Origin of the sequence: Enterobacter hormaechei subsp. hoffmannii (assembly GCF_001729745.1) — a bacterium.
Lineage (GTDB): Bacteria > Pseudomonadota > Gammaproteobacteria > Enterobacterales > Enterobacteriaceae > Enterobacter > Enterobacter intestinihominis.
Window position 1 is genome coordinate 228,303 of sequence record NZ_CP017186.1, and the last position, 57,671, is coordinate 285,973.

General features: G+C 55.2%; 45 protein-coding genes, 4 tRNA genes, 3 rRNA genes and 1 riboswitch (1 of these 53 only partly in view). Of the genes, 35 read left to right on the forward strand and 17 right to left on the reverse strand.

The window, feature by feature from the left end; genetic code table 11:
* The first annotated feature begins 2 nt into the window (after window positions 1–2).
* The 3 genes from dppC to dppF are packed head-to-tail and all read left to right on the forward strand — an operon-like array spanning window position 3 to window position 2,894.
* Window positions 3–905, forward strand: a complete 903-nt coding sequence (gene dppC / locus BFV65_RS01115) for a dipeptide ABC transporter permease DppC (RefSeq protein WP_022646697.1) — start codon at window positions 3–5, stop codon at window positions 903–905.
* 10 nt (window positions 906–915) lie between these two features.
* Window positions 916–1,899: a dipeptide ABC transporter ATP-binding protein gene (gene dppD / locus BFV65_RS01120; protein ID WP_010426220.1), complete on the forward strand. Its 984-nt coding sequence runs from the start codon at window positions 916–918 to the stop codon at window positions 1,897–1,899.
* Complete coding sequence (dppF, locus tag BFV65_RS01125) at window positions 1,896–2,894, forward strand: dipeptide ABC transporter ATP-binding subunit DppF (protein ID WP_022646698.1); 999 nt, start codon at window positions 1,896–1,898, stop codon at window positions 2,892–2,894. The genes dppD and dppF overlap by 4 nt, the downstream gene beginning before the upstream one ends.
* Window positions 2,895–2,937: 43 nt before the next feature.
* On the opposite strand, the gene coaA is transcribed toward dppF, so the two are convergent.
* On the reverse strand, window positions 2,938–3,888 hold the full coding sequence (coaA, locus tag BFV65_RS01130) for a type I pantothenate kinase (protein WP_032622068.1): 951 nt from the start codon (window positions 3,886–3,888) through the stop codon (window positions 2,938–2,940).
* A gap of 317 nt (window positions 3,889–4,205) precedes the next feature.
* Between coaA and BFV65_RS01135 the strand changes: the two genes are divergently transcribed.
* The 13 genes from BFV65_RS01135 to rpoC all read left to right on the forward strand — a co-directional run bounded on the left by BFV65_RS01135 (window position 4,206) and on the right by rpoC (window position 18,268).
* Window positions 4,206–4,281: transfer RNA gene (locus BFV65_RS01135), tRNA-Thr, on the forward strand.
* 8 nt (window positions 4,282–4,289) lie between these two features.
* Window positions 4,290–4,374: transfer RNA gene (locus BFV65_RS01140), tRNA-Tyr, on the forward strand.
* Between the two features lie 116 nt (window positions 4,375–4,490).
* Window positions 4,491–4,565: transfer RNA gene (locus BFV65_RS01145), tRNA-Gly, on the forward strand.
* Between the two features lie 6 nt (window positions 4,566–4,571).
* Window positions 4,572–4,647: transfer RNA gene (locus BFV65_RS01150), tRNA-Thr, on the forward strand.
* A gap of 118 nt (window positions 4,648–4,765) precedes the next feature.
* Entirely contained in the window at window positions 4,766–5,950 is a 1,185-nt protein-coding gene (tuf, locus tag BFV65_RS01155; protein WP_022646700.1) for an elongation factor Tu, read from the forward strand.
* Between the two features lie 227 nt (window positions 5,951–6,177).
* Window positions 6,178–6,561, forward strand: a complete 384-nt coding sequence (gene secE, locus BFV65_RS01160; RefSeq protein ID WP_003862342.1) for a preprotein translocase subunit SecE — start codon at window positions 6,178–6,180, stop codon at window positions 6,559–6,561.
* 1 nt (window position 6,562) lies between these two features.
* Window positions 6,563–7,108: a transcription termination/antitermination protein NusG gene (gene nusG, locus BFV65_RS01165; protein WP_003862341.1), complete on the forward strand. Its 546-nt coding sequence runs from the start codon at window positions 6,563–6,565 to the stop codon at window positions 7,106–7,108.
* A 156-nt stretch (window positions 7,109–7,264) separates the two neighbouring features.
* Window positions 7,265–7,693 carry a 50S ribosomal protein L11 gene (gene rplK, locus BFV65_RS01170; protein WP_003862340.1) on the forward strand — a complete coding sequence of 143 codons (429 nt, stop codon included), beginning with the start codon at window positions 7,265–7,267 and terminating at the stop codon, window positions 7,691–7,693.
* 3 nt (window positions 7,694–7,696) lie between these two features.
* Window positions 7,697–8,401: a 50S ribosomal protein L1 gene (rplA, locus tag BFV65_RS01175; protein WP_006810530.1), complete on the forward strand. Its 705-nt coding sequence runs from the start codon at window positions 7,697–7,699 to the stop codon at window positions 8,399–8,401.
* Between the two features lie 289 nt (window positions 8,402–8,690).
* Window positions 8,691–9,188 carry a 50S ribosomal protein L10 gene (gene rplJ / locus BFV65_RS01180; RefSeq protein WP_003862338.1) on the forward strand — a complete coding sequence of 166 codons (498 nt, stop codon included), beginning with the start codon at window positions 8,691–8,693 and terminating at the stop codon, window positions 9,186–9,188.
* 66 nt (window positions 9,189–9,254) lie between these two features.
* Window positions 9,255–9,620, forward strand: a complete 366-nt coding sequence (gene rplL / locus BFV65_RS01185) for a 50S ribosomal protein L7/L12 (protein WP_002445276.1) — start codon at window positions 9,255–9,257, stop codon at window positions 9,618–9,620.
* A gap of 319 nt (window positions 9,621–9,939) precedes the next feature.
* The gene (rpoB, locus tag BFV65_RS01190; protein WP_023299068.1) at window positions 9,940–13,968 is read left to right on the forward strand and encodes a DNA-directed RNA polymerase subunit beta; all 4,029 of its coding nucleotides are present in this window, start codon (window positions 9,940–9,942) and stop codon (window positions 13,966–13,968) included.
* Window positions 13,969–14,044: 76 nt separating this feature from the next.
* Complete coding sequence (gene rpoC / locus BFV65_RS01195) at window positions 14,045–18,268, forward strand: DNA-directed RNA polymerase subunit beta' (protein WP_023299069.1); 4,224 nt, start codon at window positions 14,045–14,047, stop codon at window positions 18,266–18,268.
* 56 nt (window positions 18,269–18,324) lie between these two features.
* Here the strand turns inward: rpoC and BFV65_RS01200 are convergent, their stop codons facing one another.
* The 10 genes from BFV65_RS01200 to BFV65_RS01245 form a co-directional block, all read right to left on the reverse strand.
* Window positions 18,325–18,642 (reverse strand): PTS lactose/cellobiose transporter subunit IIA, encoded by a 318-nt coding sequence (locus BFV65_RS01200; protein ID WP_003862327.1) that lies wholly within the window; start codon window positions 18,640–18,642, stop codon window positions 18,325–18,327.
* Window positions 18,642–18,950, reverse strand: coding sequence for a PTS sugar transporter subunit IIB (locus BFV65_RS01205; RefSeq protein ID WP_010425948.1), 309 nt, complete (start codon window positions 18,948–18,950; stop codon window positions 18,642–18,644). Before BFV65_RS01205 ends, BFV65_RS01200 begins: the two co-directional genes overlap by 1 nt.
* A gap of 180 nt (window positions 18,951–19,130) precedes the next feature.
* Window positions 19,131–20,672 (reverse strand): sensor domain-containing diguanylate cyclase, encoded by a 1,542-nt coding sequence (locus BFV65_RS01210; RefSeq protein ID WP_038415056.1) that lies wholly within the window; start codon window positions 20,670–20,672, stop codon window positions 19,131–19,133.
* A 333-nt stretch (window positions 20,673–21,005) separates the two neighbouring features.
* The gene (thiH, locus tag BFV65_RS01215) at window positions 21,006–22,139 is read right to left on the reverse strand and encodes a 2-iminoacetate synthase ThiH (RefSeq protein WP_063842067.1); all 1,134 of its coding nucleotides are present in this window, start codon (window positions 22,137–22,139) and stop codon (window positions 21,006–21,008) included.
* On the reverse strand, window positions 22,139–22,906 hold the full coding sequence (gene thiG, locus BFV65_RS01220; RefSeq protein WP_069596139.1) for a thiazole synthase: 768 nt from the start codon (window positions 22,904–22,906) through the stop codon (window positions 22,139–22,141). The genes thiH and thiG overlap by 1 nt, the downstream gene beginning before the upstream one ends.
* A gap of 1 nt (window position 22,907) precedes the next feature.
* On the reverse strand, window positions 22,908–23,108 hold the full coding sequence (gene thiS, locus BFV65_RS01225) for a sulfur carrier protein ThiS (RefSeq protein ID WP_003862324.1): 201 nt from the start codon (window positions 23,106–23,108) through the stop codon (window positions 22,908–22,910).
* Complete coding sequence (thiF, locus tag BFV65_RS01230; protein WP_023305245.1) at window positions 23,092–23,847, reverse strand: thiazole biosynthesis adenylyltransferase ThiF; 756 nt, start codon at window positions 23,845–23,847, stop codon at window positions 23,092–23,094. Before thiF ends, thiS begins: the two co-directional genes overlap by 17 nt.
* Complete coding sequence (thiE, locus tag BFV65_RS01235; RefSeq protein ID WP_058677636.1) at window positions 23,834–24,475, reverse strand: thiamine phosphate synthase; 642 nt, start codon at window positions 24,473–24,475, stop codon at window positions 23,834–23,836. Before thiE ends, thiF begins: the two co-directional genes overlap by 14 nt.
* Window positions 24,475–26,370 carry a phosphomethylpyrimidine synthase ThiC gene (thiC, locus tag BFV65_RS01240; RefSeq protein WP_023299074.1) on the reverse strand — a complete coding sequence of 632 codons (1,896 nt, stop codon included), beginning with the start codon at window positions 26,368–26,370 and terminating at the stop codon, window positions 24,475–24,477. Before thiC ends, thiE begins: the two co-directional genes overlap by 1 nt.
* 78 nt (window positions 26,371–26,448) lie before the next feature.
* A riboswitch (TPP riboswitch) is annotated at window positions 26,449–26,558 on the reverse strand.
* Window positions 26,559–26,612: 54 nt separating this feature from the next.
* A complete protein-coding gene (locus BFV65_RS01245; protein WP_023299075.1) occupies window positions 26,613–27,110 on the reverse strand; it encodes an Rsd/AlgQ family anti-sigma factor in 498 nt (165 codons plus the stop codon).
* A 95-nt stretch (window positions 27,111–27,205) separates the two neighbouring features.
* On the opposite strand from BFV65_RS01245, the gene nudC reads away from it, so the two are divergent.
* The 6 genes from nudC (at window position 27,206) to BFV65_RS01275 (ending at window position 31,558) form a co-directional block, all read left to right on the forward strand.
* Window positions 27,206–27,979 carry an NAD(+) diphosphatase gene (gene nudC / locus BFV65_RS01250; RefSeq protein ID WP_022646710.1) on the forward strand — a complete coding sequence of 258 codons (774 nt, stop codon included), beginning with the start codon at window positions 27,206–27,208 and terminating at the stop codon, window positions 27,977–27,979.
* A 38-nt stretch (window positions 27,980–28,017) separates the two neighbouring features.
* Complete coding sequence (gene hemE, locus BFV65_RS01255; protein ID WP_023299076.1) at window positions 28,018–29,082, forward strand: uroporphyrinogen decarboxylase; 1,065 nt, start codon at window positions 28,018–28,020, stop codon at window positions 29,080–29,082.
* 9 nt (window positions 29,083–29,091) lie between these two features.
* On the forward strand, window positions 29,092–29,763 hold the full coding sequence (gene nfi / locus BFV65_RS01260; RefSeq protein ID WP_003862312.1) for a deoxyribonuclease V: 672 nt from the start codon (window positions 29,092–29,094) through the stop codon (window positions 29,761–29,763).
* Window positions 29,764–29,804: 41 nt separating this feature from the next.
* Entirely contained in the window at window positions 29,805–30,395 is a 591-nt protein-coding gene (locus BFV65_RS01265; protein ID WP_022646712.1) for a YjaG family protein, read from the forward strand.
* 186 nt (window positions 30,396–30,581) lie between these two features.
* Window positions 30,582–30,854 carry a nucleoid-associated protein HU-alpha gene (gene hupA, locus BFV65_RS01270; protein WP_002445246.1) on the forward strand — a complete coding sequence of 91 codons (273 nt, stop codon included), beginning with the start codon at window positions 30,582–30,584 and terminating at the stop codon, window positions 30,852–30,854.
* A gap of 11 nt (window positions 30,855–30,865) precedes the next feature.
* On the forward strand, window positions 30,866–31,558 hold the full coding sequence (locus BFV65_RS01275) for a DUF1481 domain-containing protein (protein ID WP_069596140.1): 693 nt from the start codon (window positions 30,866–30,868) through the stop codon (window positions 31,556–31,558).
* 48 nt (window positions 31,559–31,606) lie between these two features.
* Here the strand turns inward: BFV65_RS01275 and purD are convergent, their stop codons facing one another.
* Both purD and purH read right to left on the reverse strand, forming a co-directional pair.
* Window positions 31,607–32,899, reverse strand: coding sequence for a phosphoribosylamine--glycine ligase (gene purD, locus BFV65_RS01280; protein WP_022646714.1), 1,293 nt, complete (start codon window positions 32,897–32,899; stop codon window positions 31,607–31,609).
* A gap of 15 nt (window positions 32,900–32,914) precedes the next feature.
* Window positions 32,915–34,504: a bifunctional phosphoribosylaminoimidazolecarboxamide formyltransferase/IMP cyclohydrolase gene (gene purH, locus BFV65_RS01285; RefSeq protein WP_022646715.1), complete on the reverse strand. Its 1,590-nt coding sequence runs from the start codon at window positions 34,502–34,504 to the stop codon at window positions 32,915–32,917.
* 563 nt (window positions 34,505–35,067) lie between these two features.
* On the opposite strand from purH, the gene BFV65_RS01290 reads away from it, so the two are divergent.
* The 7 genes from BFV65_RS01290 to aceK all read left to right on the forward strand — a co-directional run bounded on the left by BFV65_RS01290 (window position 35,068) and on the right by aceK (window position 46,044).
* A 16S ribosomal RNA gene (locus BFV65_RS01290) occupies window positions 35,068–36,609 on the forward strand.
* 198 nt (window positions 36,610–36,807) lie between these two features.
* Window positions 36,808–39,712: ribosomal RNA gene (locus BFV65_RS01295) — 23S ribosomal RNA — on the forward strand.
* Window positions 39,713–39,783: 71 nt separating this feature from the next.
* A 5S ribosomal RNA gene (gene rrf, locus BFV65_RS01300) occupies window positions 39,784–39,899 on the forward strand.
* Together the 16S, 23S and 5S rRNA genes form the textbook arrangement of a ribosomal RNA operon.
* 218 nt (window positions 39,900–40,117) lie before the next feature.
* Window positions 40,118–41,047, forward strand: a complete 930-nt coding sequence (gene metA, locus BFV65_RS01305; RefSeq protein ID WP_022646716.1) for a homoserine O-acetyltransferase MetA — start codon at window positions 40,118–40,120, stop codon at window positions 41,045–41,047.
* Window positions 41,048–41,317: 270 nt separating this feature from the next.
* A complete protein-coding gene (gene aceB / locus BFV65_RS01310) occupies window positions 41,318–42,919 on the forward strand; it encodes a malate synthase A (RefSeq protein ID WP_023299079.1) in 1,602 nt (533 codons plus the stop codon).
* A gap of 31 nt (window positions 42,920–42,950) precedes the next feature.
* Entirely contained in the window at window positions 42,951–44,255 is a 1,305-nt protein-coding gene (gene aceA / locus BFV65_RS01315; protein WP_023299080.1) for an isocitrate lyase, read from the forward strand.
* Window positions 44,256–44,304: 49 nt separating this feature from the next.
* Window positions 44,305–46,044, forward strand: a complete 1,740-nt coding sequence (gene aceK / locus BFV65_RS01320) for a bifunctional isocitrate dehydrogenase kinase/phosphatase (protein ID WP_069596141.1) — start codon at window positions 44,305–44,307, stop codon at window positions 46,042–46,044.
* Window positions 46,045–46,549: 505 nt separating this feature from the next.
* Here aceK and iclR read toward each other — a convergent pair.
* On the reverse strand, window positions 46,550–47,377 hold the full coding sequence (iclR, locus tag BFV65_RS01325) for a glyoxylate bypass operon transcriptional repressor IclR (RefSeq protein WP_022646720.1): 828 nt from the start codon (window positions 47,375–47,377) through the stop codon (window positions 46,550–46,552).
* A gap of 193 nt (window positions 47,378–47,570) precedes the next feature.
* On the opposite strand from iclR, the gene metH reads away from it, so the two are divergent.
* From metH to rluF, 5 genes are all read left to right on the forward strand, one after another.
* Window positions 47,571–51,254, forward strand: a complete 3,684-nt coding sequence (gene metH / locus BFV65_RS01330) for a methionine synthase (RefSeq protein ID WP_069596142.1) — start codon at window positions 47,571–47,573, stop codon at window positions 51,252–51,254.
* A gap of 116 nt (window positions 51,255–51,370) precedes the next feature.
* Complete coding sequence (locus tag BFV65_RS01335) at window positions 51,371–53,002, forward strand: Na/Pi cotransporter family protein (protein ID WP_022646722.1); 1,632 nt, start codon at window positions 51,371–51,373, stop codon at window positions 53,000–53,002.
* Window positions 53,003–53,097: 95 nt separating this feature from the next.
* On the forward strand, window positions 53,098–53,391 hold the full coding sequence (locus BFV65_RS01340) for a type II toxin-antitoxin system CcdA family antitoxin (protein WP_045309060.1): 294 nt from the start codon (window positions 53,098–53,100) through the stop codon (window positions 53,389–53,391).
* Window positions 53,391–53,564, forward strand: a complete 174-nt coding sequence (locus BFV65_RS01345) for a CcdB family protein (protein ID WP_022646724.1) — start codon at window positions 53,391–53,393, stop codon at window positions 53,562–53,564. The genes BFV65_RS01340 and BFV65_RS01345 overlap by 1 nt, the downstream gene beginning before the upstream one ends.
* Before the next feature lie 54 nt (window positions 53,565–53,618).
* Window positions 53,619–54,491, forward strand: coding sequence for a 23S rRNA pseudouridine(2604) synthase RluF (gene rluF / locus BFV65_RS01350; protein ID WP_022646725.1), 873 nt, complete (start codon window positions 53,619–53,621; stop codon window positions 54,489–54,491).
* Here the strand turns inward: rluF and BFV65_RS01355 are convergent, their stop codons facing one another.
* The 3 genes from BFV65_RS01355 to lysC all read right to left on the reverse strand — a co-directional run bounded on the left by BFV65_RS01355 (window position 54,492) and on the right by lysC (window position 57,202).
* Window positions 54,492–54,764: a YjbD family protein gene (locus BFV65_RS01355; protein WP_017382612.1), complete on the reverse strand. Its 273-nt coding sequence runs from the start codon at window positions 54,762–54,764 to the stop codon at window positions 54,492–54,494. It lies immediately after the preceding gene.
* 50 nt (window positions 54,765–54,814) lie between these two features.
* Window positions 54,815–55,759 (reverse strand): ketopantoate/pantoate/pantothenate transporter PanS, encoded by a 945-nt coding sequence (gene panS / locus BFV65_RS01360; protein ID WP_069596143.1) that lies wholly within the window; start codon window positions 55,757–55,759, stop codon window positions 54,815–54,817.
* 93 nt (window positions 55,760–55,852) lie between these two features.
* Window positions 55,853–57,202, reverse strand: a complete 1,350-nt coding sequence (gene lysC, locus BFV65_RS01365) for a lysine-sensitive aspartokinase 3 (protein ID WP_022646727.1) — start codon at window positions 57,200–57,202, stop codon at window positions 55,853–55,855.
* A 374-nt stretch (window positions 57,203–57,576) separates the two neighbouring features.
* Here lysC and pgi point away from each other — a divergent pair, with 374 nt between their 5' ends.
* A protein-coding gene (gene pgi / locus BFV65_RS01370) for a glucose-6-phosphate isomerase (RefSeq protein WP_022646728.1) crosses the window boundary here: on the forward strand, window positions 57,577–57,671 show its 5' end (the start). The gene runs 1,555 nt beyond the window's last position; 95 of the gene's 1,650 nt are visible here — the first part of the coding sequence; it begins with the start codon at window positions 57,577–57,579; its stop codon lies off the right edge, out of view.

Consider the following 57,671-nt stretch of genomic DNA (forward strand, 5'->3'; position numbering starts at 1 on the left):
TCATGTCACAAGTTACTCAAAATAAAGCGGTTACCGCACCGGTGCCAATGACGCCGATGCAGGAATTCTGGCACTACTTCAAGCGCAACAAAGGCGCGGTCGTCGGGCTGGTGTATGTTTCCATCATGATCCTGATTGCGGTGTTTGCGAACTTCCTTGCGCCGTATAACCCCGCGGACCAGTTCCGTGATGCGCTGCTCGCGCCACCGGCCTGGCAGGAAGGTGGTAGCCTGACGCACCTGCTCGGTACTGATGACGTTGGCCGCGATGTGCTGTCTCGTCTGATGTACGGCGCGCGCCTCTCTCTGCTGGTTGGCTGTCTCGTGGTGGTGTTGTCGCTGATCATGGGCGTTGTGCTTGGTCTGGTGGCGGGCTACTTCGGCGGCATCGTTGATAACGTTATCATGCGTATCGTCGATATCATGCTGGCATTGCCAAGCCTTCTGCTGGCCCTGGTGCTGGTCGCGGTCTTTGGTCCTTCGATAGGCAACGCCGCGCTCGCGCTAACGTTCGTTGCGCTTCCTCACTATGTCCGATTAACCCGTGCGGCCGTGCTGGTCGAGGTGAACCGCGATTATGTAACGGCATCTCGAGTGGCGGGTGCGGGGGCGATGCGCCAGATGTTCGTCAATATTCTTCCTAACTGCCTTGCACCGCTGATTGTTCAGGCGTCGCTCGGTTTTTCTAACGCCATTCTCGATATGGCCGCTCTTGGCTTCCTTGGCATGGGTGCGCAGCCGCCAACACCGGAATGGGGCACCATGCTCTCCGACGTGTTGCAGTTCGCGCAAAGCGCCTGGTGGGTCGTCACCTTCCCGGGTCTGGCGATTCTGCTGACGGTGCTGGCATTTAACCTGATGGGTGATGGTCTGCGTGATGCACTTGATCCCAAACTGAAGCAGTAAGAGGCACGAGATGGCGTTATTAAATGTAGATAAATTATCGGTGCACTTCGGCGATGAAGGCACACCGTTTCGTGCTGTGGACCGCATCAGCTATAGCGTAAATCAGGGCGAAGTGGTTGGTATCGTTGGGGAGTCCGGTTCCGGTAAGTCAGTGAGTTCACTGGCAATCATGGGGCTGATTGATTATCCCGGCCGCGTAATGGCGGAAAGCCTGGAGTTCAATGGTCAGGATCTGCAGCGCATTTCCGAAAAACAGCGCCGCCAACTGGTGGGAGCGGAAGTGGCGATGATCTTCCAGGACCCGATGACCAGTCTGAACCCGTGTTACACCGTGGGTTTCCAGATTATGGAAGCCATTAAGGTGCACCAGGGCGGTAACAAGCAAACCCGTCGCCAGCGCGCTATTGACCTGCTAACGCAGGTGGGTATACCCGATCCGGCATCGCGTCTGGACGTTTATCCGCACCAGTTGTCCGGTGGGATGAGTCAGCGTGTAATGATCGCGATGGCCATTGCCTGTCGTCCAAAACTGCTGATTGCCGATGAACCGACAACCGCGCTGGACGTGACCATTCAGGCGCAAATTATTGAGCTACTGCTGGAGTTGCAGCAGAAAGAGAATATGGCGCTGGTGCTGATTACGCACGATCTGGCGCTGGTGGCTGAAGCGGCACACAAAATCATTGTGATGTATGCAGGCCAGGTGGTGGAGACCGGGAGTTCACACGATATCTTCCGGGCCCCGCGTCATCCCTATACGCAGGCGCTGCTGCGCGCGCTGCCGGAGTTCGCGCAGGATAAAGCGCGTCTGGCCTCGCTGCCGGGGGTGGTACCGGGTAAATATGACCGTCCTCAGGGCTGTCTGCTTAACCCGCGCTGCCCGTATGCGACGGATAAATGCCGCGTCGACGAGCCGGAGCTGAACCTGTTAGCTGACGGACGTCAGTCGAAATGCCACTACCCACTCGATGATGCCGGGAGGCCAACACTATGAGTACGCAACAAATGCTGTTGCAGGCCATCGACCTGAAAAAACATTACCCGGTGAAGAAGGGCCTCTTTGCTCCTGAGCGCCTGGTAAAAGCGCTGGATGGTGTCTCCTTTACTCTCGAACGCGGAAAAACGCTGGCGGTGGTAGGGGAATCTGGCTGTGGGAAGTCCACGCTGGGCCGTCTGTTAACGATGATTGAAGTTCCGACTGGCGGCGAGCTTTACTATCAGGGCCAGGATCTGCTCAAGCACGATCCGCAGGCGCAGAAACTGCGCCGTCAGAAAATCCAGATTGTGTTCCAGAATCCGTATGGTTCGCTGAACCCGCGAAAAAAAGTGGGGCAGATTCTGGAAGAGCCGCTGCTGATCAACAGCAACCTGAGCAAAGAGCAGCGTCGTGAAAAAGCGCTGGCGATGATGGCGAAGGTGGGCCTGAAAACCGAGCATTACGATCGCTATCCGCATATGTTCTCTGGCGGTCAACGTCAGCGTATCGCCATCGCCCGTGGTCTGATGCTCGACCCGGACGTGGTGATTGCCGATGAACCGGTTTCGGCGCTCGACGTATCCGTGCGTGCGCAGGTGCTGAACCTGATGATGGATTTACAGCAGGATCTTGGGCTGTCGTACGTTTTCATCTCCCATGACCTGTCTGTGGTTGAGCACATTGCCGATGAGGTGATGGTGATGTATCTGGGACGCTGCGTAGAGAAGGGGACGAAAGATCAGATCTTTAATAACCCGCGTCATCCATATACTCAGGCACTACTGTCTGCGACGCCGCGACTGAACCCGGATGACCGTCGTGAGCGCATTAAGTTGACCGGCGAGTTACCAAGCCCGCTTAACCCGCCGCCGGGATGTGCGTTCAACGCCCGCTGCCGTCGCCGCTTCGGTCCGTGTACGCAGTTGCAGCCACAACTGAAAGATTATGGCGGACAGCTGGTGGCCTGCTTCGCGGTCGATCAGGATGAAAACGGCGAAAAGCCGCATGCATAAAGGAAAAAACCGGCGATAAGCCGGTTTTTTTTACGTCTGAGATCTACTTCCGTAAACGAATCTGGTCAACGGCGTGTTTCTCACTCTTGGTGAGGATCAGGCTTGCACGTTCGCGCGTCGGCAGGATGTTCTCTTTGAGGTTGACGTAGTTGATCTCATTCCACAGCCCGGTCGCCACGTTGATAGCCTCTTCTTCAGAGAGCTGAGCGTAGTTGTGGAAGTAAGAATCCGGGTCGGTGAACGCCCCTTCACGGAACTTCAGGAAGCGGTTGATATACCAGCGTTGCAACAGATCTTCAGGCGCATCCACATAAATTGAGAAATCGACGAAGTCAGAGACAAACACGTGATGCGGATCGTGAGGGTAATCCATCCCGCTTTGCAGTACGTTTAAGCCCTCCAGAATCAGGATGTCGGGCTGCACCACCGTTTTGTCACCATCCGGGATGCGGTCGTAGATCAGATGCGAGTAGACCGGTGCGGTAACGTTCGGCACGCCCGATTTTAAATCAGAGACAAACTTTACCAGGCGGTGCATATCATAAGAGAGCGGGAAGCCCTTCTTCTTCATCAGGCCGCGTTCTTTCAACACCTCATTGGGATGCAGGAAGCCGTCGGTGGTGATCAGCTCCACGCTGCGGTGTTCCGGCCAGCGGCTCAGCAGCGCCTGTAGCACGCGCGCGGTGGTACTTTTACCCACTGCCACGCTGCCCGCAATACTGATGATATAAGGAATACGTTGACCGTTCGTGCCGAGGAACTGTTCCAGTACGGCCTGACGACGCAAGTTGGAGCTGATGTAAAAGTTAAGCAAGCGAGAGAGGGGGAGATAGATTTCTGCCACCTCTTCCAGGGAGAGATCTTCGTTTATCCCTTTTAGCCGTGCGATTTCACCTTCCGTCAGTGTCATAGGGACGGAGTCACGCAGGGCTGCCCACTGGCTACGGTTAAACTGAAGATAGGGCGTCATTAACGTTTGCTCTTTTTTGCTCATAAGCATGCTTCTGTGAACCATCACGAAACGGCGGGTGCGGGCTCATCACATAGTTAATTTTGGACAATGGGCAGGAGGTTAACACCAGATGAGAGGAATAATAAGAAAAAATATGGGAAAGCGATGCTTAACCGGGCAGGCATCACCCGGGGCTATAGCGTGCCGAAATCAGGCGTTCATGTTGGATTTTTAATCACGAGCGGATGAATTTACAGCGGTTAGCCCTGGTTTCGAATAAAATGTGAGCGAAAGAACGTTTTATGCAATTTTTTAGTTGCATGACTGCGCAGGTCTCCATAGAATGCGCGCTACTTGATGCCGACTTAGCTCAGTAGGTAGAGCAACTGACTTGTAATCAGTAGGTCACCAGTTCGATTCCGGTAGTCGGCACCATCAAGTCCGGTGGGGTTCCCGAGCGGCCAAAGGGAGCAGACTGTAAATCTGCCGTCACAGACTTCGAAGGTTCGAATCCTTCCCCCACCACCACTTTCTGGCAGCGTCAACGCCGCCGGAGCTGGTTGGAAAAATTGACCAGCTCGAACAGAAAAGAGAGAAATCTCTTTTTTTGTTACAGAAAGAACTGGGTAGCCGAGTTTCAGGATGCGGGCATCGTATAATGGCTATTACCTCAGCCTTCCAAGCTGATGATGCGGGTTCGATTCCCGCTGCCCGCTCCAATACGTGCTGATATGGCTCAGTTGGTAGAGCGCACCCTTGGTAAGGGTGAGGTCCCCAGTTCGACTCTGGGTATCAGCACCACTTCACTTCTCCCTCCCTTTCTCTCTGTTTCAATGTAAATGTATTCAACAGTTCAGGCATTTTCGCCTGGTTGATGTGGTGATATCACCGATTTATCCGTGTCTTAGAGGGACAATCGATGTCTAAAGAAAAGTTTGAACGTACAAAACCGCACGTTAACGTCGGTACTATCGGCCACGTTGACCATGGTAAAACAACGCTGACCGCTGCAATCACTACCGTACTGGCTAAAACCTACGGCGGTGCTGCTCGTGCTTTCGACCAGATCGATAACGCACCAGAAGAAAAAGCTCGTGGTATCACCATCAACACCTCTCACGTTGAGTATGACACCCCGACTCGCCACTACGCACACGTAGACTGCCCAGGCCACGCCGACTATGTTAAAAACATGATCACCGGTGCTGCGCAGATGGACGGCGCGATCCTGGTTGTTGCTGCGACTGACGGCCCTATGCCTCAGACTCGTGAGCACATCCTGCTGGGTCGTCAGGTAGGCGTTCCTTTCATCATCGTGTTCCTGAACAAATGCGACATGGTTGATGACGAAGAGCTGCTGGAACTGGTAGAGATGGAAGTTCGTGAACTGCTGTCTCAGTACGATTTCCCAGGCGACGACACTCCAATCGTTCGTGGTTCCGCGCTGAAAGCGCTGGAAGGCGACGCAGAGTGGGAAGCGAAAATCATCGAACTGGCTGGCTTCCTGGATTCTTACATCCCAGAACCAGAGCGTGCGATTGACAAGCCATTCCTGCTGCCAATCGAAGACGTATTCTCCATCTCCGGTCGTGGTACCGTTGTTACCGGTCGTGTAGAGCGCGGTATCATCAAAGTTGGTGAAGAAGTTGAAATCGTTGGTATCAAAGAGACTGCGAAGTCTACCTGTACTGGCGTTGAAATGTTCCGCAAACTGCTGGACGAAGGCCGTGCTGGTGAGAACGTTGGTGTTCTGCTGCGTGGTATCAAACGTGAAGAAATCGAACGTGGTCAGGTTCTGGCGAAGCCAGGCTCAATCAAGCCACACACCAAGTTCGAATCTGAAGTGTACATTCTGTCCAAAGACGAAGGCGGCCGTCATACTCCGTTCTTCAAAGGCTACCGTCCACAGTTCTACTTCCGTACAACTGACGTGACCGGTACCATCGAACTGCCAGAAGGCGTAGAGATGGTAATGCCAGGCGACAACATCAAGATGGTTGTGACTCTGATCCACCCAATCGCGATGGACGACGGTCTGCGTTTCGCAATCCGTGAAGGCGGCCGTACCGTTGGCGCGGGCGTTGTTGCTAAAGTTCTCGGCTAATCGCTGATAACATTTGACGCAATGCGCAATAAAAGGGCATCATTTGATGCCCTTTTTGCACGCTTTCACATCAGAACCTGGCTCATCAGTGATTAATTTTGTCATAATCATTGCTGAGACAGGCTCTGCGGAGAGCGTATAATACGAAAAGCGAATAGCATTTCGATTGGTTTGCCTCGCACTCGCGGGGTGAAAATGTTTGTAGAATACTTCTGACAGGTTGGTTTATGAGTGCGAATACCGAAGCTCAAGGGAGCGGGCGCGGCCTGGAAGCGATGAAATGGGTAGTTGTAGCCGTGCTGCTGATTGTGGCGATTGTCGGCAACTATCTTTATCGTGACATGATGCTGCCGCTACGCGCGCTTGCAGTGGTAATTCTGATTGCTGCGGCGGGTGGTGTCGCGCTGTTGACGACGAAAGGCAAAGCGACCGTTGCGTTTGCCCGCGAAGCGCGTACCGAAGTCCGCAAGGTCATTTGGCCGACTCGCCAGGAAACATTGCACACCACGCTGATTGTAGCGGCGGTAACCGCTGTAATGTCACTGATCCTGTGGGGACTGGATGGTATTCTGGTTCGCCTGGTATCCTTTATCACTGGCCTGAGGTTCTGAGATGTCTGAAGCCCCTAAAAAGCGCTGGTACGTCGTTCAGGCGTTTTCCGGTTTTGAAGGCCGCGTAGCTACGTCGCTGCGTGAGCATATCAAATTACACAATATGGAAGAGTTATTTGGCGAAGTTATGGTTCCGACCGAAGAAGTGGTTGAGATCCGTGGCGGCCAACGTCGCAAAAGCGAGCGTAAATTCTTCCCGGGTTACGTGCTGGTTCAGATGGTGATGAACGACGCGAGCTGGCACCTGGTGCGCAGCGTACCACGCGTGATGGGCTTTATCGGCGGCACATCTGACCGTCCGGCGCCAATCAGCGACAAAGAAGTTGATGCGATTATGAACCGCCTCCAGCAGGTGGGTGATAAACCGCGTCCGAAAACGCTGTTTGAACCGGGTGAGATGGTTCGTGTTAACGACGGTCCGTTTGCTGACTTTAATGGCGTCGTCGAAGAAGTGGACTACGAGAAGTCCCGCCTGAAAGTTTCCGTTTCTATCTTTGGTCGTGCGACCCCGGTAGAGCTGGACTTTGCTCAGGTAGAAAAAGCCTAAGCAGCGATCAAAAAAGCGACGATTTAATCGTTGCACAGGGCGCGAGATTGGAATACAATTTCGCGCCTTTTGTTTTTATGGGTTCCGACCCGTAAAACGAATTTTATTCACGGGGAGCCTCTCCGAGGCGTTATTACCCAATCAGAGGATTTTAGAATGGCTAAGAAAGTACAAGCCTACGTCAAGCTGCAGGTTGCAGCAGGTATGGCGAACCCAAGTCCACCAGTTGGTCCAGCTCTGGGTCAGCAGGGTGTGAACATCATGGAATTCTGTAAAGCGTTCAACGCCAAAACTGAATCCATGGAAAAAGGTCTGCCAATCCCAGTTGTAATCACTGTTTACGCTGACCGTTCTTTCACTTTCGTTACCAAAACCCCTCCAGCAGCAGTTCTGCTGAAGAAAGCAGCGGGCATCAAGTCTGGTTCCGGTAAGCCGAACAAAGACAAAGTGGGTAAAATTTCCCGCGCTCAGCTGCAGGAAATCGCGCAGACCAAAGCTGCCGACATGACTGGTTCCGACATTGAAGCGATGACTCGCTCCATTGAAGGTACTGCACGTTCCATGGGCCTGGTAGTGGAGGACTAAGAAATGGCTAAACTGACCAAGCGCATGTCCGTGATCCGTGACAAAGTTGATGCGACCAAACAGTACGACATCAACGAAGCTATCGCTCTGCTGAAAGAACTGGCAACTGCTAAGTTCGTTGAAAGCGTTGACGTTGCCGTTAACCTGGGCATCGACGCTCGTAAATCCGATCAGAACGTTCGTGGCGCAACTGTACTGCCACACGGTACTGGCCGTTCCGTACGCGTAGCTGTATTTGCTCAGGGTGCAAACGCTGAAGCGGCTAAAGCTGCCGGCGCTGAACTGGTAGGTATGGAAGATCTGGCTGATCAGATCAAGAAAGGCGAAATGAACTTTGACGTTGTTATTGCTTCTCCAGATGCAATGCGCGTTGTTGGCCAGCTGGGCCAGGTTCTGGGTCCACGCGGCCTGATGCCAAACCCGAAAGTGGGTACTGTAACTCCTAACGTTGCTGAAGCGGTTAAGAACGCTAAAGCAGGTCAGGTTCGTTACCGTAACGACAAAAACGGCATCATCCACACCACCATCGGTAAAGTGGACTTTGACGCTGACAAACTGAAAGAAAACCTGGAAGCTCTGCTGGTTGCGCTGAAAAAAGCTAAACCAACTCAGGCGAAAGGCGTGTACATCAAGAAAGTTAGCATCTCCACCACCATGGGTGCAGGTGTTGCAGTTGACCAGGCTGGCCTGAGCGCTGCTGCAAACTAATGCCTTTACGTGGGCGGTGATTTTGTCTACAATCTTACCCCCACGTTTGCTAACAAAAGTTAGCGGCTAAAAGAATTGTTCGTTGGAGCCTGGCCTATCCAGGCCTCCGTCGAAGACCGCAGGTGTTTCGCAAGAAACTTAATCCCCTGCGTAGACGGTGACAGAACGCTAAGATTATTTTAAATACTCTGGCTTGTTTCTGCTCACCGTATTAAGACGCTCTTCCCGTTGGGTCGAGTGAAGTGAGTTCCGGAACATGAGTTCCGGCAAACATCCAGGAGCAAAGCTAATGGCTTTAAATCTTCAAGACAAACAAGCGATTGTTGCTGAAGTCAGCGAAGTAGCCAAAGGCGCGCTGTCTGCAGTAGTTGCGGATTCCCGTGGCGTTACTGTAGACAAAATGACTGAACTGCGTAAAGCAGGTCGTGAAGCTGGCGTATACATGCGTGTTGTTCGTAACACCCTGCTGCGTCGCGTAGTTGAAGGTACTCAGTTCGAGTGCCTGAAAGACACGTTTGTTGGTCCGACCCTGATTGCATACTCTATGGAACACCCGGGCGCTGCTGCTCGTCTGTTCAAAGAGTTCGCGAAAGCGAATGCAAAATTTGAGGTCAAAGCTGCAGCCTTTGAAGGTGAGTTGATCCCGGCATCGCAAATTGATCGCCTGGCCACCCTGCCGACCTACGAAGAAGCAATTGCACGCCTGATGGCAACCATGAAAGAAGCTGCGGCTGGCAAACTGGTTCGCACTCTGGCTGCTGTACGCGATGCGAAAGAAGCTGCTTAATCGCAGTTATCTTTATAAAGCATTTGCTTACGTATAAACTTATTCTGATTTTCAGGAACAATTTAAATGTCTATCACTAAAGATCAAATCATTGAAGCAGTAGCAGCTATGTCCGTAATGGACGTTGTAGAGCTGGTTTCTGCAATGGAAGAAAAATTCGGTGTTTCTGCTGCTGCTGCTGTAGCTGTAGCTGCGGGCCCGGCTGAAGCTGCTGAAGAAAAAACTGAATTCGACGTAATTCTGAAAGCTGCTGGCGCGAACAAAGTTGCTGTAATCAAAGCAGTACGTGGCGCAACTGGCCTGGGTCTGAAAGAAGCTAAAGACCTGGTAGAATCTGCTCCAGCTGCGCTGAAAGAAGGCGTGAGCAAAGACGACGCAGAAGCACTGAAAAAATCTCTGGAAGAAGCTGGCGCTGAAGTTGAAGTTAAATAAGCCAACTTTTCTGGTTGCAGCCTAAGTAATTAGGCTGATGGCTGGTGACTTTTTAGTCACCAGCCTTTTTGCGCTGTAAGGCATCAGCAGCATTTCACACTGTTTGACTGCTGGTTGTCCTGACAATGCTTGTTTCTATCGACGACTTAATATACTGCGACAGGGTGCTCGCTCTGTGTAAATCGCAATGAAATGGTTTAAGCGTGATAGCAACAGGTATTGCGGAAAGTATTCAATTTTCCGGTCCACAAAATGGTGTTGCACAAACTGTCCCTTCGTCGGACAGATGGGTCGACTTGTCAGCGAGCTGAGGAACCCTATGGTTTACTCCTATACCGAGAAAAAACGTATTCGTAAGGATTTTGGTAAACGTCCACAAGTTCTGGACATTCCATATCTCCTTTCTATCCAGCTTGACTCGTTCCAGAAGTTTATCGAGCAAGATCCTGAAGGGCAGTACGGCCTGGAAGCAGCCTTCCGTTCCGTGTTCCCGATTCAGAGCTACAGCGGTAATTCCGAGCTGCAGTACGTCAGCTACCGCCTTGGCGAACCGGTGTTTGACGTTCAGGAATGTCAGATCCGTGGCGTGACCTATTCCGCACCGCTGCGCGTAAAACTGCGTCTGGTGATCTACGAGCGCGAAGCGCCGGAAGGCACCGTAAAAGACATTAAAGAACAAGAAGTCTACATGGGTGAAATTCCACTCATGACGGACAACGGTACTTTCGTTATCAACGGTACTGAGCGTGTTATCGTTTCCCAGCTGCACCGTAGCCCGGGCGTCTTCTTCGACAGCGATAAAGGTAAAACGCACTCTTCCGGTAAAGTACTGTATAACGCACGCATCATTCCTTACCGTGGTTCATGGCTGGACTTCGAATTCGATCCAAAAGACAACCTGTTTGTCCGTATCGACCGTCGTCGTAAGCTGCCTGCAACCATCATTCTGCGTGCACTGAACTATACCACTGAGCAGATCCTGGACCTGTTCTTTGAGAAAGTGATCTTTGAAATCCGCGACAACAAGTTGCAGATGGAGTTGGTGCCGGAACGTCTGCGTGGTGAGACCGCGTCGTTCGACATCGAAGCCGACGGCAAAGTGTATGTGGAAAAAGGTCGCCGTATCACCGCGCGCCACATCCGCCAGCTGGAAAAAGATGATATCAAACACATCGAAGTTCCGGTTGAATACATTGCAGGAAAAGTAGCCGCGAAAGATTACGTTGATGAATCAACTGGCGAGCTGATCTGCCCGGCGAACATGGAGCTGAGCCTGGATCTGCTGGCTAAGCTGAGCCAGTCTGGCCACAAACGTATCGAAACGCTGTTCACCAACGATCTGGACCACGGTCCGTACATCTCTGAGACTGTACGCGTCGACCCAACCAACGATCGTCTGAGCGCGCTGGTTGAAATCTACCGCATGATGCGTCCTGGTGAGCCACCAACTCGCGAAGCGGCTGAAAGCCTGTTCGAGAACCTGTTCTTCTCCGAAGACCGCTACGATCTGTCCGCGGTAGGTCGTATGAAGTTCAACCGTTCTCTGCTGCGCGACGAAATCGAAGGTTCCGGTATCCTGAGCAAAGACGACATCATTGAAGTGATGAAGAAGCTCATCGATATCCGTAACGGTAAAGGCGAAGTGGACGATATCGACCACCTCGGCAACCGTCGTATCCGTTCCGTAGGCGAAATGGCGGAAAACCAGTTCCGCGTTGGCCTGGTTCGTGTAGAGCGTGCGGTGAAAGAGCGTCTGTCTCTGGGCGATCTGGATACCCTGATGCCTCAGGATATGATCAACGCCAAGCCGATTTCTGCGGCAGTGAAAGAGTTCTTCGGTTCCAGCCAGCTGTCTCAGTTCATGGACCAGAACAACCCGCTGTCTGAGATCACGCACAAACGTCGTATCTCTGCACTCGGCCCAGGCGGTCTGACCCGTGAACGTGCAGGCTTTGAAGTTCGAGACGTACACCCGACTCACTACGGTCGCGTATGTCCAATCGAAACGCCTGAAGGTCCAAACATCGGTCTGATCAACTCCCTGTCCGTGTACGCACAGACAAACGAATACGGTTTCCTTGAGACCCCGTATCGTAAAGTGACCGACGGTGTGGTTACCGACGAAATTCATTACCTGTCTGCTATCGAAGAAGGCAACTACGTTATCGCTCAGGCGAACTCCAACCTGGATGACGAAGGCCACTTTGTAGAAGATCTGGTTACCTGCCGTAGCAAAGGCGAATCCAGCCTGTTCAGCCGCGACCAGGTTGACTACATGGACGTATCCACCCAACAGGTGGTATCCGTCGGTGCGTCCCTGATCCCGTTCCTGGAACACGATGACGCCAACCGTGCATTGATGGGTGCGAACATGCAACGTCAGGCCGTTCCAACTCTGCGTGCTGATAAGCCGCTGGTTGGTACCGGTATGGAACGTGCTGTTGCCGTTGATTCCGGTGTTACAGCAGTTGCTAAGCGTGGCGGTACCGTTCAGTACGTTGACGCATCCCGTATCGTTATCAAAGTTAACGAAGACGAGATGTATCCGGGCGAAGCGGGTATCGACATCTACAACCTGACCAAATACACCCGTTCTAACCAGAACACCTGTATCAACCAGATGCCTTGCGTATCTCTGGGTGAGCCAGTTGAGCGCGGCGACGTGCTGGCAGACGGTCCGTCCACCGACCTCGGTGAACTGGCGCTCGGTCAGAACATGCGCGTAGCGTTCATGCCGTGGAACGGTTACAACTTCGAAGACTCCATCCTCGTCTCCGAGCGTGTGGTTCAGGAAGATCGTTTCACCACCATCCACATTCAGGAACTGGCATGTGTGTCCCGTGACACCAAGCTGGGGCCAGAAGAGATCACTGCCGACATCCCTAACGTGGGTGAAGCTGCGCTCTCTAAACTGGATGAATCCGGTATTGTTTACATCGGTGCGGAAGTGACCGGCGGCGACATTCTGGTTGGTAAGGTTACACCGAAAGGCGAAACCCAGCTGACGCCAGAAGAGAAACTGCTGCGTGCTATCTTCGGTGAGAAAGCGTCTGACGTTAAAGACTCTTCTCTGCGCGTACCAAACGGTGTTTCCGGTACGGTTATCGACGTTCAGGTCTTCACTCGTGACGGCGTTGAGAAAGATAAGCGTGCGCTGGAAATCGAAGAGATGCAGCTCAAGCAGGCTAAGAAAGACCTGTCTGAAGAACTGCAAATCCTCGAAGCGGGTCTGTTCAGCCGTATCTATGCGGTGCTGGTTGCCGGTGGCGTTGAAGCTGAGAAGCTCGACAAACTGCCACGCGATCGCTGGCTGGAGCTGGGCCTGACCGACGAAGAGAAACAGAATCAGCTGGAACAGCTGGCTGAGCAGTATGACGAACTGAAACACGAGTTCGAGAAAAAACTCGAAGCGAAACGCCGCAAAATCACTCAGGGCGACGATCTGGCACCAGGCGTGCTGAAGATTGTTAAGGTGTATCTGGCTGTTAAACGTCAGATCCAGCCTGGTGACAAGATGGCAGGTCGTCACGGTAACAAGGGTGTTATCTCTAAGATCAACCCGATCGAAGATATGCCGCACGATGCTAACGGTACGCCGGTAGATATCGTACTGAACCCACTGGGTGTACCGTCTCGTATGAACATCGGTCAGATCCTGGAAACCCACCTGGGTATGGCTGCGAAAGGTATCGGCGACAAGATTAACGCCATGCTGAAGCAGCAGGAAGAAGTCGCGAAACTGCGCGAGTTCATCCAGCGTGCCTACGATCTGGGTACCGACGTGCGTCAGAAAGTCGACCTGAACACCTTCAGCGATGATGAAGTTCTGCGTCTGGCGGAAAACCTGCGTAAGGGTATGCCAATTGCAACGCCGGTATTCGACGGTGCAAAAGAAGCTGAAATTAAAGAGCTGCTGCAACTGGGTGGTCTGCCAACGTCTGGTCAGATTACGCTGTTTGACGGCCGTACCGGTGAACAGTTCGAGCGTCCGGTAACCGTAGGTTACATGTACATGCTGAAACTGAACCACCTGGTCGACGACAAGATGCACGCTCGTTCTACCGGTTCTTACAGCCTGGTTACTCAGCAGCCGCTGGGTGGTAAGGCTCAGTTCGGTGGTCAGCGCTTCGGGGAGATGGAAGTGTGGGCGCTGGAAGCATACGGCGCAGCATACACCCTGCAGGAAATGCTCACCGTTAAGTCTGATGACGTGAACGGTCGTACTAAGATGTATAAGAACATCGTAGACGGCAACCATCAGATGGAACCGGGCATGCCAGAATCCTTCAACGTACTGTTGAAAGAGATTCGTTCGCTGGGTATCAACATCGAACTGGAAGACGAGTAATTCTCGCTCAAACAGGTCACTGGTGTCGGGTTAACCCCCGACACCAGATTGTGCTAACTCCGACGGGAGCAAATCCGTGAAAGATTTATTAAAGTTTCTGAAAGCGCAGACTAAAACCGAAGAGTTTGATGCGATCAAAATTGCTCTGGCTTCGCCAGACATGATCCGTTCATGGTCTTTTGGTGAAGTTAAAAAGCCGGAAACCATCAACTACCGTACGTTCAAACCTGAGCGTGACGGCCTTTTCTGTGCGCGTATTTTCGGGCCAGTAAAAGACTACGAGTGCCTGTGCGGTAAGTACAAGCGCCTGAAACACCGTGGTGTGATCTGTGAGAAGTGCGGCGTTGAAGTGACCCAGACCAAAGTACGCCGTGAGCGTATGGGCCACATTGAGCTGGCGTCTCCAACTGCTCACATCTGGTTCCTGAAATCTCTGCCGTCCCGTATCGGCCTGCTGCTGGATATGCCACTGCGCGATATCGAACGTGTTCTGTACTTCGAATCTTATGTTGTGATCGAAGGCGGGATGACGAATCTGGAACGTAACCAGATCCTGACCGAAGAACAGTATCTGGACGCGCTGGAAGAGTTCGGTGACGAATTCGACGCGAAGATGGGTGCGGAAGCTATCCAGGCCCTGCTGAAGAGCATGGATCTGGAGCAAGAGTGTGAAACTCTGCGCGAAGAGCTGAACGAAACCAACTCCGAAACCAAGCGTAAAAAGCTGACCAAGCGTATCAAACTGCTGGAAGCGTTCGTACAGTCTGGTAACAAACCAGAGTGGATGATCCTGACCGTTCTGCCGGTTCTGCCGCCAGATCTGCGTCCGCTGGTTCCGCTGGATGGTGGTCGTTTCGCAACGTCGGATCTGAACGATCTGTACCGTCGCGTGATCAACCGTAACAACCGTCTGAAACGTCTGCTGGATCTGGCTGCGCCGGACATCATCGTACGCAACGAAAAACGTATGCTGCAGGAAGCGGTAGATGCCCTGCTGGATAACGGTCGTCGCGGTCGTGCGATCACCGGTTCTAACAAACGTCCTCTGAAATCTTTGGCCGACATGATCAAAGGTAAGCAGGGTCGTTTCCGTCAGAACCTGCTCGGTAAGCGTGTTGACTACTCCGGTCGTTCTGTAATCACCGTAGGTCCATACCTGCGTCTGCATCAGTGCGGTCTGCCGAAGAAAATGGCTCTGGAGCTGTTCAAACCGTTCATCTACGGCAAGCTGGAACTGCGTGGCCTGGCCACCACCATCAAAGCCGCTAAGAAAATGGTTGAGCGTGAAGAAGCTGTCGTTTGGGATATCCTGGACGAAGTGATCCGCGAACACCCGGTACTGCTGAACCGTGCACCAACTCTGCACCGTTTGGGTATCCAGGCATTTGAGCCAGTCCTGATCGAAGGTAAAGCGATCCAGCTGCACCCGCTGGTTTGTGCGGCCTATAACGCCGACTTCGATGGTGACCAGATGGCTGTTCACGTACCGCTGACGCTGGAAGCCCAGCTCGAAGCGCGTGCGCTGATGATGTCTACCAACAACATCCTGTCTCCAGCGAACGGTGAACCTATCATCGTTCCTTCTCAGGACGTTGTATTGGGTCTGTACTATATGACCCGTGACTGTGTTAACGCCAAAGGCGAAGGCATGGTGCTGACTGGCCCGAAAGAAGCTGAGCGTATTTATCGCGCTGGCCTGGCCTCTCTGCATGCGCGCGTTAAAGTGCGTATCACCGAATACGAAAAAGATGAAAACGGCGAATTCGTGGCGATTACCAGCCTGAAAGACACGACCGTTGGCCGTGCGATTCTGTGGATGATCGTACCGAAAGGTCTGCCTTTCTCCATCGTCAACCAGGCGCTGGGCAAGAAAGCGATCTCCAAAATGCTGAACACCTGTTACCGCATTCTGGGCCTGAAGCCGACCGTTATCTTCGCTGACCAGACAATGTACACCGGCTTTGCTTATGCAGCGCGTTCAGGTGCATCTGTTGGTATCGATGACATGGTCATCCCAGAGAAGAAACACGAGATCATCTCTGAAGCGGAAGCTGAAGTTGCTGAGATCCAGGAGCAGTTCCAGTCTGGTCTGGTAACCGCAGGCGAACGTTACAACAAAGTTATCGATATCTGGGCTGCGGCGAACGATCGTGTATCCAAAGCGATGATGGATAACCTGCAAACCGAAACCGTGATTAACCGTGACGGCGTAGAAGAGCAGCAGGTCTCCTTCAACAGCATCTACATGATGGCCGACTCCGGTGCGCGTGGTTCTGCGGCACAGATTCGTCAGCTGGCAGGTATGCGTGGTCTGATGGCGAAGCCAGATGGCTCCATCATCGAAACGCCAATCACCGCGAACTTCCGTGAAGGTCTGAACGTACTCCAGTACTTCATCTCCACGCACGGTGCGCGTAAAGGTCTGGCGGATACCGCACTGAAAACGGCGAACTCCGGTTATCTGACGCGTCGTCTGGTTGACGTTGCGCAGGATCTGGTCGTCACCGAAGACGATTGTGGCACCCTCGAAGGTATCACCATGACCCCGGTTATCGAGGGTGGTGATGTTAAAGAGCCGCTGCGCGATCGCGTACTGGGTCGTGTGACCGCGGAAGACATCCTGAAGCCGGGCACCGCAGACATTCTGGTTCCACGCAACACTCTGCTGCACGAACAGTGGTGTGACCTGCTGGAAGCGAACTCTGTTGACTCTGTGAAAGTGCGTTCCGTTGTATCCTGTGACACCGACTTTGGTGTGTGTGCGCACTGCTACGGTCGTGACCTGGCGCGTGGCCACATCATCAACAAAGGTGAGGCTATCGGCGTTATCGCAGCACAGTCCATCGGTGAGCCGGGTACACAGCTGACGATGCGTACGTTCCACATCGGTGGTGCGGCATCTCGTGCGGCTGCTGAATCCAGCATCCAGGTGAAAAACAAAGGTAGCATCAAGCTCAGCAACGCGAAGTCTGTTGTTAACTCCGCAGGCAAGCTGGTTGTGACTTCTCGTAACACCGAGCTGAAGCTGATCGACGAATTCGGTCGTACCAAAGAGAGCTATAAAGTGCCTTACGGTGCGGTTATGGCGAAAGGTGATGGCGAGCAGGTTGCCGGCGGCGAAACCGTAGCAAACTGGGATCCACACACCATGCCGGTTATCACCGAAGTAAGTGGTTTCATCCGCTTCACTGACATGATCGACGGCCAGACCATTACTCGTCAGACCGACGAGCTGACCGGACTGTCTTCTCTGGTGGTTCTGGATTCTGCTGAACGTACTACCGGTGGTAAAGATCTGCGTCCTGCACTGAAAATCGTTGATGCTCAGGGTAACGACGTTCTGATCCCTGGCACCGATATGCCTGCGCAGTACTTCCTGCCGGGTAAAGCGATTGTACAGCTGGAAGATGGCGTACAGATCAGCTCTGGTGACACCCTGGCGCGTATTCCTCAGGAATCCGGCGGTACCAAGGACATCACCGGTGGTCTGCCACGCGTTGCGGACCTGTTCGAAGCACGTCGTCCGAAAGAGCCTGCTATTCTGGCTGAAATCAGCGGTATCATCTCCTTCGGTAAAGAGACCAAAGGTAAGCGCCGTCTGGTTATCACGCCAGTAGATGGCAGCGAGCCGTACGAAGAGATGATTCCTAAGTGGCGTCAGCTCAACGTGTTCGAAGGTGAACGCGTGGAACGTGGTGACGTGGTCTCCGATGGTCCAGAAGCGCCGCACGACATCCTGCGTCTGCGTGGTGTGCATGCTGTTACTCGTTACATTGTTAACGAAGTACAGGACGTATACCGTCTGCAGGGCGTTAAGATTAACGATAAGCACATCGAAGTTATCGTTCGTCAGATGCTGCGTAAAGCAACCATCGAAAACGCGGGCAGCTCCGACTTCCTGGAAGGCGAGCAGGTTGAATACTCACGCGTTAAGATCGCTAACCGCGATCTGGAAGCGAACGGCAAAATCGGTGCGACCTTTGCACGCGATCTGCTGGGTATCACCAAAGCGTCTCTGGCAACCGAGTCCTTCATCTCTGCTGCATCGTTCCAGGAAACCACTCGTGTCCTGACCGAAGCGGCTGTTGCAGGTAAACGTGATGAACTGCGCGGTCTGAAAGAGAACGTTATCGTGGGTCGTCTGATCCCGGCCGGTACCGGTTATGCGTACCACCAGGATCGTATGCGTCGTCGCGCAGCGGGCGAACTGCCAGCTGCACCGCAGGTGACTGCCGAAGATGCATCCGCGAGCCTTGCAGAACTGCTGAACGCAGGTCTGGGCGGTTCCGACAACGAGTAATCGTTGATGCCGTAAATAAAAAACCCGCCTCGGCGGGTTTTTTTATATCTGCATTTTCAGTTTACCAGCGGGATGCGTCGATAAAGCTCAATCATGTCGCCCGCCAGATCCTGAATAACCATCGCGTTCATCAGATGGTCCTGAGAGTGAACGGTGATCAGGTTAACCGGAAGTTTACCTGTCCCTTCATCAAGACCGATGAGCTGCGTCTGGATCGTATGCGCATGTTTCACATATTCACGCGACTCTTCCATCGCTTTCTCGGCTTCGTCAAAGTCACCTTTTCGCGCCATCTGCAACGCTGTCAGGGCCGCACTGCGCGCCGCACCTGCATTGACCAGTAGCTCCATGATTGTGGTTTCTAAGTCTTCCATTATGACTCCAGCAGCTTGAGCGCTTTTTCCAGTACGGCATCACCTTTCATCATGCCGTAATCCATCATGTCGATGACCGCAACCTTTTTTCCGAGCGGATCGGCCTGCGCCTGGAGTTTTGCCTGTTCGTATTTAACCTGTGGCCCCAGTAATACGATATCAGCCGTCGCGATGTTATCTTTAAACTCCGCGACCGGAACGGCTTTAATGGTTACTTCGACTCCTTTTTTCTGCGCGGCATCTTTCATACGTTGAACCAGCATGCTGGTTGACATTCCCGCTGCACAGCATAAAACGATGTTCTTCATAGTCAGCCTCGATCTACATGTGTTTATTGATAATTATCCCGCGCAGACCGCTTCAACAACCGCTTTACCGCGATTGTGTGTCAGGCATCACAAAGAAATCGGCATTTTTCTGAAACCGGTTACAATTTTATACATGAAAGCATTCTGCCCGTCTTAACGGGCGGAATTTCAGGAAGGGTATTATCGGCTAGCCGTGCTTACGATGCGGTTTTTACCCTGTTGTTTAGCGGTATACAGCGCTTCATCTACGCTGCCGATAAATTGTTCCAGCGGTTCGAAGTGCCACTCTCCCACCCCCGCGCTGAAGGTTACTCGCAGGTTCTCTTCCCGCCAGGTCCGTTTTTCCACGGCGGTGCGCCAGGCTTCCAGTAGCGCGTGCGCGGAGTTCATCAGCTCGGCCGGGAAGATCACCCCGAACTCTTCCCCACCGTAGCGGTAAACGGAAACGTGGTGCGGCTGCATGATCTGAATACCTTCGCGCGCCACGCTGCGCAGAACAATATCCCCGCTCAGGTGGCCCCAGGTGTCGTTAATAGATTTGAAGTTATCGATATCGACCAGCGCCAGAACGAAGGGTTGATGAGCGGTCAGCAGCTCATCCACATCGTTGTCGAAAGCACGGCGGTTCTTGCAGCCTGTCAGCGCATCATGGGTGGCCTGACGGACATAGGCCATCTCACGTTCCTTATTGGTTCGAATGGTATGGCTGAGCATCGCCTCAAGACGTGGCGCCTGATTGACGTCTCCGGTTTTGATGGCGTTGATAATGTTCATCAGCACAGAACGCGAGGCATGGCGCAGGTAGAGCCCGAACAGAATGATGATGATTGCCGCCAGCGCAAATCCCCAGCCGACGACGGTGGTTTCATGCCGGGTGATGACGGAAAGCGTGGCATCGGAGACCCGATAAATCACAAACCAGTCCGGATTGGTGAAAGAGTAGTAGTAATACCAGGTTTTACTTTTGGGGTCGAAAAGATGCCCTTCGCCGCTGGTCATTTTGTCCATCAGCGCTTCGCTTACGTACTGCTTAAAGAGCGCCCCCGTGTCCGGATGCAGCACAACGGCGCCGTCACGTTCCACGACAAAAAACTCACCCTGAACCGGTGCCACCATCTGACGCAAGGTATACCCCATGGAGGTTAAATCAAGATGGAAAGCGAGCGTGCCCTTCAGACGGCCTTCCGGTGAAATGACCGGTTTATAGAGGGTGACCGTAGGATGTTGGGTGAAATAGTCCAGATAGGGGCGGGTGTAGTGAGGAAAGTTGCTGGCTTCCGCTTGCCCGATAAACCATGGGCGTGTTCGTGCGTCGAACGACCTACTATTCTCCGTTGGCAGTACTTCCGGCGCGCGCAGATGGTGCCCTTCGGTGTCCGCAAGAGAGATAGACGACACCGTCGGCATCAGATTCTGCAAATGCATTAACATCTGCAAACCCTGTGTCGGATCGATATTTATCGTCTGATTCACTCTGTCTTCACGGGCGTAGTACATCGCAGCGCGACCAAGAATATAGTCATTTTCTCGCAGGATGGATTCGGTATAGTTCACCGCCAGATTATGGGTGAAGTTACCATTAATTTTATGATAATCCTCAATAAAATCCTTCCGTTGTGAAAGGATGACCAGAATCGCGATTATCGCGAAACTGAACAGAATCCCCGCGAAGCTGACCATAATTGGTCGGGTGAAAGAGAGCTTTTTACTGTGGAGTGCCATGAGTTGTGCATCAATCCAGATGGTAGACGCGTTGCGTCTGTCGATATCCTCAGCATAGTCGCTGTCAGATTGCTGGTAGTAAATTATACAGAAAGCGATTTCCGACGGGTTGATTTATCTTAAGAGTAGATAAGAAACGACTTATTTATTTTATCAATTGAAATTTTGTTTAAGAGGCGGAGGGCAGGGCGAAACGAGGAAGAAGCATTTTCACCCTGGTCAGCGTCCGTTGCTGACGTGGTTTATCCTAATAAAACCGGGCAGATCTCCTCAATCGCCCGGCGTTGATCTTACGAGCCGTCTCGTAACCTTTCCGCATTGTTGCAGGCGGTTTCAGCGCAAATGCGAAGCTCTTCCCAGCCAGCTGTCCCAGTCTTTCCACACGGGCTGTAGCCCCTGTGCAGTCAGGGCTTCCGCCACCGCGTCGGGCCGTCGTCCGTCGTGCGGTGCAAACTGTTCCAGTTCCGGGCGATCGTCTGCGTAACCGCCCGGCTGCGTTTTGGAAAAGGCGCTGACGTTGTTGATCGCCAGAGGGATCGCGCGGTCGCGAAACGCGGGGGATTCACGCGTGGAGAGCGACAATTCCACTTCCGGCGCGAACAGGCGAAATGCGCACAGGGTTTGCACCAGCTGGCGCTCATCCATCAGCGAGGCGGGTTCAATGCCTCCCGTACACGGACGCAGCCGTGGGAAGGAGATGGAATAGCGGCTTTTCCAGAAGTACTGCTGTAGCCACAGCAGATGCTCCGCCACCATATAGCAGTCAACCCGCCAGCTGTCGGACAGACCGATAAGCGCGCCCAGCCCAATTTTATCGATACCGGCGCGCCCCAGCCTGTCCGGCGTTTCCAGCCGGAAGATGAAATCCTGCTTCTTCCCTTTCAGGTGATGTCGGGCATAGGTCGCCTCATGGTAGGTTTCCTGATAAACCATTACGCCGTCCAGCCCGAGGGTTTTCAGTTCCGCATATTCCTCTTGCGACAGAGGCTGCACTTCCATTTGCAATGAGGCAAATTCGCGGCGGATGGCCGGAAGATGCTGGCGAAAATAGTCCATCCCCACTTTGCCCTGATGTTCACCCGTCACCAGTAAGAGATGTTCAAAACCCATCTCACGAATAGCCGCACACTCGCGGGCGATCTCATGCTCATCCAGCGTTTTACGCTTAATGCGGTTGCTCATTGAGAAGCCACAGTAGGTGCAGTCGTTGGCGCACAGATTAGAGAGATAAAGCGGCACGTAAAAGCTCACCGTGTTGCCAAAGCGCTGGCGGGTAAGGCGTTGCGCGCGCTGCGCCATCGGTTCAAGGTATGCGCTGGCTGCCGGAGAAAGCAGGGCCATCAAATCCTCGCGGGTCACATGCCGGGCTGTTAATGCCCGCTCTACGTCCGCAGAGGTTTTACTGTTGATGCGTAAGGCAATATCGTCCCAGTTAAGCTGACGCCAGCGATCGGTAAAGGTAGCCATCAGAGTGCCTCCAGAAAACCGGTCAGCGGGCTGGTGGCCTGCGCCTGAAAGCTGCGCGAGCCGGGGCCGGACTGTCGTGCCAGCAGACCGGACTTCACGGCAAGGCGGAACGCACGCGCCATCATCACCGGGTCGTCGGCCACCGCAATCGCGGTATTGACCAGCACCGCATCGGCCCCCATCTCCAGCGCCTGCGCGGCATGACTGGGTACGCCGATGCCCGCATCCACCACCACGGGCACGGTCGCCTGCTCGATGATGATCTCCAGCATCGCGCGGGTCTCCAGTCCCTGGTTGGAGCCAATGGGCGCCCCTAACGGCATCACGGCCGCGCAGCCGGCCTCTTCCAGACGCTTACACAGCACGGGATCGGCACCACAGTAGGGCAGAACGGTGAATCCCTGCTGCACCAGCGTCTCTGCCGCTTTCAGGGTTTCGATCGGATCGGGCAACAGCCAGCGGGCGTCCGGATGAATTTCCAGCTTCAGCCAGCAGGTGCCGAGCGCTTCCCGGGCCAGATGCGCAGCGAAAATTGCTTCCTCGGCCGTTTTCGCACCGGAGGTATTGGGTAAGAGCGTCACGCCTGCCTCCAGTAACGGCGCAAGTATGGCATCGTTGTGCTGACGCAGATCCACGCGCTTCATCGCCAGCGTCACCAGCTGGCTGCCGCTTTCACGAATAGCATCCACCATTAGCTGCGGGGAGGCGAATTTTCCGGTTCCGGTAAACAGATGTGAATCAAAGACTTTGTCGGCAATACGTAACATCTCAGCCCCCAGCGATAACCTGAAACAGCAGGATCTGGTCGCCTTCATTGACCTGCTGATGTTCCCACCGCTCGCGCGGCAGGATCTGTTGATTGAGCGCCAGCGCCGTTCCCGGCTTCAGCTGGCGCAGCGTGTCGAGCAGGGCGGCAACGGTGAGATCGTCGTCGCACGTCATCGGCTCATCGTTAAACAGAATGCGCATCGCGGCCTCCGCATACCGGGCAGCGGTTGGCGCGGTTTAACGCCAGATGGCGCCAGCCGCTGGAACGGGCGTCGAACAGCCGGAGCGTGTTGCGCTCTGTTTCCATGCCGCTGAGCAACTTGATGGCTTCCAGCGCCTGAAGGGTACCCATCACGCCCACTACCGGCCCAAGAATGCCAGCCGTGCGGCAGTTACGCTCCGGTTCAGCCTCGTCCGGCCACAGGCAGCGGTAGCAGCCCTGCGCCCACGGCGGCGTAAGCACCATTATCTGCCCGCCGAAACCGACCGCGCTGGCGGTGATCAGCGGCGTGTTCTGTGCAACACAGGCCGCATTAATGGCCTGACGCGTCGCCATATTGTCCGTGCAGTCCAGCACCACGTCGGCAAGGGCAACTTCGCGTTGCAGATCTTCTCCGCTCAGCCGCGTCTGGAGCGCCACCAGTTCAATATCGGGGTTAAGCTGGTTCAGCCGCTTGCGCGTAACCTGTGCTTTAGGCTGGTTAACATCTTCTGTCGTGAAGAGGATTTGCCGTTGCAGGTTGCTGAGGTGTACCTCATCGTCATCGGCCAGTACCAGCGTTCCCGCGCCCGCCCCGGCCAGATACAGCGCGGCGGGCGCGCCCAAGCCACCCAAACCGACAATCAGTACCCGGCTGGCGAGCAGCTTTTGCTGCCCGTCAATGGCGATATCCTCCAGCAGGATCTGGCGGCTGTAGCGCATAAAATCACGATCTTTCATCGCCTGCTCCTGCCAGTTGTAAAAGCCGTGCGGTGGCGGCCTGCCAGTCTACTGCCTGGGTGATAGCGCTGACGACGGCGATACTGCCGACGCCGGTTTCCAGCACGGCGGGCGCACGTTCAAGGCTGATTCCGCCGATGGCGACGGTGGGGTAATCGGCAAGGCGCTTAACGTGGGCTGCCAGCTGAGCCAAACCCTGTGGGGCAGACGGCATCTGTTTGGTTTGCGTCGGGAAAACGTGGCCGAGGGCGATGTAGGAGGGGCGGGCCGCCAGCGCCACGTCGATCTCCATATCATCGTGGGTGGAAACGCCCAGCCGCAGACCGGCGTCACGGATTGCGTTGAGATCGGTCGTTTCCAGATCTTCCTGTCCCAGATGCACGCCGTACGCCTGGTGTTTAACCGCCAGCCGCCAGTAGTCGTTGATAAACAGGCGGGCGTGGTAGCGACGTCCCAGCGCGATAGCGGCGGCCACGTCGGCCTCCACCTCTTCGTCGCGTTTATCCTTGATGCGCAGCTGGAGGGTGCGAACGCCTGCCTCCAGCAAGCGCTCTATCCACGCCACGCTGTCCACCACCGGGTAAAGCCCTAAGCGGAAGGGGACAGGTGGGAAATCGGGCTGGTACATTACGCCTCCTCCTTTTTGAGGTAGATTTCGCCGCCTTTGGCGCGGAAGGTTTCGGACATGTCTGCCATGCCGACTTCAATGGTCTGCGCGGCGGCGTAGTCGCGCACCTCCTGGCTGATTTTCATCGAGCAGAACTTCGGCCCACACATGGAGCAGAAGTGCGCGACTTTGCCCGATTCCTGCGGCAGGGTTTCGTCGTGGTAGGCGCGGGCGGTGAACGGATCCAGCGCCAGGTTGAACTGGTCTTCCCAGCGGAATTCAAAGCGCGCTTTGGACATGGCGTTGTCGCGAATTTGCGCGCCCGGATGGCCTTTCGCCAGATCCGCCGCGTGGGCGGCAATTTTGTAGGTGATCAGCCCCTGCTTCACGTCCTCTTTGTTTGGCAGCCCGAGGTGCTCTTTCGGCGTCACGTAGCAGAGCATGGCGCAGCCGAACCAGCCGATCATCGCCGCGCCGATCCCGGAAGTGAAGTGGTCATAGCCCGGCGCAATATCGGTGGTCAACGGCCCCAGGGTGTAGAACGGTGCTTCGTGGCAGTGCTCCAGCTCCTCGGTCATGTTGCGGCGGATCATCTGCATCGGTACATGGCCCGGGCCTTCAATCATCACCTGCACATCGTACTCCCAGGCGATTTTGGTCAGCTCGCCCAGCGTGTGCAGCTCGGCAAACTGCGCCTCGTCGTTCGCGTCACGGATGGAGCCAGGACGCAGGCCGTCGCCCAGCGACAGAGAAACGTCATAAGCGGCGCAGATCTCGCAGATTTCGCGGAAGTGCTCGTAGAGGAAGTTTTCCTGATGATGGGAAAGGCACCATTTCGCCATAATCGAACCGCCGCGTGAGACGATACCGGTCAGACGTTTCGCCGTCATCGGCACGTAGCGCAGCAGCACGCCCGCGTGAATGGTGAAGTAGTCCACGCCCTGTTCCGCCTGCTCCAGCAGCGTGTCGCGGAACGCTTCCCAGGTGAGGTTTTCGGCGATACCGTTTACCTTCTCCAGCGCCTGATAAATCGGGACGGTGCCAATCGGAACCGGGCTGTTACGCAGGATCCATTCGCGGGTTTCGTGAATGTAACGGCCGGTGGAGAGGTCCATCACCGTGTCCGCGCCCCAGCGCGTCGACCAGACCAGCTTTTCCACCTCTTCTTCGATGGAAGAGGTGACGGCAGAGTTGCCGATGTTGGCGTTGACCTTCACCAGAAAGTTGCGGCCGATAATCATCGGCTCGGATTCCGGGTGGTTGATGTTGGCGGGAATAATCGCGCGCCCGGCGGCTACTTCATCACGCACGAATTCCGGCGTGATGTTCTCCGGCAGGCGAGCGCCAAACCCTTCACCCGGATGCTGGTGGCGCAGCACTTCGCTGCGAATGCGCTCGCGGCCCATGTTTTCGCGGATGGCGATGAACTCCATCTCCGGCGTGACGATACCCTGGCGCGCGTAGTGCAGCTGGGTTACGCATTTGCCCGCTTTAGCGCGTTTCGGCGTCAGCAGGCCAGTAAAGCGCAGCTCATCCAGACCGTCGTCGGCCAGGCGCGCGTTGGTGTACGCCGAGCTGCGCACGCTCAGTTCTTCGCAGTCGTTACGGGCGTCAATCCACGGCTGGCGAAGCTTTGCCAGACCCTGCTGCACGTTGATAGCAACATCAGGATCGCCGTACGGGCCGGAGGTGTCATACACCGGCACGGCTTCGTTGTCTTCAAATTGCGGGTGCTCTTTGCTGCCGCCGATAAGCGTCGGGCTGAGCTGGATTTCGCGCATCGGCACGCGGATATCGGCCTGTGAACCGGTGATGTAGATGCGCGTTGAGTTCGGGAAAGCGGTGCCTTCCAGGGTGTCGATGAAGCGTTGTGCGTGTTCGCGCTGTTCGCGGCGGGTCAGTTTTGTTGTAGACATAGCTCATTCCAGATGTGAAGGACATGGCTTGTCAGACGACGGATGAAGCAAGAGAAGATCGCCCGAAGGCGATACAACAGCAATGTGACTCTTGTTCCCTTCGCAGGTATTAACCTGATCAGGTTCCGCGGATCCCGAATTAACGGTCTCAGCCCGTGCTTTCACACTGGGCACTCCGACAAGAAAAATCCCCCTCCGCAGAGGGGCGAATGGTTGTAAATTACTCGTTAACGATTAAGAACTCAAGCAGGGCGCGCAACGTTATCGCTGGTGCTGATAGTCAGGTTGTTGTCCAGCACGAGGGCGATGAGCTTGTCTTCCAGCGTGAATCGCTCTTCCAGTGCTTCGCCAAGGTCGGAAAGCGCCTGCTGAAACTCAAGATAGTTATCGTGATCGATAGCGTTCTCCAGCGTGGAATCGTAGTAGTCCATGATCTGCTGGGTGTTGGCTTCAAGCAACGGACAGAGTTTACTGGCCGCTAAATACGGCGTTGTCCCTTCCATTTCGCGGATAATGCGTTCATAAAGGTTGAAATGGCCGTCGGAGAGGTAGTCGACCAGGCTCTGACAAAAGTCGTCCAGCGCTTTTTCATTGAGTCGCATAAAGGATTCTTTGCCAGGCTTAAGACCAACCAGATTGTAATACGCCACAAGGAGATGCTTGCGCACATGTAGCCAGCGATCCACCAGGGTGTTACTTCCTCCAACGCGCTCAGTCAGGCTTTCCAGCTGGTTTAACATGGTCGACTCCATAAGGTTTAAAATGGGATCTGCTTATCCAAAATGTAACCACAATGCTAACAACATGTCAGTGAAGCGAAGGTAGTGCAATAGATATGGATCGTATTATTGAAAAATCAGATCTGGGTTGGTGGATCGTCAGCCACGAACAAAAATTATGGCTGCCCTCAGGAGAGTTGCCCTACGGTGCCGCGGAAACGTTCGATCTGGTGGGCCAGTCCGCGCTGAAGATCGGCGAGTGGCAGGGCGATCCCGTGTGGTTGATCCAACAGGCGCGCCGTCAGGATATGGGATCCGTACGTCAGGTGCTGGATCTGGACGTCGGCCTGTTCCAGCTGGCGGGGCGCGGCGTACAGCTGGCGGAGTTTTACCGCTCGCACAAATACTGCGGTTACTGCGGCCACACCATGCACCCGAGCAAAACCGAATGGGCGCTGCTCTGCGGCCACTGCCGTGAACGTTACTACCCGCAAATCGCACCGTGCATCATTGTCGCCATCCGCCGTGATGATTCCATCCTGCTGGCGCAGCATACCCGCCATCGCAACGGCATTCACACCGTCCTCGCCGGGTTCGTGGAAGTCGGCGAAACGCTGGAACAGGCGGTGGCGCGCGAGGTGATGGAGGAGAGCGGCATTAAGGTGAAAAACCTGCGCTATGTGACGTCGCAGCCGTGGCCGTTCCCGATGTCCCTGATGACCGCGTTTATGGCGGAATACGACAGCGGCGAGATTGTTATCGATCAGAAAGAGCTGCTGGAGGCGAACTGGTATCGCTACGACGATTTACCGCTGCTGCCCCCGCCGGGAACGGTGGCGCGTCGCCTGATAGAAGATACCGTGGCAATGTGTCGGGCCGAGTATGAGTAGTGTTACACTGACGGACTGACGCAATAAGGAACTGCAAAATGACCGAACTGAAGAACGATCGTTATCTGCGTGCGCTGCTGCGCCAGCCCGTTGATGTCACCCCGGTGTGGATGATGCGCCAGGCGGGACGCTATCTGCCAGAGTACAAAGCCACGCGTGCGCAGGCGGGCGATTTTATGTCGCTGTGCAAAAACGCCGAACTGGCCTGTGAGGTGACGCTCCAGCCGCTGCGCCGCTTCCCGCTCGATGCCGCCATTCTTTTTTCGGACATTCTTACCATTCCGGACGCGATGGGCCTTGGGCTCTATTTCGAAACCGGCGAGGGGCCGCGTTTTACCTCACCGATCAAAAGCAAAGCCGACGTTGATAAGCTGCCGATCCCCGATCCGGAAGGCGAGCTGGGCTATGTGATGAACGCCGTGCGCACCATCCGCCGCGAGCTCAAAGGCGACGTGCCGCTGATTGGCTTCTCCGGTAGTCCGTGGACGCTGGCAACCTACATGGTGGAAGGTGGCAGCAGCAAAGCCTTTACCGTCATCAAAAAGATGATGTACGCAGAGCCGCAGGCCCTGCATGCCCTGCTCGACAAGCTGGCGAAGAGCGTCACGCTCTATCTCAACGCGCAGATTAAAGCGGGCGCGCAGTCGGTGATGATTTTCGACACCTGGGGCGGCGTGCTGACCGGGCGTGATTATCAGCAGTTCTCCCTGTACTACATGCACAAAATTGTCGATGGTCTGCTGCGTGAAAACGAAGGCCGCCGCGTGCCGGTAACGCTGTTTACGAAAGGCGGCGGTCAGTGGCTGGAAGCGATGGCGGCCACCGGCTGTGATGCGCTGGGCCTCGACTGGACCACTGATATTGCCGATGCGCGTCGTCGCGTGGGGGATAAAGTGGCGCTCCAGGGCAACATGGACCCTTCCATGCTCTATGCGCAGCCTGCCCGTATCGAAGAAGAAGTGTCGACTATACTGTCTGGTTTCGGCCAGGGCGAAGGCCACGTCTTCAACCTCGGTCACGGTATTCATCAGGATGTACCGCCAGAACACGCTGGCGTATTTGTGGAGGCGGTGCATCGGCTTTCTGCCCAGTATCACAAGTAAGGAGTGGTTATGGATCTCGCGTCGCTACGCGCTCAGCAAATCGAACTGGCTTCATCGGTGATCCGCGAGGATCGTCTGGATACGGACCCTCCGCGATACATTGGCGGGGCGGATGTCGGGTTTGAGCAAGGCGGTGAAGTGACGCGAGCGGCGATGGTGGTGCTGAAATACCCGTCGCTGGAGCTGGTGGAGTACAAGGTGGCGCGTATCGCCACCACCATGCCCTATATCCCCGGCTTTCTCTCCTTCCGCGAATATCCCGCGCTGCTGGCCGCGTGGGAGCAACTCTCGCAAAAACCCGATCTGCTGTTTGTGGATGGGCACGGCATCTCCCATCCGCGTCGCCTGGGCGTTGCCAGCCACTTTGGTCTGCTGGTAGACGTGCCGACCATCGGCGTGGCGAAAAAACGCCTGTGCGGCGCGTTTGAGCCGCTCTCTGCCGAACCGGGCGCGCTGGCGCCGCTTATCCATAAAGGCGAGCAGCTGGCGTGGGTCTGGCGCAGTAAAGCGCGCTGCAATCCGCTGTTTATCGCAACCGGGCATCGGGTCAGCATGGACAGCGCCCTGGCGTGGGTGCAACGCTGTATGAAGGGCTACCGCTTACCTGAGCCTACCCGCTGGGCTGACGCCGTTGCCTCTTCACGTCCGGCATTCATTCGTTGGCAGGAAATTCAGCCGTGATTCAGGTAAACTGCGGCTAATTTTCGATTCGAGACATCATCATGTTACAAAACCCGATTCATCTGCGCCTTGAGAAGCTGGAAAGCTGGCAGCACGTGACGTTTATGGCTTGCCTGTGCGAGCGCATGTACCCCAACTATGCCGCGTTCTGTAAGCAAACGGAGTTTGGCGAAGGCCAGATTTATCGACGTATTCTGGATTTGATCTGGGAGACGCTGACGGTCAAAGACGCAAAGGTAAACTTCGACTCTCAGCTTGAAAAGCTGGAAGAGGCAATTCCTGCGGCGGACGATTACGACCTGTATGGCGTCTACCCGGCTATCGATGCCTGTGTGGCGTTGAGCGAGCTGATCCACTCCCGTCTGAGCGGTGAAACCCTGGAGCACGCCATTGAAGTCAGTAAGGCATCCATCACCACCGTCGCGATGCTGGAAATGACCCAGGAAGGCCGTGAAATGACCGACGAAGAGCTGCGTGCTAACCCGGCGGTTGAACAGGAATGGGATATTCAGTGGGAAATTTTCCGTCTGCTGGCGGAGTGTGAAGAACGTGATATTGAGCTGATCAAAGGGCTTCGCGCGGACCTGCGCGAGGCCGGCGAGAGCAATATTGGTATAATTTTTAACCAATGAGACAACAAAACGTGATTTAACGCCTGTTTTGTCACTCCTCGACTCTTCCCTTTCGCCCCCCGTCTGGTCTACATTTGGGGGGCGAAAAAAAGTGGCTATCGGTGCGTGTATGCAGGAGAGTGCTTTTTTGGCATTTTCGTCGCACTCGATGCTTAGCAAGCGATAAACACATTGAAAGGATAACTTATGAACAAGACTCAACTGATTGATGTAATTGCGGACAAGGCTGATCTGTCTAAAGTGCAGGCTAAAGCTGCTCTGGAATCTACCCTGGCTGCTATTACTGAGTCTCTGAAAGAAGGCGATGCTGTACAACTGGTTGGTTTCGGTACCTTCAAAGTGAACCACCGCGCTGAGCGTACTGGCCGCAACCCGCAGACCGGTAAAGAAATCAAAATCGCCGCAGCTAACGTGCCGGCATTTGTTTCTGGTAAAGCACTGAAAGACGCAGTTAAGTAAGACGCGTGGCAGTGAACAGTTTTAACGAAGGGGCGGCAACGCCCCTTTTGTCATTCTGGCGTGGACCGCTCGCGCTGGCAGGCGTACTGTTGCTGTCTGCCTGTAGTCATGATTCCTCACTCCCCCCGTTTACCGCCAGCGGCTACGCTGACAACCAGGGAGCGGTCAGGATCTGGCGCAAAGATTCCAGCGATGAAGTGCATATGCTTACCGCGTTCAGTCCGTGGCATAACGGCAATACCTCGACCGCAGAATACCGCTGGCAGGGCGATGCGCTGTCGCTCATTGAACTGAATATCTACAGTAAGACTCCCGAACACGTGAAGGTGCGTTTTGACGACCACGGCGAGCTGAGCTTTATGCAGCATGAGGTCAGTGGACTGAAACAGCAGCTTTCCAGCGATCAGGTCGCGCTCTACCGCTACCGTGCTGAACAACTTCGCCAGACCAGCGATGCGCTGCGTCAGGGCCGCGTGGTGCTGCGCCAGGGGCGCTGGCATGCCGACGGCACGGTGACCACCTGCGAAGGGCAGACAGTGAAACCTGAGCTTGAATCCTGGGCAACCGAACACATTCAGCGTCGTCAGTGGCATTCATCTGTGGAGGTGAGTGTGGCATGGCTGGAAGCGCCGGAAGGCTCTCAGCTGTTGCTGGTGGCGAACGAAGATTTCTGCACCTGGCAGCCGACAGAGAAGAGTTTCTGACGTAAATCCCCTCTCCCTTTGGGAGAGGGTTAGGGTGAGGGTGTGAAATTACTCTCCCTGCTCCCGCGCAATGGCACGATAGCCGATATCCTGGCGGCTGAAGCTGCCGTTCCAGTGAATATCCGCCATCAACGCATAGGCGCGCTTCTGCGCCTCTGCCACGGTATGACCCAGTGCGGTCGCACACAGCACGCGTCCACCATTAGTGAGCACGCGGTCATCGTCAGAGAGCTTTGTACCGGCGTGGAACACCTTCGCACCGTCAATCTCTTCCAGCGGCAGGCCGTGGATCTCATCCCCGGTATTGTAGCTACCCGGATAGCCACCCGCAGCAATCACCACACCTAAAGAGGCACGCTCGTCCCACTCGGAAGTTTTCTCATTCAGCTTGCCTTCGCACGCCGCCAGACACAGATCAACCAGATCGGACTTCATGCGCAGCATGATCGGCTGAGTTTCCGGATCGCCGAAGCGGCAGTTGAATTCAATCACCTTCGGGTTACCCTGCTTGTCGATCATCAGGCCTGCGTAGAGGAAACCGGTGTAGGTATTGCCTTCCGCCGCCATCCCTTTTACGGTTGGCCAGATGATGCGGTCCATGGTGCGCTGGTGTACTTCGTCAGTGACCACTGGAGCAGGGGAGTAAGCACCCATCCCGCCGGTGTTTGGACCCGTGTCGGCATTGCCTACGCGCTTGTGATCCTGGCTGGTGGCCATCGGCAGGACGTGCTCGCCGTCAACCATCACGATAAAGCTCGCTTCTTCGCCGTCGAGGAACTCTTCAATCACGATGCGGTGGCCCGCATCGCCAAAGGCGTTACCCGCCAGCATATCCTGCACAGCGGCTTCCGCTTCTTCAAGGGTCATCGCCACGATAACGCCTTTCCCGGCAGCCAGACCGTCGGCTTTAATCACAATCGGCGCGCCTTTTTCACGCAGGTAAGCCAGAGCAGGCTCTACCTCGGTGAAGTTCTGATATTCCGCCGTCGGGATGTTATGACGCGCGAGGAAATCTTTGGTGAAGGCTTTTGAACCTTCCAGCTGTGCGGCACCTTCCGTTGGGCCGAAAATTTTCAGGCCCGCGGCGCGGAAGGCATCTACAACGCCGATCACCAGCGGCGCTTCCGGGCCCACAATCGTCAGATCGATATTCTCGTTCCGGGCAAAGCTCAGCAGCGCCGGGATATCGGTTACGCCGATGGCGACGTTCTGTAGCGCGGGCTCCAGTGCGGTACCGGCGTTACCCGGTGCCACAAAGACGGTTTCAACCTGCGGAGACTGCGCTGCTTTCCACGCCAGGGCGTGCTCGCGCCCGCCATTACCAATCACTAATACTTTCATTTTCTGCTCCGGAAATTAATGGCGGAAGTGGCGCATGTCGGTAAAGATCATTGCGATGCCGTGTTCGTCGGCAGCGGCAATCACTTCGTCATCACGGATTGAACCGCCAGGCTGGATCACACAGGTGATGCCCACAGCAGCGGCCGCATCAATACCGTCGCGGAAAGGGAAGAAGGCGTCAGAGGCCATGGCGGAACCTTTGACTTCCAGACCTTCGTCACCTGCTTTAATACCCGCGATTTTCGCAGAGTAAACGCGGCTCATCTGGCCTGCGCCTATCCCGATGGTCATGTTCTCTTTGGCGTAAACAATGGCGTTAGACTTCACGAACTTCGCCACTTTCCAGCAGAACAGCGCGTCGCGCAGCTCCTGTTCGGTCGGCTGACGTTTGGTCACCACGCGCAGGTCGGCTTCTGTCACCATACCCAAATCGCGATCCTGAACCAGCAGACCGCCGTTCACGCGCTTGAAGTCCAGGCCCGGCACGCGCTCTGCCCACTGGCCGCAAACCAGCACGCGCACGTTCTGTTTCGCCGCGGTGATTTTCAGCGCTTCTTCGGATGCGGATGGCGCGATGATCACTTCGACAAACTGACGGGAGATGATGGCCTGCGCGGTTTCCGCATCCAGCTCGCGGTTGAAGGCGATAATGCCGCCGAACGCGGAGGTCGGGTCGGTTTTGTAGGCGCGATCGTAGGCATCCATAATGGAGGTGCTTACTGCGACGCCGCATGGGTTGGCGTGCTTGACGATAACGCAGGCCGGCTCGCTGAACTCTTTCACGCATTCCAGCGCGGCGTCGGTATCAGCAATGTTGTTATAAGAGAGGGCTTTGCCCTGTACCTGCTGAGCAGTCGCAACAGAGGCTTCTTTCACCTCTTCTTCTATATAGAAGGCTGCCTGCTGGTGGCTGTTCTCGCCGTAGCGCATATCCTGCTTCTTAATGAAGTTCAGGTTCAGGGTGCGCGGGAAGCGACCAGATGGATCTTTGCTTTCACCGTGGTAGGCAGGAACCAGGCTACCGAAGTAGTTGGCGATCATGCTGTCGTACGCGGCGGTGTGTTCGAAGGCTTTGATGGCGAGGTCGAAACGCGTATCAAGCGTCAGGGACCCTTCGTTGGCGTCCATCTCATTAATAATGGCGCTGTAGTCGCTGCTCTTCACTACGATGGCCACATCTTTATGGTTCTTGGCTGCGGAGCGCACCATGGTCGGGCCGCCGATATCAATGTTCTCTACGGCATCTTCCAGAGAACAGCCTTCGCGGGCGACGGTCTGGGCGAAGGGATAGAGGTTAACGACAACCATGTCGATGGGGGCAATATTGTGCTGCTCCATAATGCCGTCGTCCTGACCGCGACGACCCAGAATGCCGCCGTGCACTTTCGGGTGCAGGGTTTTGACGCGTCCATCCATCATTTCCGGGAAACCGGTGTAGTCGGACACTTCGGTTACCGGCAGACCTTTCTCTGCTAACAGGCGAGCGGTACCGCCTGTAGAAAGCAGCTCCACACCGCGTGCGGAAAGTGCCTGAGCGAATTCGATGATACCGGCTTTATCAGAAACACTGAGCAGAGCGCGGCGGACTGGACGACGTTGTTGCATGGTAAATCCCCTGGATTTCACGATTACAGAGAGCGTTAGATGAATTTTCCAGCGAAAAACTCATCTAACACACCTGACGAGGCCTCCTTGTTAAGCGCGAGCATTTTAACGAAAACGTTTGCGCAACGCTCGCATATTTTCACTTTTTCGAAGCGCTGTGGATAACTCTGTGCGTAAAAGGGTATAAGGCGGGGTTTTGCTGGGGAATGCAGCAGTCAGTCATTTTTCTGTCATTTAGCGGTTGCGGCCTTCGGAGAACTCCCTATAATGCGCCTCCATCGACACGGCGGATGTGAATCACTTCACAGACAACCCGGTCGGTTGAAGAGAAAAAATCCTGAAATAACGGGTTGACTCTGAAAGAGGAAAGCGTAATATACGCCACCTCGCGACAGAGCGCTGAAGCGCGTCGCAACTGCTCTTTAACAATTTATCAGACAATCTGTGTGGGCACTCAAAGTGACATGGATTCTTAACGTCCTCGGACGAAAAATGAATACCAAGTCTCAACGAGTGAACACGTAATTCATTACGAAGTTTAATTCATTGAGCATCAAACTTTTAAATTGAAGAGTTTGATCATGGCTCAGATTGAACGCTGGCGGCAGGCCTAACACATGCAAGTCGAACGGTAACAGGAAGCAGCTTGCTGCTTCGCTGACGAGTGGCGGACGGGTGAGTAATGTCTGGGAAACTGCCTGATGGAGGGGGATAACTACTGGAAACGGTAGCTAATACCGCATAACGTCGCAAGACCAAAGAGGGGGACCTTCGGGCCTCTTGCCATCGGATGTGCCCAGATGGGATTAGCTAGTAGGTGGGGTAACGGCTCACCTAGGCGACGATCCCTAGCTGGTCTGAGAGGATGACCAGCCACACTGGAACTGAGACACGGTCCAGACTCCTACGGGAGGCAGCAGTGGGGAATATTGCACAATGGGCGCAAGCCTGATGCAGCCATGCCGCGTGTATGAAGAAGGCCTTCGGGTTGTAAAGTACTTTCAGCGGGGAGGAAGGCGACAGGGTTAATAACCCTGTCGATTGACGTTACCCGCAGAAGAAGCACCGGCTAACTCCGTGCCAGCAGCCGCGGTAATACGGAGGGTGCAAGCGTTAATCGGAATTACTGGGCGTAAAGCGCACGCAGGCGGTCTGTCAAGTCGGATGTGAAATCCCCGGGCTCAACCTGGGAACTGCATTCGAAACTGGCAGGCTAGAGTCTTGTAGAGGGGGGTAGAATTCCAGGTGTAGCGGTGAAATGCGTAGAGATCTGGAGGAATACCGGTGGCGAAGGCGGCCCCCTGGACAAAGACTGACGCTCAGGTGCGAAAGCGTGGGGAGCAAACAGGATTAGATACCCTGGTAGTCCACGCCGTAAACGATGTCGACTTGGAGGTTGTGCCCTTGAGGCGTGGCTTCCGGAGCTAACGCGTTAAGTCGACCGCCTGGGGAGTACGGCCGCAAGGTTAAAACTCAAATGAATTGACGGGGGCCCGCACAAGCGGTGGAGCATGTGGTTTAATTCGATGCAACGCGAAGAACCTTACCTACTCTTGACATCCAGAGAACTTTCCAGAGATGGATTGGTGCCTTCGGGAACTCTGAGACAGGTGCTGCATGGCTGTCGTCAGCTCGTGTTGTGAAATGTTGGGTTAAGTCCCGCAACGAGCGCAACCCTTATCCTTTGTTGCCAGCGGTCCGGCCGGGAACTCAAAGGAGACTGCCAGTGATAAACTGGAGGAAGGTGGGGATGACGTCAAGTCATCATGGCCCTTACGAGTAGGGCTACACACGTGCTACAATGGCGCATACAAAGAGAAGCGACCTCGCGAGAGCAAGCGGACCTCATAAAGTGCGTCGTAGTCCGGATTGGAGTCTGCAACTCGACTCCATGAAGTCGGAATCGCTAGTAATCGTGGATCAGAATGCCACGGTGAATACGTTCCCGGGCCTTGTACACACCGCCCGTCACACCATGGGAGTGGGTTGCAAAAGAAGTAGGTAGCTTAACCTTCGGGAGGGCGCTTACCACTTTGTGATTCATGACTGGGGTGAAGTCGTAACAAGGTAACCGTAGGGGAACCTGCGGTTGGATCACCTCCTTACCTTAAAGAACCTGCCTTTGTAGTGTCCACACAGATTGTCTGATGAATGATGAACTTCTGAATGTACTTTTGAGTGCATTAAGAAGTTTTGCTCTTTAAAAATCTGGATCAAGCTGAAAATTGAAACGACACACAGCTCATGTGTGTTCGAGTCTCTCAAATTTTCGCAATCAGAAGTGAAACATCTTCGGGTTGTGAGGTTAAGCGACTAAGCGTACACGGTGGATGCCCTGGCAGTCAGAGGCGATGAAGGACGTGCTAATCTGCGAAAAGCGCCGGCGAGGTGATATGAACCTTTGACCCGGCGATGTCCGAATGGGGAAACCCAGTGCAATTCGTTGCACTATCGTTAACTGAATACATAGGTTAACGAGGCGAACCGGGGGAACTGAAACATCTAAGTACCCCGAGGAAAAGAAATCAACCGAGATTCCCCCAGTAGCGGCGAGCGAACGGGGAGCAGCCCGGAGTCTGAATCAGCTTGTGTGTTAGTGGAACGGTCTGGAAAGTCCGACGGTACAGGGTGATAGTCCCGTACACGAAAGCACACTTGCTGTGAACTCGAAGAGTAGGGCGGGACACGTGGTATCCTGTCTGAATATGGGGGGACCATCCTCCAAGGCTAAATACTCCTGACTGACCGATAGTGAACCAGTACCGTGAGGGAAAGGCGAAAAGAACCCCGGCGAGGGGAGTGAAAAAGAACCTGAAACCGTGTACGTACAAGCAGTGGGAGCCTCTTTATGGGGTGACTGCGTACCTTTTGTATAATGGGTCAGCGACTTATATTCTGTAGCAAGGTTAACCGTATAGGGGAGCCGAAGGGAAACCGAGTCTTAACTGGGCGTTAAGTTGCAGGGTATAGACCCGAAACCCGGTGATCTAGCCATGGGCAGGTTGAAGGTTGGGTAACACTAACTGGAGGACCGAACCGACTAATGTTGAAAAATTAGCGGATGACCTGTGGCTGGGGGTGAAAGGCCAATCAAACCGGGAGATAGCTGGTTCTCCCCGAAAGCTATTTAGGTAGCGCCTCGTGAATTCATCTTCGGGGGTAGAGCACTGTTTCGGCTAGGGGGCCATCCCGGCTTACCAACCCGATGCAAACTACGAATACCGAAGAATGTTATCACGGGAGACACACGGCGGGTGCTAACGTCCGTCGTGAAGAGGGAAACAACCCAGACCGCCAGCTAAGGTCCCAAAGTCATGGTTAAGTGGGAAACGATGTGGGAAGGCACAGACAGCCAGGATGTTGGCTTAGAAGCAGCCATCATTTAAAGAAAGCGTAATAGCTCACTGGTCGAGTCGGCCTGCGCGGAAGATGTAACGGGGCTAAACCATGCACCGAAGCTGCGGCAGCGACACTATGTGTTGTTGGGTAGGGGAGCGTTCTGTAAGCCGTTGAAGGTGTGCTGTGAGGCATGCTGGAGGTATCAGAAGTGCGAATGCTGACATAAGTAACGATAAAGCGGGTGAAAAGCCCGCTCGCCGGAAGACCAAGGGTTCCTGTCCAACGTTAATCGGGGCAGGGTGAGTCGACCCCTAAGGCGAGGCCGAAAGGCGTAGTCGATGGGAAACAGGTTAATATTCCTGTACTTGGTGTTACTGCGAAGGGGGGACGGAGAAGGCTATGTCAGCCGGGCGACGGTTGTCCCGGTTTAAGCATGTAGGCGGAGGTTCCAGGTAAATCCGGTACCTTGTTAACGCTGAGGTGTGATGACGAGGCACTACGGTGCTGAAGTGATAAATGCCCTGCTTCCAGGAAAAGCCTCTAAGCATCAGGTAACACGAAATCGTACCCCAAACCGACACAGGTGGTCAGGTAGAGAATACCAAGGCGCTTGAGAGAACTCGGGTGAAGGAACTAGGCAAAATGGTGCCGTAACTTCGGGAGAAGGCACGCTGATATGTAGGTGAAGCCCCTGCGGGCGGAGCTGAAATCAGTCGAAGATACCAGCTGGCTGCAACTGTTTATTAAAAACACAGCACTGTGCAAACACGAAAGTGGACGTATACGGTGTGACGCCTGCCCGGTGCCGGAAGGTTAATTGATGGGGTTAGCGGCAACGCGAAGCTCTTGATCGAAGCCCCGGTAAACGGCGGCCGTAACTATAACGGTCCTAAGGTAGCGAAATTCCTTGTCGGGTAAGTTCCGACCTGCACGAATGGCGTAATGATGGCCAGGCTGTCTCCACCCGAGACTCAGTGAAATTGAACTCGCTGTGAAGATGCAGTGTACCCGCGGCAAGACGGAAAGACCCCGTGAACCTTTACTATAGCTTGACACTGAACACTGGTCCTTGATGTGTAGGATAGGTGGGAGGCTTTGAAGCGTGGACGCCAGTCTGCGTGGAGCCAACCTTGAAATACCACCCTTTAATGGCTGGTGTTCTAACGTAGACCCGTAATCCGGGTTGCGGACAGTGTCTGGTGGGTAGTTTGACTGGGGCGGTCTCCTCCCAAAGAGTAACGGAGGAGCACGAAGGTTGGCTAATCCTGGTCGGACATCAGGAGGTTAGTGCAATGGCATAAGCCAGCTTGACTGCGAGCGTGACGGCGCGAGCAGGTGCGAAAGCAGGTCATAGTGATCCGGTGGTTCTGAATGGAAGGGCCATCGCTCAACGGATAAAAGGTACTCCGGGGATAACAGGCTGATACCGCCCAAGAGTTCATATCGACGGCGGTGTTTGGCACCTCGATGTCGGCTCATCACATCCTGGGGCTGAAGTAGGTCCCAAGGGTATGGCTGTTCGCCATTTAAAGTGGTACGCGAGCTGGGTTTAGAACGTCGTGAGACAGTTCGGTCCCTATCTGCCGTGGGCGCTGGAGAATTGAGGGGGGCTGCTCCTAGTACGAGAGGACCGGAGTGGACGCATCACTGGTGTTCGGGTTGTCATGCCAATGGCACTGCCCGGTAGCTAAATGCGGAAGAGATAAGTGCTGAAAGCATCTAAGCACGAAACTTGCCCCGAGATGAGTTCTCCCTGAGACTTTAAGTCTCCTGAAGGAACGTTGAAGACTACGACGTTGATAGGTCGGGTGTGTAAGCGCAGCGATGCGTTGAGCTAACCGATACTAATGAACCGTGAGGCTTAACCTTACAACGCCGAAGCTGTTTTGGCGAAGAGAAACAGACACAATTTTCAGCCTGATACAGATTAACAGAATTTGCCTGGCGGCTTTAGCGCGGTGGTCCCACCTGACCCCATGCCGAACTCAGAAGTGAAACGCCGTAGCGCCGATGGTAGTGTGGGGTCTCCCCATGTGAGAGTAGGGAACTGCCAGGCATCAATCAGAAAGAACCCCGTACCGGAAGGTGCGGGGTTTTTTGCTTTGTGCGTTCTGAAAAGTCGGGTGGTGGCCCCACCTTACCCGCCCTACATGCTTTCCCTCCTTGAAACTTTCTCACCTTTCGCTTGCAGACTCGACATTAAGCCCGTTTCTGGGTATCGTTAGCTGTCTGGATGTCTAAACGTTTATACGTATGCTGTGAGGATTTAAGGTTATGCCGATTCGGGTGCAGGACGAGCTACCAGCCGTCAATTTCTTGCGTGAAGAGAATGTCTTCGTCATGACGGCTTCGCGTGCGACAGGTCAGGAAATTCGCCCGCTGAAGGTGCTTATTCTCAATCTGATGCCAAAAAAGATCGAAACGGAGAACCAGTTCCTGCGTTTGCTCTCCAACTCTCCGCTTCAGGTTGATATCCAGCTGCTGCGCATTGACGCCCGTGAGTCACGCAACACGCCTGCTGAGCATCTGAATAACTTCTACTGTAATTTTGAAGATATTCGCGATGAGAATTTCGATGGACTGATCGTCACCGGCGCACCGCTGGGTCTGGTGGAATTTAATGACGTTGCCTACTGGCCACAAATCAGGCAGGTGCTGGAGTGGGCAAAAGATCACGTCACGTCCACCTTATTTGTCTGTTGGGCGGTACAGGCCGCGCTGAATATCCTCTATGGCATTCCCAAGCAAACCCGCAGCGACAAACTTTCTGGCGTATACGAACACCACATTCTTCACCCGCATGCGCTGCTGACGCGTGGTTTCGATGACACTTTCCTGGCTCCGCATTCTCGCTACGCCGATTTTCCGGCACAGCTGATCCGCGATTACACCGACCTGGAAATCCTGGCCGAAACGGAAGACGGCGATGCCTACCTGTTCGCCAGTAAAGACAAACGCATCGCGTTCGTTACCGGCCATCCTGAGTACGATCCGCATACCCTCGCGTCAGAGTATTTTCGTGACGTTGAAGCGGGTCTGAATCCGGATGTCCCGTACAACTATTTCCCGAAAAACGATCCGCAAAACACGCCTCGGGCAACCTGGCGTAGTCACGGAAATCTGCTGTTCACTAACTGGCTCAACTATTACGTCTACCAGATTACGCCGTACGATCTGCGCCACATGAATCCGACGCTGGAGTAATCGTCTGCATTAAACGATCCTAAAGCGTTTCAGCTATTCACATCAGGCACCTTCGGGTGCCTTTTTTATTTCCGAAAACCAACTCAACATCGTGAAAAACTTTAATCCCATATTAATCATGCAGTTGTGATTGGATATGAATTAAAATGGAAATTGTTTTTGATTTTGGAAAAATTATAGATAGTCTTAATTCTGCTGAGCGAAAACTAAACAACGATCTTTCGCTCGCATCGGGGGCGTGATTTTGGATCTTTGATGAGGAGCAGAACGATGACTCAACAGGCAACAACGGTCGATGAACTGACCTTTACCCAGCCGAATGGTGAGCAAGAACAGCAAGTTTTGACGGCAGAAGCGGTAGAGTTTCTGACTGAACTGGTGACTCGCTTTACGCCACAGCGTAATAAACTGCTGGCGGCACGCATTCATCAACAGCAGGAGATCGATAACGGCAAGTTGCCAGGGTTTATTTCGGAAACCGCTTCCATTCGTCATGGTGAATGGAAAATTCGCGGAATCCCTGAAGATTTACAGGATCGTCGCGTAGAGATCACCGGCCCGGTAGAGCGCAAAATGGTGATTAACGCCATGAATGCCAACGTCAAAGTATTTATGGCGGACTTCGAAGATTCCCTCGCGCCGGACTGGCAGAAAGTTATCGACGGGCAGATCAACCTGCGCGACGCCGTCAACGGCACCATCAGCTATACCAACGAAGCCGGTAAAATTTACCAGCTCAAACCGAATCCGGCGGTGCTGATCTGCCGCGTACGCGGTCTGCATTTGCCAGAAAAACACGTCACCTGGCGCGGAGAAGCCATTCCGGGCAGCCTGTTCGACTTTGCGCTGTACTTCTTCCACAACCATAAGAACCTGCTGGCGAAAGGCAGTGGCCCCTATTTCTATCTGCCGAAAACCCAGTCCTGGCAGGAAGCGGCGTGGTGGAGTGAAGTCTTCAGCTACGCAGAAGACCGTTTCAGCCTGCCGCGCGGCACCATTAAGGCTACGCTGCTGATTGAAACCCTGCCAGCCGTATTCCAGATGCATGAGATCCTCCATGCGCTGCGTGACCATATTGTGGGCCTGAACTGCGGCCGCTGGGATTACATCTTCAGCTACATCAAAACCCTGAAAAACCATGCCGACCGGGTATTGCCGGATCGTCAGGTTGTGACCATGGATAAACCGTTCCTCAGCGCCTACTCGCGCCTGCTGATTAAGACCTGCCACAAACGCGGCGCCTTTGCGATGGGCGGCATGGCGGCGTTTATCCCGAGCAAAGACGCAGAGCGTAACAATCAGGTGCTCAACAAGGTGAAAGCCGATAAAGAGCTGGAAGCCCGTAACGGCCACGACGGGACGTGGATTGCCCACCCCGGTCTGGCCGACACGGCGATGGAGGTCTTCAACCGCGTACTCGGCGACAACAAAAACCAGCTGTTTGTCACCCGTGAAGACGATGCGCCAATCGCAGAAGAACAGTTGCTTGCGCCGTGTGCGGGCGAGCGTACGGAAGAGGGCATGCGCGCCAATATTCGCGTCGCCGTGCAGTACATCGAGGCATGGATCTCCGGCAACGGCTGCGTGCCGATCTACGGCCTGATGGAAGATGCCGCCACGGCGGAAATTTCACGTACCTCCATCTGGCAGTGGATCCATCATCAAAAAACGCTCAGCAACGGCAAACCGGTCACCAAAGCCCTGTTCCGTCAGATGCTGGCCGAAGAGATGCGGGTCATCCAGGACGAACTGGGCGAGCACCGCTTCAGCAGCGGGCGTTTTAATGACGCTGCGCGCCTGATGGAGCAAATCACCACCTCTGATGACTTAATCGACTTCCTGACCCTGCCGGGCTACCGCTTCCTGGCGTAATTCACCACATAACAATATGGAGCATCTGCACATGAAAACCCGTACCCAACAGATCGAAGAGTTACAAAAAGAGTGGACCCAACCGCGCTGGGAAGGCATTCGCCGTCCGTACAGCGCAGAGGAAGTGGTGAAGTTACGCGGCTCGGTTAACCCGGAGTGTACGCTGGCGCAGAACGGCGCGGCGAAAATGTGGGATCTGCTGCACGGGGGGTCTAAAAAAGGTTATATCAACAGCCTCGGCGCACTGACTGGCGGTCAGGCATTGCAGCAGGCGAAGGCCGGCATTGAAGCTATCTATCTTTCCGGCTGGCAGGTCGCGGCGGATGCTAACCTGGCCTCCAGCATGTATCCGGATCAATCTCTTTATCCGGCGAACTCGGTGCCGTCAGTGGTAGATCGGATCAACAATACCTTCCGCCGTGCGGATCAGATCCAGTGGGCGGCGGGCATCGAGCCCCACGATCCGCGCTTTACTGATTATTTCCTGCCGATCGTCGCCGATGCGGAAGCCGGTTTCGGCGGTGTGCTGAACGCCTTTGAGCTGATGAAATCGATGATTGAGGCCGGTGCAGCGGCCGTACACTTTGAAGATCAGCTGGCGTCGGTGAAGAAGTGTGGGCATATGGGCGGGAAAGTGCTGGTGCCAACTCAGGAAGCGATCCAGAAGCTGGTTGCCGCGCGTCTGGCTGCTGACGTGCTCGGCGTGCCGACGCTGGTCATTGCTCGTACCGATGCGGACGCAGCGGACCTGATCACCTCTGACTGCGACCCGTACGACAGCGAATTCATCACCGGCGAACGCACCAGCGAAGGGTTCTATCGCACGCATGCCGGTATTGAACAGGCGATCAGCCGCGGCCTGGCGTATGCCCCTTACGCCGACCTGGTCTGGTGTGAAACCTCCACGCCGGATCTGGCGCTGGCGAAGCGCTTTGCCGATGCGATTCATGCGAAATATCCGGGCAAGCTGCTGGCCTATAACTGTTCACCGTCCTTCAACTGGCAAAAAAATCTGGACGACACGACCATCGCCAGCTTCCAGCAGCAGCTGTCGGATATGGGCTACAAGTACCAGTTCATCACCCTGGCGGGTATCCACAGCATGTGGTTCAACATGTTCGACCTGGCGCATGCCTACGCACAGGGCGAAGGCATGAAGCACTATGTTGAGAAGGTACAGCAGCCAGAATTTGCGGCGGGTAAAGAGGGATATACCTTCGTTTCGCACCAGCAGGAGGTGGGAACCGGCTACTTCGATAATGTGACCACGATTATTCAGGGCGGGACTTCCTCCGTCACGGCATTAACGGGTTCAACGGAAGAAGCACAGTTCTGATCTTTCCCCCTCTCCCCCCTCGGGGAGAGGGTTGGGGTGAGGGGAATATATGTCGCGTGGTCTGGAATTACTGATAGCCCAAACTATTTTGCAGGGCTTCGATGCCCAGTATGGCCGCTTTCTGGAAGTCACATCCGGCGCGCAACAGCGTTTTGAGCACGCCGACTGGCATGCGGTTCAGCAGGCCATGAAGCAGCGTATCCATCTCTATGATCACCACGTAGGTCTGGTGGTGGAACAACTGCGCTGTATCACCGACGGTAAAAGCCCGGATGCGGAATTTTTACTGCGCGTGAAAGAGCATTACACCCATCTGTTACCCGACTACCCGCGCTTCGAGATTGCGGAGAGCTTTTTTAACTCCGTCTATTGCCGGTTATTTGACCACCGCTCATTATCTCCTGAGCGGTTATTTATCTTCAGCTCCCAGCCCGAGCGACGCTTCCGTACCATTCCGCGTCCGCTGGCGAAAGATTTCTTTCCCGATCGCGGCTGGGAAAAGCTCCTGCACCGCGTCTTAACGGATTTGCCGCTGCGCCTGCCGTGGCAGAATAAACCCCGGGATATCGGCTATATCCACGCGTATCTCAGTGAAACCTTCGGTGAGGCGGTGCTCAGCCGCAGCCATTTGCAGGTTGCCAACGAGCTTTTCTACCGCAATAAGGCCGCCTGGCTGGTGGGCAAACTGGTTACGCCGACAGCCATCGTGCCGTTTCTGCTGCCCATTCACCGTACCGACGACGGCGAACTGTTTGTCGATACCTGCCTGACTACCAGCGCTGAGGCGAGTATCGTATTTGGCTTCGCCCGCTCCTATTTCATGGTCTACGCCCCGCTGCCTGCCGCCCTGGTGGAGTGGCTGCGCGAGATCCTGCCGGGCAAAACCACCGCCGAGCTGTATATGGCGATTGGCTGTCAGAAGCATGCCAAAACGGAGAGTTATCGGGAATACCTGCGTTATGTCACCACGGCTGATGAGCAGTTTATTGAAGCGCCGGGTATCCGCGGCATGGTGATGCTGGTCTTCACGCTGCCGGGCTTTGATCGGGTGTTTAAGGTGATTAAGGATAAATTCGCCCCGCAGAAAGAGATGAACGCAGCCCACGTCCGTGCCTGCTATCAGCTGGTAAAAGAGCACGATCGCGTCGGGCGAATGGCCGATACCCAGGAGTTTGAAAACTTTGTGCTGGATAAGCAGCAGATCGATCCGGCGCTAATGACGCTACTCATGCAGGAAGCGCCGACGAAAATTACCGATCTTGGCGATAAGATTGCGATTAGCCATCTCTATATCGAACGCCGGATGGTGCCGCTAAATATCTGGCTGGAGCAGTCCGAAGGTCAGGCTTTACGAGACGCCATTGAAGAGTACGGCAATGCGATTCGCCAGCTCGCCGCCGCTAATATTTTCCCCGGCGACATGCTGTTTAAAAACTTCGGCGTCACCCGTCACGGGCGGGTGGTGTTCTACGATTACGATGAAATTTGCTACATGACCGAGGTGAACTTCCGCGATATCCCGCCGCCGCGCTACCCGGAAGATGAACTGTCCAGCGAGCCGTGGTACAGCGTCTCGCCGGGCGATGTGTTTCCGGAGGAGTTTCGCCACTGGCTTTGTGCCGACCCGCGCATCGGGCCGCTATTCGAAGAGATGCATGCCGATCTGTTCCGCGCCAGCTACTGGCGCGGGCTGCAAACGCGGATTAAAAACGGGCACGTGGAAGATGTCTACGCTTACCGCCGCAAGCAGCGGTTTTGCATCCGCTTTTCTCCCTCTCCCGCAGGGTAAGGGCATCATGTTTTCTCCCTCTCCCTGTGGGAGAGGGATCCCCAGTAATTTTTTTATGCAGAAGCAATAAAGTTGCTTTCTAAATGACTGAGGGCTGTCAGCGATGCCCTGGTCCGGCTGTAAATCGCTGAGGCGTTTGCCTTCCGGCCGGGGCGAGGCGCAGGGATGCGCCGAGAGGGCGGCTTTACAGGGACGTTGCCTCCGCCCGTACCCGATAAGCCGGAAAGAATAAGCCGAGGGCACCGCGAAGCGGCGATTTACCGCCGGGAGCCCGGGTCGCCAGGGTGGTGGCGACTGAGCCACCCTGGCACGTTCACCGGTCATGTCGTTACAGAGTAGCAAGGAACATAAAGTGAACGGAATGACCACCACCGCCGTATGTTCCCCTCACCCTAACCCTCTCCCCGGAGGGGCGAGGGGATTGCTCAGTGCTCGCATTAATTTGTGGGGAACCCTCAGCCCTGTGGGAGAGGGCCGGGGTGAGGGCACCAGACCGCCCTCAATCCTAGCGAATCCCACCATACGCCAGCGTCACCTCTTTCGCGGCCTTAATCACCAGCGCACCCAGCTCGGTGACGCGGTCGTCGGTCATACGTGAAATCGGCCCGGAGATGGAGATGGCGGCAAACGGCTCGCGGTGTTCGTCGAAAATACAGGACGCGAGGCAGCGCAGCCCGAGGGCATGTTCTTCGTCATCAAACGAATAGCCGCGCTTGCGGGTCAGAGCCAGATCTTCTTTCAGATGCACCGGCGACACCAGGGTGGCGTGGGTGTAGGCGTGCAGACCTTTACGGTGCAGCAGACCCGTCACCTGCTCTTCGCTAAGCTGCGAGAGAAACGCTTTCCCTGCGCCAGAGGCATGCATCGGCAGCTTGCCGCCAATCGGTGCAGACATGCGCATCAGCTGCGTACACTGCACCTGGTCGATGATAATCGCCTGATGATCGCTCTGATCCAGCACGGCCAGGTTTACCGTCTCGCCGGACTCCTCCATCAGCTTGCGCAGAATCGGGTGGACAATCGCCAGCAGGTTGCGGCTTTGCAGGAAGCTGCTGCCGACAATAAACGCATGTGCGCCCACCGCCCAGTGTCCCAGCTCGCCCACCTGACGCACGAAGCCCAGCTGCTGCATGGTGGTCAGCAGACGGTGCGTGGTGGAGTTCGGCAGGCCAGCCTGCTGCGCCAGCTCTGTCAGGGCCACGCTACCATGCGATTCGGCTATCCATTCCAGCAGCTTCAGGCCGCGCGTCAGGGATTGAACCTGTCCGCCAGGTTGTGCAGCGGTGGTTGCAGCAGGTTTTCTGCCGCGTTTAGCGGGAACGGTCGTAACCATGACGAACTCCTTTTTCTGTATCGTGGAAATCATTTTCGTTTTATTTGGTGGTTTTGCAACCGCTTTCCTGACTGATCGGAGGAGTGATAGTGAACATGTCTCATGTTACCGCTGTGTGACTTTTCGACCCTTAAAGATTATGCCAGTATGGAACGCAGCCTTTTGGCCATGTTGAACGTTGTCGGGAGCAAGTGTGAGCAGCAAAGTAGAGCAACTGCGTGCGCAGTTAAATGAACGAATTCTGGTGCTGGACGGCGGCATGGGCACCATGATCCAGGGCTATCGTCTGAGTGAAGACGATTTCCGTGGAGAGCGCTTTGCCGACTGGCCTTGTGACCTGAAAGGAAACAATGACCTGCTGGTGTTGAGCAAACCCTCTGTCATCAGGGATATCCACAACGCCTACTTCGAAGCGGGTGCGGATATTGTAGAAACCAACACCTTCAACTCGACAACCATCGCCATGGCGGATTACCAGATGGAATCCCTGTCGGCGGAGATCAACTTTGAAGCGGCGAAACTGGCGCGCGCCTGCGCCGACGAGTGGACGGCCCGCACGCCGGACAAACCGCGCTATGTTGCCGGGGTGCTGGGCCCGACCAACCGCACCGCGTCGATTTCTCCGGACGTGAACGATCCAGCCTTCCGCAATATCACCTTTGACCAACTGGTGGCCGCGTATCGTGAGTCCACTAAAGCGCTGGTGGAAGGCGGTTCCGACCTGATCCTGATTGAAACCGTATTCGACACCCTCAACGCCAAAGCTGCAATTTACGCGGTGAAAGAGGAATTTGAGGCGCTGGGTGTTGACCTGCCGATCATGATTTCCGGCACCATCACCGATGCCTCGGGGCGCACGCTTTCCGGCCAGACAACCGAAGCGTTTTATAACTCTCTGCGCCATGCCGAAGCGCTCTCCTTCGGCCTGAACTGCGCGCTGGGGCCGGACGAGCTGCGCCAGTACGTGCAGGAGCTTTCGCGCATCGCAGAGTGCTACGTCACCGCCCACCCGAACGCCGGTCTGCCGAATGCATTCGGTGAGTACGATCTGGATGCCGACACCATGGCGGCGCAAATCCGCGAGTGGGCCGAATCTGGCTTCCTCAACATCGTCGGCGGCTGCTGCGGCACCACGCCGGAGCATATCGCCGCCATGAGCCGCGCCGTCGCCGGGCTTGCACCGCGCAAGTTACCCGAGCTTCCGGTAGCCTGCCGTCTGTCCGGCCTTGAGCCGTTGACCATCGGCGACGACAGCCTGTTTGTGAACGTGGGTGAACGTACCAACGTCACCGGTTCTGCGAAGTTCAAGCGCCTGATCAAAGAAGAGAAGTACAGCGAAGCGCTGGACGTTGCCCGCCAGCAGGTAGAAAGCGGCGCGCAGATCATCGATATCAACATGGACGAGGGGATGCTTGATGCCGAAGCGGCAATGGTGCGTTTCCTCAACCTGATTGCCGGTGAGCCGGATATCGCCCGCGTGCCGATCATGATTGACTCTTCCAAATGGGACGTCATCGAAAAGGGGCTGAAGTGCATTCAGGGCAAAGGCATCGTTAACTCCATCTCAATGAAAGAGGGCGTCGATACCTTTATCCACCACGCGAAGCTGGTGCGTCGCTACGGGGCCGCCGTGGTGGTGATGGCCTTCGATGAAGTGGGCCAGGCCGATACCCGCGAGCGCAAAATTGAGATTTGCCGCCGCGCGTACAATATTCTGACCGAAGAGGTGGGCTTCCCGCCGGAAGACATTATTTTCGACCCGAACATCTTTGCTGTCGCAACCGGCATTGAAGAGCACAACAACTACGCCCAGGACTTTATCGGCGCGTGTGAAGACATCAAACGCGAGCTACCGCATGCGCTAATTTCCGGCGGCGTGTCGAACGTCTCGTTCTCGTTCCGCGGCAACGACCCGGTGCGTGAGGCCATCCACGCCGTGTTCCTCTACTATGCCATCCGCAACGGGATGGACATGGGGATCGTTAACGCCGGACAGCTGGCGATTTACGACGACCTGCCCGCAGAACTACGCGACGCAGTAGAAGATGTGATCCTCAACCGTCGCGACGACGCCACCGAACGCATGCTGGATCTGGCGGAAAAATACCGCGGCAGTAAAGCTGACGAATCAGCCAACGTTCAGCAGGCCGAATGGCGTTCCTGGGATGTGAGAAAGCGTCTGGAATACTCGCTGGTAAAAGGCATTACTGAGTTCATTGAGCAGGATACCGAGGAAGCGCGTCAGCAGGCAGCCCGTCCGATTGAAGTGATCGAAGGGCCGCTGATGGACGGCATGAACGTGGTCGGCGATCTGTTCGGCGAGGGCAAAATGTTCCTGCCGCAGGTGGTGAAATCCGCCCGCGTCATGAAGCAGGCCGTGGCTTATCTTGAGCCGTTTATCGAAGCCAGCAAAGAGAAGGGCTCCAGTAACGGTAAGATGGTCATTGCCACCGTGAAGGGCGACGTACACGACATCGGCAAAAACATTGTCGGCGTGGTACTGCAATGCAATAACTACGAAATTATCGATCTTGGCGTGATGGTCCCGGCGGATAAAATCCTCAGGACCGCTCGCGAAGTGAATGCGGATCTGATTGGTCTTTCCGGGCTGATTACGCCGTCGCTGGACGAAATGGTCAACGTGGCAAAAGAGATGGAGCGCCAGGGCTTCACTATTCCGCTGCTGATTGGCGGGGCAACCACCTCGAAAGCCCACACCGCAGTGAAAATCGAGCAGAACTACAGTGGGCCGACGGTGTATGTCCAAAACGCCTCGCGCACCGTGGGCGTGGTCTCCGCGCTGCTGTCTGACACCCAGCGCGATGACTTTGTCGCCCGCACCCGCAAAGAGTATGAAACCGTCCGCATTCAGCATGGACGTAAGAAACCGCGCACGCCGCCGGTTTCGCTTCAGGCGGCGCGCGATAACGATCTGGCGTTCGACTGGTCCAGCTATACGCCGCCGGTCGCGCACCGTCTGGGCGTGCAGGACGTGACGGCCAGCATCGAAACGCTGCGTAACTACATCGACTGGACGCCGTTCTTCATGACCTGGTCGCTGGCGGGCAAATATCCGCGCATTCTTGAAGATGAGGTAGTAGGCGAAGAGGCGAAACGCCTGTTTAAAGATGCCAACGATATGCTCGACAGACTGAGCGCAGAGAAAGCCCTCAACCCGCGCGGCGTGGTGGGGCTGTTCCCGGCGAACCGCGTGGGCGACGATGTCGAAATTTACCGCGATGAAACCCGCACCCATGTGCTGGCCGTGAGCCACCATCTGCGCCAGCAAACCGAGAAAGTGGGCTTTGCCAACTACTGCCTGGCGGATTTCGTCGCACCGAAACTCTCCGGTAAAGCCGACTATATCGGCGCCTTTGCCGTAACCGGTGGTCTGGAAGAAGACGCGCTGGCGGACGCGTACGACGCACAGCACGATGATTACAACAAAATCATGGTGAAAGCGATCGCCGATCGCCTGGCGGAAGCCTTTGCTGAGTACCTCCACGAGCGCGTACGTAAGGTGCACTGGGGCTACGCGGCGAATGAGAATCTCAGCAACGAGGAGCTGATCCGCGAAAACTACCAGGGCATTCGTCCGGCGCCGGGGTATCCGGCCTGCCCGGAACACACCGAGAAGGACACTATCTGGAAACTGCTCGACGTGGAAGCGCATACCGGCATGAAACTTACCGAGTCGTTCGCCATGTGGCCGGGCGCGTCCGTTTCCGGCTGGTATTTCAGCCACCCGGACAGCAAGTATTTCGCCGTGGCACAGCTTCAGCGGGATCAGATTGAAGACTACGCCCTGCGAAAAGGCATGAGCGTGTCTGAGGTGGAACGCTGGCTGGCGCCGAATTTAGGCTACGACGCAGACTAACGTCACTTTTCCTTACAACAAACAGGGCACCGCTATGGTGCCTTGTCTCTTTCTTACGTTTAAACCCTTATACTGAACCTAAGGAAAATGAATAACGATAAGGAGGAAAACCCACTGTGTTGACGTTGTTACACCTGCTCTCCGCAGTCGCACTGCTGGTATGGGGCACCCATATCGTTCGTACCGGCGTGATGCGCGTGTTTGGCGCACGTTTACGTACCGTTCTCAGCGGCAGCGTTGAGAAGAAGCCGCTCGCCTTCTGTGCGGGTATTGGCGTCACGGCGCTGGTGCAAAGCAGCAACGCCACCACCATGCTCGTCACCTCGTTCGTGGCGCAGGATCTGGTGGCGCTCGCCCCGGCGCTGGTGATTGTCCTGGGCGCCGACGTCGGTACCGCGCTGATGGCACGTATCCTGACCTTCGATCTCTCCTGGCTGTCGCCGCTGCTGATTTTTATTGGCGTCATTTTCTTCCTCGGCCGTAAGCAAAGCCGTGCCGGGCAGCTTGGCCGCGTCGGTATTGGCCTCGGGCTGATCCTGCTGGCGCTGGAGCTGATTGTGCAGGCTGTCACGCCGATCACCCAGGCCAACGGTGTGCAGGTCATTTTCGCCTCTTTAACCGGCGATATTATGCTGGATGCGCTGATCGGCGCGGTGTTTGCCATTGTCAGCTACTCCAGCCTGGCAGCGGTCCTCCTGACGGCGACCTTAACCGCTGCGGGCGCGATCTCTTTCCCGGTGGCGCTATGCCTGGTCATCGGTGCGAATCTTGGCTCTGGCCTGCTGGCGATGCTCAACAACAGCGCAGCCAATGCTGCCGCCCGCCGGGTGGCACTGGGGAGTTTGCTCTTCAAGCTGGTGGGTAGCCTGATCATTCTGCCGTTTGTGCACCCGCTGGCGAACCTGATGGACAACCTCTCTCTGCCGAAAGCGGAGCTGGTGATCTACTTCCACGTCTTCTACAACCTGGTACGCTGTCTGGCGATGGTGCCGTTTGCCGCGCCGATGGCCCGCTTCTGCGAGCGGCTAATTCGTGATGAACCGGAGCTGGACGCGCGCCTTAAACCGAAGCATCTGGACACCTCGGTGCTGGACACGCCCGCGCTGGCCATCGCGAATGCCGCCCGCGAAACGCTGCGCATGGGTGACGCGATGGAAACCATGCTGGAAGGGTTGCAAAAGGTGATGCACGGCGAGCCGCGCGAAGAAAAAGAGCTGCGCAGGCTGGCGGACGATATCAACGTGCTGTATACCGCCATCAAGCTCTATCTGGCGCGGATCCCACAGGACGAGCTGGCGGAAGAGGAGTCGCGCCGCTGGGCGGAAATTATTGAGATGTCGCTTAACCTGGAGCAGGCTTCGGATATTGTCGAGCGTATGGGCAGTGAAATCGCAGACAAATCCCTGGCTGCACGTCGGGCGTTTTCTGTTGAAGGGCTGAAAGAACTGGAAGCGCTCCACGAACAGCTGGTCAGCAACCTGAAGCTGGCGATGTCGGTCTTCTTCTCCAGCGACGTGCCGAGCGCTCGCCGCCTGCGCCGCAACAAGCACCGTTTCCGCATCCTCAACCGGCGCTACTCGCACGCCCACGTTGAGCGTCTGCACCAGCAGAACGTGCAGAGTATCGAAACCAGCTCGCTCCACCTGGGGCTGCTGGGCGATATGAAACGTCTCAACTCGTTGTTCTGCGCGGTGGCGTACAGCGTGATGGAGCAACCGGATGAAGATGACGAGCGGGATGAGTATTAATCTCTGAAAGCGCCTCGCAAAACGGTTTTGTGAGGCGTGACTCCCCATAAAGAGCAATTTATTCTTCAACCCTTACATTTTTAAGGGAATAGGAAGTGCTCATTTATTACGCTACACTTCGCCAGTTCATGCGCATTCCAATGGGGGTTCTCATGCGCGGTGCTAATAGTATTAAAAAATCAGTGAATGTTTCCCTGTCGCCGGACATCCTTGAAGAGGCGCGAAGGCTTAAACTTAACCTTTCTGCCGTGCTAACGGCGGCTTTGCAGGAGCTATTTCGTGAACATCGGCGCGCAGAGTGGCTTGAAGAAAATAAAGCTTCTATTGACGCCATTAACCAGTGGGTTGATGAAAACGGCTCCTTTAGTGACTTTCAGAGGTCGTTCTGATGAAGCATGTACTGGTCGCTCCCGCCGTTGAGGTCGCGGGAAAACCCTGCGTGGTGATGATGCACATGATGGCAGGCATATCGCTAAAAGAGTTAGGTGAACGCGTTGCCGATCTTACTAACAGCAGTGCTTCATTGCGGGATGCACTCGATTTTCTGATCAGCGGTTACTAGGACTTTTTTGTCAGGCGCAAGGTAAGGTATATTTCGCCCTTCACAGGAGAAACTATGCTGCCAACTCAATCAACCCGATTAAACAAATACATTAGCGAGAGCGGGATCTGCTCACGTCGCGAGGCTGACCGTTACATTGAACAGGGTAACGTGTTTCTTAACGGCAAACGCGCCACCATTGGCGATCAGGTGGTACCTGGCGATGTGGTGAAAGTGAATGGTCAGGTCATCGAACCGCGTGATGCCGAAGACCTGGTGTTTATCGCGTTGAACAAACCGGTTGGGATTGTCAGCACCACGGAAGATGGCGAGCGGGACAACATTGTTGATTTCGTGAACCACAGCAGCCGCATTTTCCCGATTGGCCGTCTGGATAAAGACTCTCAGGGGCTGATTTTCCTCACCAACCACGGCGATCTGGTCAACAAAATTCTGCGTGCCGGTAACGACCACGAGAAAGAGTACATCGTGACGGTGAACAAGCCGGTGACGGACGAGTTTATCCGCGGAATGGGCGCTGGCGTGCCGATTCTGGGCACCGTGACGAAGAAGTGTAAAGTCAAAAAAGAAGCACCGTTCGCGTTCCGCATCACGCTGGTTCAGGGCCTGAACCGCCAGATCCGCCGCATGTGCGAGTACTTCGGTTATGAAGTGACGAAGCTGGAACGCACGCGCATCATGAACGTCAGCCTGTCTGGCATCCCGCTGGGCGAGTGGCGTGACTTAACGGATGACGAGCTGATCGAGCTGTTCAAACTTATCGAGAACTCCTCGTCCGAAGCGAAGCCGAAAGCTAAAGCCAAACCGAAAACGCAGGCGATTAAGCGTCCGGTGGTGAAGGCACCGCAGGCGGAAGAGAAAGGGCGAGGCAAGCCGGGCAACGGAAAACGCTTTACCCAGCCGGGGCGCAAAAAGAAAGGGCGCTGATTAGCGCCTTCCACGGGTTGATGTGCTGGCGGACCAGGAAAAAGTCGCCTCTGCGTCGGGTTTATACGCCTGCTCTTTTTTCAGCTTGCGGGCTTTTTTCGCCGCGGCATCACGCTGCGCCATCAGCTTATCGATGTACTCTTTTTTAACCTGATTGGTTTCGGCGTTCGTCAGCGTGCGGCCATGCGCGATGCGGGCGCGGTCGAGAAGCGTTTTAAGTTCGCGCTGCTCGGCTTCGGTCATGTCTTTCTGGGTCAAACGTGGTGTAGCCATTGCTGAAGCCTCCTGATGGGGAGGCTTCAGTGTAAAGCAAGCCGGCTCAATTAACCCTGTTTCACCGCATCTTTTTTCGGTTGGTCATCAATCGGCTTACCGGACCAGTACCCTGCTAACAGCGAACCGGACAGGTTGTGCCAGACGGAGAACAGCGCTCCCGGTAGCGCCGCCAGCGGTGAGAAGTAAATTTTACCCAGCGCCGCCGCCAGGCCAGAGTTCTGCATCCCCACTTCGATCGCCAGCGTGCGGCAGGTGGATTCGTCGAAACCAAACAGCTTTCCGCCCCAGTATCCGCCCAGCAGACCAATGGTGTTATGCAGCACAACCGCGACGATCACTACAAAGCCCACCGAAGCAATGTGCGATGCGGAACCGGCTACCACGGCGCTGATAATGGCAAGTATGCAGACCATCGAAAACGCGGGCAGATACGGCTCAACCGCTTTCACCACCCGCGGGAAGAGATGGTGGATCACCAGTCCCAGCGCAATCGGGATCACCACGATTTGCAGAATGCTGAGCAGCATGCCCATCACATCCACCTGGATATGCGCGTCCACGTACAGGCGGGTTAACAGCGGCGTGGCAATCACGCCCACCAGCGTGGAAACGGAAGAGATAGTGACGGAGAGCGCCACGTCGCCTTTCGCCAGATAGATCATGACGTTAGATGCCGTGCCGCTGGCGACGCTCCCCACCAGCACCATCCCGGCGGAAAGGTCGGGCGGCATCTTAAAGGCCATCGCCAGCAGCCAGGCCGCGAGCGGCATCACCAGGTAGTGCAGGAAAATCCCTGCGGCAACCGGTGCCGGGCGAGACAGCACGCGTTTGAAATCGTCAATTTTTAGATGCACGCCCATGCCGAACATAATCAGCATCAGTAGCGTGGTGACCCACGGACCAATGCCCGTGAACGTGGTGGGAGTGTAATACGCGAGTACGGAGAGCAGCAGCGCCCATAACGGGAACAGCCGGGTGATAGCGGAGAACATAGTGAATTCCTTGCAGTATTGTCGTGTTGTTTTGTTATAAAAAAGCCGGGTCTGTGCCCGGCTTATGGATAATGTTTATCGTGCTAACGAATTTTATTCAAATAAATTCTGATGAAGTTTCTGCACAACCTGCTCGGCCTGATCGGCAGGGACCAGGAAGCAGAGGTTGTAGCTGGAGGCGCCGTAGCAAATCATGCGGATGCTGAACGGGTCGAGCACGCCGAACACCTCTTTGCCCACGCCGCACGCGCGCGACAGCTTATTACCGATGATGGCAACCAGCGCCAGATCTTCTTCCACCTCCACGCGGCACAGCTCGGAAAGCTCAATCAGCAGCGACTGCGTCAGCAGGGTATCACCCGTTGAGGTTGAACCGGTGGTGTCGAGCGTCAGCGCAATGCTGACTTCTGACGTGGTGATCAGGTCCACGGAGATATTGTGGCGCGCCAGGATGCCAAACACTTCCGCCAGGAATCCGCGGGAGTGCAGCATATTATGGCTGTGCAGGGTAACCAGCGTCTGCTTACGACGCAGGGCCAGCGCGCGGAACAGCGGCGGGTTCTCGGTTTTCTTGCAGACCAGCGTCCCGCCCGCCTTTGGATCTTTACTGGAGCCAACGAAGACCGGAATGTCGCTGCGCACGGCGGGCAGCAGCGTGGCCGGATGCAGCACTTTTGCGCCGAAGGTGGCCATTTCAGCCGCTTCTTCAAAGGCGATCACGTCAATGCGTTTTGCCGCAGAGACCACGCGCGGGTCGGTGGTGTAAATGCCCGGCACGTCCGTCCAGATATCCACGCGGGTGGCATGCAGGGCTTCACCCAGCAGGGCGGCGGTATAGTCGCTGCCGCCACGGCCCAGCGTGGTTGTGCGCCCTTTGGCTTCGCTGCCGATAAAGCCCTGGGTGATCACTATGCCTTCATCCAGACGCGGGGCAAGCTGCTGGTTAGTGAGCTCTGCCAAAGCTTCAACGTCCGGCTCGGCGCGGCCAAAGCGGTCGCTGGTGCGCATTACTTTACGCACGTCGAACCACTGCGCCTGAATATTGCGCTCGCGCATGATCTCAACGAACAGCAGGGTGGACATCAGTTCGCCGTGGCTGACCAGTTCGTCGGTTAGGGCGGTAGAGGTTGCCAGTGAAGCGGCTTCTGCCAGGGTAGTGATATTTTCCAGCAGGCGTTCCACTTCCTCACGAATGACGTTCGGGTTTTGCAGACGCTCAAGGATGTCGAACTGAATTTTGCGCAGTGCATCCAGCTTCACGAAACGCTCGGTCGCTTCCAGTCCTTCAGACAAAGAAACCAGCAGGTTCGTCACGCCGGCTGAGGCGGAGAGCACCACCAGGCGGGTATTCGGATCGGCCAGCACCACATCGGCGCTGCGGTTCATGGCAGCGTAGTCTGCCACACTGGTGCCGCCAAACTTGGCGACCACAAAACTCGTCATAACAACCTCGTGTCAGGGAATGAATAGAGCGACCTTGGCACAAGAATGAAGCGAGAACAGGTGCAGGCGCAAAATACGGCCCTATAAATAAAATGCGGGGGAGGTCCTGTCAATGCTGGGATTATGCGGATTTTTCATGGGGGGGTACCCCTCAGAAACAGGACTTATAACAGGCCCATATTTTATGCTCCTTTTTACCCCTTTTTGACCAACATTTCGCCACGCCGGAAGGGCGCGACAGCAGCTATACTTTTCGGGTCTTTTCACCTGCGTTTGATGCAGACCAGGGCAATGGCATAAAAACCATCACAATTTTTATTTGCAGGCGCTACAATCGACCGCAGTCACAATTCTCAAATCAGAAGAGTATTGCTATGAAAAACATCAACCCAACGCAGACCGCTGCATGGCAGGCACTACAGAAACATTTTGATGAAATGAAAGACGTCACTATCGCGGATCTGTTCGC

What these genes read in the sequence shown, in the direction of transcription:
- nusG (WP_003862341.1), top strand. Translation starts at nt 6,563, where the DNA reads ATGTCTGAAGCCCCTAAAAAGCGCTGGTACGTCGTTCAGGCGTTTTCC.
- lysC (WP_022646727.1), bottom strand. Translation starts at nt 57,202, where the DNA reads ATGACGAGTTTTGTGGTCGCCAAGTTTGGCGGCACCAGTGTGGCAGAC.
- coaA (WP_032622068.1), bottom strand. Translation starts at nt 3,888, where the DNA reads ATGAGCAAAAAAGAGCAAACGTTAATGACGCCCTATCTTCAGTTTAAC.
- BFV65_RS01245 (WP_023299075.1), bottom strand. Translation starts at nt 27,110, where the DNA reads ATGTTAAACCAGCTGGAAAGCCTGACTGAGCGCGTTGGAGGAAGTAAC.
- aceA (WP_023299080.1), top strand. Translation starts at nt 42,951, where the DNA reads ATGAAAACCCGTACCCAACAGATCGAAGAGTTACAAAAAGAGTGGACC.
- BFV65_RS01205 (WP_010425948.1), bottom strand. Translation starts at nt 18,950, where the DNA reads ATGAAGAACATCGTTTTATGCTGTGCAGCGGGAATGTCAACCAGCATG.
- nfi (WP_003862312.1), top strand. Translation starts at nt 29,092, where the DNA reads ATGGATCTCGCGTCGCTACGCGCTCAGCAAATCGAACTGGCTTCATCG.
- metA (WP_022646716.1), top strand. Translation starts at nt 40,118, where the DNA reads ATGCCGATTCGGGTGCAGGACGAGCTACCAGCCGTCAATTTCTTGCGT.
- thiF (WP_023305245.1), bottom strand. Translation starts at nt 23,847, where the DNA reads ATGAAAGATCGTGATTTTATGCGCTACAGCCGCCAGATCCTGCTGGAG.
- BFV65_RS01210 (WP_038415056.1), bottom strand. Translation starts at nt 20,672, where the DNA reads ATGGCACTCCACAGTAAAAAGCTCTCTTTCACCCGACCAATTATGGTC.
- panS (WP_069596143.1), bottom strand. Translation starts at nt 55,759, where the DNA reads ATGTTCTCCGCTATCACCCGGCTGTTCCCGTTATGGGCGCTGCTGCTC.
- tuf (WP_022646700.1), top strand. Translation starts at nt 4,766, where the DNA reads ATGTCTAAAGAAAAGTTTGAACGTACAAAACCGCACGTTAACGTCGGT.
- iclR (WP_022646720.1), bottom strand. Translation starts at nt 47,377, where the DNA reads ATGGTTACGACCGTTCCCGCTAAACGCGGCAGAAAACCTGCTGCAACC.
- BFV65_RS01200 (WP_003862327.1), bottom strand. Translation starts at nt 18,642, where the DNA reads ATGGAAGACTTAGAAACCACAATCATGGAGCTACTGGTCAATGCAGGT.
- rplK (WP_003862340.1), top strand. Translation starts at nt 7,265, where the DNA reads ATGGCTAAGAAAGTACAAGCCTACGTCAAGCTGCAGGTTGCAGCAGGT.
- dppF (WP_022646698.1), top strand. Translation starts at nt 1,896, where the DNA reads ATGAGTACGCAACAAATGCTGTTGCAGGCCATCGACCTGAAAAAACAT.
- rluF (WP_022646725.1), top strand. Translation starts at nt 53,619, where the DNA reads ATGCTGCCAACTCAATCAACCCGATTAAACAAATACATTAGCGAGAGC.
- hemE (WP_023299076.1), top strand. Translation starts at nt 28,018, where the DNA reads ATGACCGAACTGAAGAACGATCGTTATCTGCGTGCGCTGCTGCGCCAG.
- rplJ (WP_003862338.1), top strand. Translation starts at nt 8,691, where the DNA reads ATGGCTTTAAATCTTCAAGACAAACAAGCGATTGTTGCTGAAGTCAGC.
- hupA (WP_002445246.1), top strand. Translation starts at nt 30,582, where the DNA reads ATGAACAAGACTCAACTGATTGATGTAATTGCGGACAAGGCTGATCTG.
- dppC (WP_022646697.1), top strand. Translation starts at nt 3, where the DNA reads ATGTCACAAGTTACTCAAAATAAAGCGGTTACCGCACCGGTGCCAATG.
- thiS (WP_003862324.1), bottom strand. Translation starts at nt 23,108, where the DNA reads ATGCGCATTCTGTTTAACGATGAGCCGATGACGTGCGACGACGATCTC.
- dppD (WP_010426220.1), top strand. Translation starts at nt 916, where the DNA reads ATGGCGTTATTAAATGTAGATAAATTATCGGTGCACTTCGGCGATGAA.
- thiG (WP_069596139.1), bottom strand. Translation starts at nt 22,906, where the DNA reads ATGTTACGTATTGCCGACAAAGTCTTTGATTCACATCTGTTTACCGGA.
- aceK (WP_069596141.1), top strand. Translation starts at nt 44,305, where the DNA reads ATGTCGCGTGGTCTGGAATTACTGATAGCCCAAACTATTTTGCAGGGC.
- BFV65_RS01355 (WP_017382612.1), bottom strand. Translation starts at nt 54,764, where the DNA reads ATGGCTACACCACGTTTGACCCAGAAAGACATGACCGAAGCCGAGCAG.
- purH (WP_022646715.1), bottom strand. Translation starts at nt 34,504, where the DNA reads ATGCAACAACGTCGTCCAGTCCGCCGCGCTCTGCTCAGTGTTTCTGAT.
- rplA (WP_006810530.1), top strand. Translation starts at nt 7,697, where the DNA reads ATGGCTAAACTGACCAAGCGCATGTCCGTGATCCGTGACAAAGTTGAT.
- purD (WP_022646714.1), bottom strand. Translation starts at nt 32,899, where the DNA reads ATGAAAGTATTAGTGATTGGTAATGGCGGGCGCGAGCACGCCCTGGCG.
- rplL (WP_002445276.1), top strand. Translation starts at nt 9,255, where the DNA reads ATGTCTATCACTAAAGATCAAATCATTGAAGCAGTAGCAGCTATGTCC.
- thiE (WP_058677636.1), bottom strand. Translation starts at nt 24,475, where the DNA reads ATGTACCAGCCCGATTTCCCACCTGTCCCCTTCCGCTTAGGGCTTTAC.
- nudC (WP_022646710.1), top strand. Translation starts at nt 27,206, where the DNA reads ATGGATCGTATTATTGAAAAATCAGATCTGGGTTGGTGGATCGTCAGC.
- BFV65_RS01265 (WP_022646712.1), top strand. Translation starts at nt 29,805, where the DNA reads ATGTTACAAAACCCGATTCATCTGCGCCTTGAGAAGCTGGAAAGCTGG.
- secE (WP_003862342.1), top strand. Translation starts at nt 6,178, where the DNA reads ATGAGTGCGAATACCGAAGCTCAAGGGAGCGGGCGCGGCCTGGAAGCG.
- rpoB (WP_023299068.1), top strand. Translation starts at nt 9,940, where the DNA reads ATGGTTTACTCCTATACCGAGAAAAAACGTATTCGTAAGGATTTTGGT.
- BFV65_RS01345 (WP_022646724.1), top strand. Translation starts at nt 53,391, where the DNA reads ATGAAGCATGTACTGGTCGCTCCCGCCGTTGAGGTCGCGGGAAAACCC.
- thiC (WP_023299074.1), bottom strand. Translation starts at nt 26,370, where the DNA reads ATGTCTACAACAAAACTGACCCGCCGCGAACAGCGCGAACACGCACAA.
- thiH (WP_063842067.1), bottom strand. Translation starts at nt 22,139, where the DNA reads ATGGCTACCTTTACCGATCGCTGGCGTCAGCTTAACTGGGACGATATT.
- aceB (WP_023299079.1), top strand. Translation starts at nt 41,318, where the DNA reads ATGACTCAACAGGCAACAACGGTCGATGAACTGACCTTTACCCAGCCG.